The sequence below is a fragment of the Vibrio sp. 10N.286.48.C11 genome (assembly GCF_041469805.1).
GTDB lineage: Bacteria > Pseudomonadota > Gammaproteobacteria > Enterobacterales > Vibrionaceae > Vibrio > Vibrio crassostreae_C.
The window spans coordinates 1-57,671 of the sequence record NZ_JBFRLK010000038.1; the positions used below are offsets into that span (position 1 = coordinate 1).

47 protein-coding genes and 1 pseudogene (1 of these 48 running past the window's edge) are annotated in these 57,671 nt (G+C 44.9%); 11 read left to right on the top strand and 37 right to left on the bottom strand.

Annotated elements, in window-relative coordinates; translation table 11 throughout:
• Positions 1-983: 983 nt before the first annotated feature.
• The gene (locus tag AB4209_RS10630) at positions 984-1,175 is read right to left on the bottom strand and encodes an MbcA/ParS/Xre antitoxin family protein (RefSeq protein ID WP_065606511.1); all 192 of its coding nucleotides are present in this window, start codon (positions 1,173-1,175) and stop codon (positions 984-986) included.
• A gap of 42 nt (positions 1,176-1,217) precedes the next feature.
• Entirely contained in the window at positions 1,218-3,554 is a 2,337-nt protein-coding gene (locus AB4209_RS10635) for a TOTE conflict system archaeo-eukaryotic primase domain-containing protein (protein WP_372055835.1), read from the bottom strand.
• Between the two features lie 151 nt (positions 3,555-3,705).
• Between AB4209_RS10635 and AB4209_RS10640 the strand changes: the two genes are divergently transcribed.
• The 4 genes from AB4209_RS10640 (at position 3,706) to AB4209_RS10655 (ending at position 7,839) form a co-directional block, all read left to right on the top strand.
• The gene (locus AB4209_RS10640) at positions 3,706-4,644 is read left to right on the top strand and encodes a competence protein CoiA family protein (RefSeq protein WP_065606515.1); all 939 of its coding nucleotides are present in this window, start codon (positions 3,706-3,708) and stop codon (positions 4,642-4,644) included.
• Between the two features lie 318 nt (positions 4,645-4,962).
• Entirely contained in the window at positions 4,963-5,211 is a 249-nt protein-coding gene (hipB, locus tag AB4209_RS10645; protein WP_017034177.1) for a type II toxin-antitoxin system antitoxin HipB, read from the top strand.
• Positions 5,211-6,512 carry a type II toxin-antitoxin system HipA family toxin gene (locus AB4209_RS10650; protein WP_065606517.1) on the top strand — a complete coding sequence of 434 codons (1,302 nt, stop codon included), beginning with the start codon at positions 5,211-5,213 and terminating at the stop codon, positions 6,510-6,512. Before hipB ends, AB4209_RS10650 begins: the two co-directional genes overlap by 1 nt.
• Positions 6,513-6,921: 409 nt before the next feature.
• Entirely contained in the window at positions 6,922-7,839 is a 918-nt protein-coding gene (locus AB4209_RS10655) for a DUF6236 family protein (RefSeq protein ID WP_102393636.1), read from the top strand.
• On the opposite strand, the gene AB4209_RS10660 is transcribed toward AB4209_RS10655, so the two are convergent.
• Complete coding sequence (locus AB4209_RS10660; protein WP_017071865.1) at positions 7,836-8,390, bottom strand: recombinase family protein; 555 nt, start codon at positions 8,388-8,390, stop codon at positions 7,836-7,838. The two genes, AB4209_RS10655 and AB4209_RS10660, sit on opposite strands and share 4 nt — an antisense overlap.
• A 398-nt stretch (positions 8,391-8,788) precedes the next feature.
• Here AB4209_RS10660 and yfcC point away from each other — a divergent pair, with 398 nt between their 5' ends.
• Together yfcC and AB4209_RS10670 are read left to right on the top strand one after the other, a co-directional pair.
• Positions 8,789-10,267, top strand: a complete 1,479-nt coding sequence (gene yfcC / locus AB4209_RS10665; RefSeq protein WP_017071864.1) for a putative basic amino acid antiporter YfcC — start codon at positions 8,789-8,791, stop codon at positions 10,265-10,267.
• 128 nt (positions 10,268-10,395) lie between these two features.
• The gene (locus AB4209_RS10670; protein ID WP_017059743.1) at positions 10,396-11,403 is read left to right on the top strand and encodes a succinylglutamate desuccinylase/aspartoacylase family protein; all 1,008 of its coding nucleotides are present in this window, start codon (positions 10,396-10,398) and stop codon (positions 11,401-11,403) included.
• A 113-nt stretch (positions 11,404-11,516) separates the two neighbouring features.
• Here AB4209_RS10670 and AB4209_RS10675 read toward each other — a convergent pair whose 3' ends face one another.
• From AB4209_RS10675 to AB4209_RS10700, 6 genes are all read right to left on the bottom strand, one after another.
• Entirely contained in the window at positions 11,517-12,530 is a 1,014-nt protein-coding gene (locus AB4209_RS10675; protein WP_017059742.1) for a DUF2955 domain-containing protein, read from the bottom strand.
• Positions 12,520-13,584: an HlyD family secretion protein gene (locus AB4209_RS10680; RefSeq protein ID WP_017059741.1), complete on the bottom strand. Its 1,065-nt coding sequence runs from the start codon at positions 13,582-13,584 to the stop codon at positions 12,520-12,522. The genes AB4209_RS10675 and AB4209_RS10680 overlap by 11 nt, the downstream gene beginning before the upstream one ends.
• A gap of 244 nt (positions 13,585-13,828) precedes the next feature.
• Positions 13,829-15,709: a RimK/LysX family protein gene (locus AB4209_RS10685; RefSeq protein WP_029235751.1), complete on the bottom strand. Its 1,881-nt coding sequence runs from the start codon at positions 15,707-15,709 to the stop codon at positions 13,829-13,831.
• Between the two features lie 305 nt (positions 15,710-16,014).
• A complete protein-coding gene (locus AB4209_RS10690; RefSeq protein ID WP_372055839.1) occupies positions 16,015-16,824 on the bottom strand; it encodes a M15 family metallopeptidase in 810 nt (269 codons plus the stop codon).
• Positions 16,825-16,905: 81 nt separating this feature from the next.
• Complete coding sequence (locus tag AB4209_RS10695; protein WP_372055841.1) at positions 16,906-17,634, bottom strand: DUF429 domain-containing protein; 729 nt, start codon at positions 17,632-17,634, stop codon at positions 16,906-16,908.
• Positions 17,635-17,692: 58 nt separating this feature from the next.
• Positions 17,693-19,405, bottom strand: a complete 1,713-nt coding sequence (locus tag AB4209_RS10700) for a class I SAM-dependent methyltransferase (protein ID WP_372055843.1) — start codon at positions 19,403-19,405, stop codon at positions 17,693-17,695.
• A 259-nt stretch (positions 19,406-19,664) separates the two neighbouring features.
• On the opposite strand from AB4209_RS10700, the gene AB4209_RS10705 reads away from it, so the two are divergent.
• From AB4209_RS10705 to AB4209_RS10720, 4 genes are all read left to right on the top strand, one after another.
• Positions 19,665-20,603, top strand: a complete 939-nt coding sequence (locus AB4209_RS10705; RefSeq protein WP_017059736.1) for a hypothetical protein — start codon at positions 19,665-19,667, stop codon at positions 20,601-20,603.
• A gap of 196 nt (positions 20,604-20,799) precedes the next feature.
• A complete protein-coding gene (locus AB4209_RS10710) occupies positions 20,800-21,567 on the top strand; it encodes a 1-acylglycerol-3-phosphate O-acyltransferase (RefSeq protein ID WP_102333729.1) in 768 nt (255 codons plus the stop codon).
• Positions 21,568-21,714: 147 nt separating this feature from the next.
• Positions 21,715-23,085, top strand: a complete 1,371-nt coding sequence (locus AB4209_RS10715; protein WP_372055845.1) for an MBL fold metallo-hydrolase — start codon at positions 21,715-21,717, stop codon at positions 23,083-23,085.
• A gap of 455 nt (positions 23,086-23,540) precedes the next feature.
• Positions 23,541-25,088 (top strand): sodium:alanine symporter family protein, encoded by a 1,548-nt coding sequence (locus AB4209_RS10720; RefSeq protein ID WP_017069529.1) that lies wholly within the window; start codon positions 23,541-23,543, stop codon positions 25,086-25,088.
• A gap of 145 nt (positions 25,089-25,233) precedes the next feature.
• Here the strand turns inward: AB4209_RS10720 and AB4209_RS10725 are convergent, their stop codons facing one another.
• The 5 genes from AB4209_RS10725 to guaB form a co-directional block, all read right to left on the bottom strand.
• Positions 25,234-25,827, bottom strand: coding sequence for an acetate uptake transporter (locus tag AB4209_RS10725; RefSeq protein ID WP_010440610.1), 594 nt, complete (start codon positions 25,825-25,827; stop codon positions 25,234-25,236).
• 430 nt (positions 25,828-26,257) lie between these two features.
• Positions 26,258-27,808, bottom strand: coding sequence for a Na+/H+ antiporter NhaC family protein (locus AB4209_RS10730; RefSeq protein WP_372055847.1), 1,551 nt, complete (start codon positions 27,806-27,808; stop codon positions 26,258-26,260).
• Between the two features lie 274 nt (positions 27,809-28,082).
• Entirely contained in the window at positions 28,083-29,780 is a 1,698-nt protein-coding gene (locus AB4209_RS10735; protein ID WP_372055849.1) for a chitinase, read from the bottom strand.
• A gap of 324 nt (positions 29,781-30,104) precedes the next feature.
• Entirely contained in the window at positions 30,105-31,658 is a 1,554-nt protein-coding gene (guaA, locus tag AB4209_RS10740) for a glutamine-hydrolyzing GMP synthase (RefSeq protein WP_017059729.1), read from the bottom strand.
• Positions 31,659-32,023: 365 nt separating this feature from the next.
• Positions 32,024-33,487, bottom strand: a complete 1,464-nt coding sequence (gene guaB, locus AB4209_RS10745; protein ID WP_372055851.1) for an IMP dehydrogenase — start codon at positions 33,485-33,487, stop codon at positions 32,024-32,026.
• Between the two features lie 269 nt (positions 33,488-33,756).
• Between guaB and xseA the strand changes: the two genes are divergently transcribed.
• Positions 33,757-35,103, top strand: coding sequence for an exodeoxyribonuclease VII large subunit (xseA, locus tag AB4209_RS10750; RefSeq protein WP_048663722.1), 1,347 nt, complete (start codon positions 33,757-33,759; stop codon positions 35,101-35,103).
• Between the two features lie 111 nt (positions 35,104-35,214).
• Here the strand turns inward: xseA and ureG are convergent, their stop codons facing one another.
• The 23 genes and pseudogenes from ureG to AB4209_RS10865 all read right to left on the bottom strand — a co-directional run.
• Positions 35,215-35,856 (bottom strand): urease accessory protein UreG, encoded by a 642-nt coding sequence (ureG, locus tag AB4209_RS10755; RefSeq protein ID WP_004735125.1) that lies wholly within the window; start codon positions 35,854-35,856, stop codon positions 35,215-35,217.
• 46 nt (positions 35,857-35,902) lie between these two features.
• A complete protein-coding gene (locus AB4209_RS10760; protein WP_017067584.1) occupies positions 35,903-36,583 on the bottom strand; it encodes an urease accessory protein UreF in 681 nt (226 codons plus the stop codon).
• Positions 36,584-36,625: 42 nt separating this feature from the next.
• Positions 36,626-37,222 (bottom strand): HupE/UreJ family protein, encoded by a 597-nt coding sequence (locus AB4209_RS10765; protein ID WP_372055853.1) that lies wholly within the window; start codon positions 37,220-37,222, stop codon positions 36,626-36,628.
• A gap of 235 nt (positions 37,223-37,457) precedes the next feature.
• The gene (ureE, locus tag AB4209_RS10770) at positions 37,458-37,910 is read right to left on the bottom strand and encodes an urease accessory protein UreE (protein WP_017062501.1); all 453 of its coding nucleotides are present in this window, start codon (positions 37,908-37,910) and stop codon (positions 37,458-37,460) included.
• Positions 37,911-37,987: 77 nt separating this feature from the next.
• Positions 37,988-39,691 (bottom strand): urease subunit alpha, encoded by a 1,704-nt coding sequence (gene ureC / locus AB4209_RS10775; protein WP_372050938.1) that lies wholly within the window; start codon positions 39,689-39,691, stop codon positions 37,988-37,990.
• 39 nt (positions 39,692-39,730) lie between these two features.
• Positions 39,731-40,066: an urease subunit beta gene (locus AB4209_RS10780; RefSeq protein WP_102320707.1), complete on the bottom strand. Its 336-nt coding sequence runs from the start codon at positions 40,064-40,066 to the stop codon at positions 39,731-39,733.
• Positions 40,067-40,077: 11 nt separating this feature from the next.
• Entirely contained in the window at positions 40,078-40,380 is a 303-nt protein-coding gene (ureA, locus tag AB4209_RS10785; RefSeq protein ID WP_004735119.1) for an urease subunit gamma, read from the bottom strand.
• A 133-nt stretch (positions 40,381-40,513) separates the two neighbouring features.
• Positions 40,514-41,461: an urease accessory protein UreD gene (locus AB4209_RS10790; protein ID WP_017062504.1), complete on the bottom strand. Its 948-nt coding sequence runs from the start codon at positions 41,459-41,461 to the stop codon at positions 40,514-40,516.
• Positions 41,458-42,153 (bottom strand): urea ABC transporter ATP-binding subunit UrtE, encoded by a 696-nt coding sequence (gene urtE / locus AB4209_RS10795; protein ID WP_017062505.1) that lies wholly within the window; start codon positions 42,151-42,153, stop codon positions 41,458-41,460. Before urtE ends, AB4209_RS10790 begins: the two co-directional genes overlap by 4 nt.
• A gap of 1 nt (position 42,154) precedes the next feature.
• Positions 42,155-42,997: an urea ABC transporter ATP-binding protein UrtD gene (gene urtD, locus AB4209_RS10800; protein ID WP_017069304.1), complete on the bottom strand. Its 843-nt coding sequence runs from the start codon at positions 42,995-42,997 to the stop codon at positions 42,155-42,157.
• The gene (urtC, locus tag AB4209_RS10805) at positions 42,994-44,166 is read right to left on the bottom strand and encodes an urea ABC transporter permease subunit UrtC (RefSeq protein ID WP_017062507.1); all 1,173 of its coding nucleotides are present in this window, start codon (positions 44,164-44,166) and stop codon (positions 42,994-42,996) included. The genes urtD and urtC overlap by 4 nt, the downstream gene beginning before the upstream one ends.
• A gap of 10 nt (positions 44,167-44,176) precedes the next feature.
• Positions 44,177-45,805 carry an urea ABC transporter permease subunit UrtB gene (gene urtB / locus AB4209_RS10810; RefSeq protein ID WP_372055855.1) on the bottom strand — a complete coding sequence of 543 codons (1,629 nt, stop codon included), beginning with the start codon at positions 45,803-45,805 and terminating at the stop codon, positions 44,177-44,179.
• Between the two features lie 160 nt (positions 45,806-45,965).
• Positions 45,966-47,252: an urea ABC transporter substrate-binding protein gene (gene urtA / locus AB4209_RS10815; RefSeq protein ID WP_017069306.1), complete on the bottom strand. Its 1,287-nt coding sequence runs from the start codon at positions 47,250-47,252 to the stop codon at positions 45,966-45,968.
• 293 nt (positions 47,253-47,545) lie between these two features.
• Positions 47,546-47,773 carry a zinc ribbon domain-containing protein gene (locus AB4209_RS10820; protein ID WP_017062829.1) on the bottom strand — a complete coding sequence of 76 codons (228 nt, stop codon included), beginning with the start codon at positions 47,771-47,773 and terminating at the stop codon, positions 47,546-47,548.
• A gap of 36 nt (positions 47,774-47,809) precedes the next feature.
• Positions 47,810-48,798 (bottom strand): annotated as a pseudogene (locus AB4209_RS10825) (sensor domain-containing diguanylate cyclase).
• Positions 48,799-49,087: 289 nt separating this feature from the next.
• Positions 49,088-49,990 carry an alanyl-tRNA editing protein gene (locus AB4209_RS10830; protein WP_136978145.1) on the bottom strand — a complete coding sequence of 301 codons (903 nt, stop codon included), beginning with the start codon at positions 49,988-49,990 and terminating at the stop codon, positions 49,088-49,090.
• 131 nt (positions 49,991-50,121) lie between these two features.
• Positions 50,122-51,603, bottom strand: coding sequence for a ribosome biogenesis GTPase Der (der, locus tag AB4209_RS10835; protein WP_017062511.1), 1,482 nt, complete (start codon positions 51,601-51,603; stop codon positions 50,122-50,124).
• Between the two features lie 158 nt (positions 51,604-51,761).
• Positions 51,762-52,922: an outer membrane protein assembly factor BamB gene (gene bamB, locus AB4209_RS10840; protein ID WP_017062512.1), complete on the bottom strand. Its 1,161-nt coding sequence runs from the start codon at positions 52,920-52,922 to the stop codon at positions 51,762-51,764.
• 10 nt (positions 52,923-52,932) lie between these two features.
• Complete coding sequence (locus AB4209_RS10845) at positions 52,933-53,547, bottom strand: YfgM family protein (protein ID WP_017062513.1); 615 nt, start codon at positions 53,545-53,547, stop codon at positions 52,933-52,935.
• A 79-nt stretch (positions 53,548-53,626) separates the two neighbouring features.
• Complete coding sequence (gene hisS, locus AB4209_RS10850; protein ID WP_017062514.1) at positions 53,627-54,895, bottom strand: histidine--tRNA ligase; 1,269 nt, start codon at positions 54,893-54,895, stop codon at positions 53,627-53,629.
• 70 nt (positions 54,896-54,965) lie between these two features.
• Positions 54,966-56,087: a flavodoxin-dependent (E)-4-hydroxy-3-methylbut-2-enyl-diphosphate synthase gene (gene ispG / locus AB4209_RS10855; protein WP_009848294.1), complete on the bottom strand. Its 1,122-nt coding sequence runs from the start codon at positions 56,085-56,087 to the stop codon at positions 54,966-54,968.
• A 7-nt stretch (positions 56,088-56,094) separates the two neighbouring features.
• On the bottom strand, positions 56,095-57,051 hold the full coding sequence (gene rodZ, locus AB4209_RS10860; RefSeq protein WP_102320711.1) for a cytoskeleton protein RodZ: 957 nt from the start codon (positions 57,049-57,051) through the stop codon (positions 56,095-56,097).
• Positions 57,052-57,491: 440 nt separating this feature from the next.
• A protein-coding gene (locus AB4209_RS10865) for a bifunctional tRNA (adenosine(37)-C2)-methyltransferase TrmG/ribosomal RNA large subunit methyltransferase RlmN (RefSeq protein WP_019822113.1) crosses the window boundary here: on the bottom strand, positions 57,492-57,671 show its end. 963 nt of this gene lie beyond the right edge of the window; the window shows 180 of its 1,143 coding nt (coding positions 964-1,143); its start codon lies off the right edge, out of view; it ends in the stop codon at positions 57,492-57,494.

Below are 57,671 nucleotides of genomic sequence, written 5' to 3' on the forward strand. Positions count from 1 at the left end.
CGCCATGCTCGGCGCACCATTAAAGTGACCCAGCTCTGGGTCAAAGCAACAAACACCACTGTCTTATACCGCTTTTATTGAACAGCAAACTCGATCAGCATTAAGGTGACCCAGCTCTGGGTCAGAGCACAAACACTACTGACTTTATCGCTTATAACAGTAATAGCCTGAGATTTATCGTCAACAACGATAATCATCGTACTTTTATCGTTGTTAACAATAATTAAGAATACTTATTGAAGACAATGATAAAAACCTCCGATCCGCAGCGATAATTAAAACACTAATTTTAATTAAATATCATCAATTCGCTCTAGTGGAGTGCAGTATAAACTTAATAATTTATTACATCATATCATTGTAATTTCATGTGATTTTACTTTTTAAAAATCAATCTTTAAAATAAAAAGCAAAATATATTAACAAAAACAATTTATTAATTATTTAATTCATGCTATAACCATTATAACTGTTATAGCTATTATAAGGTTATAATTTTAATATAAGGACGAAAATAGAATTCATTGTTGAAAAACACAAACATTCATAAAAACACATGAAAAACCACTGCGCTGTGACGCACTTCTAGTGCGCTAAACAGCACTGACTGTGCTTGAAGCAGCATTTGACATCTAAATACCACAATAATAACCGCACTACCTCTTTGCAGTATCAACAGGTAACCGCTCTACCATAGAGCAAATTAACTCACCTCAAATGATCCATATTATATATAATACTATTACTTAGTTTTCTGCTAGAAGCTAATAGTACTCAGGTAATAGCAGAACTGGATTTATAGAGTATGCCAAACCATAATTAAAACAAATTCTACCAGTATTTATTGTTCACCCATCAAATATATTTTCCACGTTAGAATTATCATTCGACATGGACTCCCTTACATGGGCATCCTTAATAAATATTTAACTTTTTATCTAGTGTAATGAAAACATATAATAGTGTTTATCGCTGTCCCTATCTCATGAAAAATCACCATAGCGAATTCGATCCAAAATGCCTAGGACTGCATCTCTTCCTTCTGGCATTCGTAGCATTTCTACTGCTGTCAAACCATCAAAAAACCATTTAGGGGAATTTAGCCATTCATCAGCTAAGCCTTCTTCTTCAAATATCTCTAAAGCGGCTTTTCTCACTTCAGTTACACTATCCATATCCTATACCTCGAACTATTCAAACCGATTAGGTTTGGCTTGCTATATAAGCAAACCCTCGTCTGGAACCTCCACAAAACCCAACGCTCTATAACCTTTATCTCTTTTCTTAAACATCCTAGACAGCATAGGGATTTTCGAGTCGACGTAGTCGATAACTTTAACTTCATCTTTCCCTTCAAACTCACGCTGTATTCGACCAACATACTGAATAAGTGAACCTTTCCAGGATACTGGTAGTGCTAATATTAGAGTATCTAGCCTGGGTAAGTCGAAACCCTCCCCGATAAACCTCCCAGTAGCAACAAGTACTTCGGTGGTTGCTAGTTTCTCCATGACGTCTGCTTGCTGCTTTTTTTTCATTGCACCGACAAGCACTTGATGTTTAAGTCCCGTATCATCAAGTAGCTTAGATATTATATTGGCATGCTCTCTTCGCTCTGTTAATACGATAGGGACTCTTCCTTTACCAACTTCATATTTAATGTCCTCAATAATGACCTTGTTACGTTCAGAGTGCAGCATCAACCAACGGTACACATCAGAAATATGAGGTTTGGGTTCATCCGAAATCAAACTTAGCGGCACATCAAATAACAAAGCTTTCTTTTCCAATCGCTGAACAAATCGAGATCTTTGGTCAGACTTGATGCTATGCCTGACCCTACCCGCTTGCATGAAGATAATAGGGTGATGTCCATCTCGCCTTTCTAAAGTAGCACTTATCCCAACAACAAATTTGGCATGCGACTCAGATAGAACTCGTTCAAATTGAGGTGCTGACAGATGATGACATTCATCGACTATGACTTGCCCATAGTCCTGAATCAGTTCATTGACACTATTATCACTCCTGTTGAACAAACTTTGATACGTCGCAATATCGATCTGCCCTGTTGGCTTTTTCTTGCTTCCAGTCCACACTCCAACATCAACCCCCAGAGCAAAAACCTTGAGTCTCTCTTGCCATTGTTCTACGAGCTGTTTGTTGTGAACTAACACTAACGTATTAACTTTTCTTTGGCATATGAGGCCAATGGCGGTAATCGTTTTGCCAAATGCTGTAGGCGCATGAAGTACGCCATTGTCATATTGAAGAAGTTTATCAACAGCTTTACGTTGCGCTGAACGCAGGGAACCAACAAATTTAATAGTGCCTAATAGCCGCCCTTCAATCCTCTTGTCTTCTACCTGTAACGAAATTCCATTAGAGGAACAGATATCCTCCAAATCATCCAAGCACCCTCTTGGCAAACTCAAATAGCCGCTGTCTATCTCCGCTAGACAAATGAACCGAGCAATTCCATTTGTCGATAAGCGCAACCCCTGGGCCTTGAAGAACTTTGGATTTGAGAAAGATGCGACTTTCTTTAACTGGGCGATTAAAGGGTTAGGGAGACTAGACAACGGGATATAGAGTCGATTAGCAATAACCGCTTGCAACACTTCAGGGCAGCCTTCTATAGCGTTCCTAGTGGGTAGAGAGCGCTCCCAAGGGGCTTGCTGACAGATATCTGCCGATGTCTGCTCTTGATGTGTTCGATTAATTAAAAGTGCTTCGACTTTTACAGGCGCTACACGTTTTGTTGAAACCAGAGCAGCCCATTGATCGGCACAAGCAACGAATGATTGGTCAACAAATGTCGAATTACCACACGACCGTGATTGCTTTTGCAATGGCAGAGCTATCAAATTGCCAATACCTCCTACTGGAAGTACATCTTGGTTGGGAAAAAGCCTATCGTAAGACTCAAAAGATAAAACGCCATGAATTTTCATCGCTTCATCTAAGAGGAAAAAACCTAACTGACGAGCTAGTTTGGCTTCTATGGCTTGATCGAAGAAAATCCACACGTGTGCGCCATTCCCAGACCTTGAGCGCTCTAGTAGGCAATCAATTCCATTCTGTCGGCATGCATTGACATAAGCTATTGATGCTAATTGCCAGTCACTTTTGTCGAAATCAACGGCTAGTAACCAACATGTGTTGTTCGATAGCATTGGGTATAAACCAATGACTTCTTTTCCAGTTAAGTGATTATAGATCGCATCTTCATCTAAAGACTTGAACGCTTGGTTGGGACATTCTAAACATTTAGTCTTAGGTTTATTGCAGAGTCCTTGCTGCCATTCATTATGGCACGCCACTGCATAACCACTTCTCCCTTTATTGTTCTGCCAACGATGCGCATAACAATAGTCATTCCCCCTAAAGTAGGCCTTGAATAAAGCAACTTTTTGCCCTGGAGAATACTCATGTTGATCACCTGCCGTCGAGCTGGCGTTTTGAGCTAATAAAGACTGGCGGCGCTGCTCTAAATGGCTTAGCTCGACCCTTAGCTCTAAGATCTGTTGTTCAATCCTTTGAAGCTCATCCATATTTAGTCCCAGCGGTCGGTCCGACTACACAAGTCAGTGCGTATTAAAACATAAGAAACCACAAGCATTATTTTTAACTGTCTAACATATTTGCCAAGCTTTCTAGCTTATTATGATACCAACACCCCAACAATTAACAGCATAACGTAACATGACAATTCAACACGTTCCTTTTGGCTTAAGAATCGAAGACCATTCCTTTGTGGATGTCTGCGATGTCGCTCGCGGAAAAAAATGTGATTGTATTTGTCCGTCTTGTCACACTCCACTCATAGCCCGACAAGGAGAAGAGAAGCAGTGGCACTTTGCCCATGCAACTCGCAAAGTAGATAAAACCGATAAGGAGTGTGACTTTTCCTTCTTTGTTTCCGTCAGAATGATGGCAAGGCAAGTTATCGAAACGGGTATTAGGATCGCTCTCCCAGAGTACAAGTGCACTGTAGCTCGTCAGGCTAAAGGAACCCACTTCAAAGAAGAATTTTTGGTAGCAAAACAAACAACTATCGAACTAAAAGACGTACATAAGGAAGCAGCGTTTTCAAATTGCGTTGTCGACATTGTTGGTAAGGTTCAAGCCTTCTCTTTTGTCATATACTTTACCCACCCAAATCGCCCACTCCCTGCTAGTCTTCATGTCTCTGATAACCAACAAAGTGGTGTACTAGAAATTAAACTCGATGATACACACCACTTGTTCAAAGAAAATAGAGCTGGAACTAGGCAACTAGATAGGCTAAAGCTCTTTCTACAAAATGACCTGTCATCCAAGAGCTGGGTATTTCATCCACGAAAAGCATCAATACAGAAAGCAGCATATCAACGTTTGAACTCGACTATCGCTAGCTATCAAGTCAATCGTCACTCAACAACTAGTCATTCTAGCCATGGAAGTCGTGTTTCCTATCAGCACAACGACCCTTGGCTTGCGCCAAGAAACAAACCGACAGCTCCACCGTCACCGTTCCCCAAAAGAACAGCTACATTCGAATGCATCATGTGTAACTGCCAATGGCAAGCTTCATTACCAGGACAACCTACCTGCCCTAAATGTCATAACCACCTGTATGCTAGCGAGGTATCTTCGAGATAAAGACACATCAAGTGTTCATTTTATTCCCCTGTTCATTTTTTATGAACAAACTAAAAAATGAACAGGATCTGATGTTCCCAGCTTTAGTTTCTCAAGGCTCAACGGGTATCTTTGCTCCCTATGTCTCACCATGTCATCCAATATCCCTTTGTAGGGATATAACTCGTAAAATCCCCACAAGGGGATATGGTGGACTATATCCCCACTAAGGGATATACTTTACCATATCCTCACTAAGGGATATACTTTACCATATCCTCACTAGAGGATAATGAGATATATAAAGTCGCACCTTAACTCTATCGAGGGTCGGAAGAAATGATATATAGTCCAAAGCAACTCGCTGACATGATGCTCCTAATAAGGCAAAAGAACGGCTGGACTCAATCAGAGTTGGCCAAAAGGGTAGGCATAAAGCAAGCAACTATCTCAAACTTCGAAAATAGTCCTGATAAGACAACACTTTCGACTTTCTTTAAACTTATTCAGGCAATGGAACTGACACTGAGCATCCAGGAAAAAGCACAAGTAAGTTCACAAGATAGCCAAGATGATGAGAACTGGTAATGCAAAAACTAAACGCATACATGAACGGAGAACTCGTAGGGACTCTCAATAAACAGAATAATGGTGCTCATACTTTTCAGTATGATAAGACCTGGGTAACCAGTGACAAGTCCCGACCACTATCATTGTCTCTAAAATTACAACTGCCACCTATAACTTCAGACTCAGTCATCAACTACTTCGACAACCTTTTACCTGATAGCCCAAAGGTGAGAGATAGGATCGTAGCTCGTTATAAAGCTTCATCTAAGCAGCCATTCGATCTTCTCAAAGAAGTTGGTAAAGATAGCGTCGGAGCTATTGCATTAATTTCTCCTGAACAACCTTACAAAAATGAACCACTCAATTACCAAGTCTTAGATGATAAAAAGTTGGATGCCGTGCTCTCAGCTTACAAATCTGATATCCCCCTCGGAATGGTTGAAGAAGAAGAAGATTTCAGAATATCAGTGGCTGGTGCTCAAGAAAAAACAGCACTCCTATTCGTTGATCAACAGTGGTGTATCCCCAAAGGTAATACTCCAACAACTCATATCATAAAACTACCAATTGGCGAAATACAGCAAGCAAACGCAACATTAGATCTTAAAGACAGTGTTGAAAATGAGTACCTTTGCATCGAGTTAGCTAAAGCACTAGGGTTTTCAGTTCCCAATGTCCACATGATCAAAACTGATAACCTGAAAGCTTTAGCTGTAGAGCGATTCGATAGACGCTGGACTAAAGATAAAGCTAACTTACTCCGTCTACCTCAAGAAGACATGTGCCAAGTATTTGGTATGCCATCATCAATCAAGTACGAATCTCAAGGTGGCCCTGGTATTTCGGAAATCATGAAGCTAATCATGGGTTCAAGTAATGCTCTGGAAGATCAGTATAACTTCATGAGATTTCAAGTATTTCAGTGGGTTATAGGGGCAACCGATGGGCATGCAAAGAACTATTCTATTTATATTGAGAAGGGAGGGAGTTATCGTTTAACTCCATTCTACGATATTTTATCAGCATACCCGCTTCTGGGTGGTCGAGGCCTGAATATTAGAAAACTCAAGCTAGCAATGGGACTCAAAGCGACTAGGGGGAAAAAGTATGAAATTAACAAAATCTTACCTCGCCACTTTCTGGATACTGCTAAAGCAGTAAACTTCAGCCAAGATAAGATGCAAGAGATATTGAATGAACTGAAAGATGGATTCCCTGAAGCAATCTTACAAGTAAAAGCCAAGCTACCCGAAGATTTCCCTGAAAAGATTTCAGATTCGATTTTTGAAAATGCGACAAAGATACTTTCGAAGATTTAATATTCAGAAAGTAAATTGATGCAATAAGCTATAGGGAGACTCCACTGACCAATAGAATATTTGGCTATATCCAAATAAATATCTATAGCTATATTATATATAAAGACGGGGGGTCAGTTCCTTTTCAAGCAGGATTTTGATGTAACATCTTAAGTAACATCAAATTAGAACATTAACTCTAAAGCCTTATATAATGTAGATTGGTACAGCCATTCAACTCCCGCCAGCTCCACCAAACGTTTGGAAACAGCGTATTTTCAATGGGTTAACGCCTTTTGGGAATGCGCTGTTTTTGTATGGGTGCCACAGTAAAGTGCCACACTTCATAAAGTCTATTCTCTTCCTTTCCCCTATTCAACACCTTGCATTATCATAATAACCTAACTATCTGAGTGTAAGGCGATTATCAATGGAAAGAGGTATTGTTCTATCTCCTCAATTTGAGTATCCAGAAACAGGTGGGGCTTTATTTCGTTCTGCTACTGATGATTTTGAGTTACGTAAGTACCTACTTTATTGGGATAAGATTGAAGTTCCTAAATGCTCCTCGATAGAGTTTGATTGCTGGCAGTTCCAAGAACTAGAAAAAGCTGGTGCGTTACAACGAACTCGACATGGAGAAAAACCTCGCTCGCTTGGAATGCGCATGGAACAAAGCAGTGTGATTAATGTATCTAACTTTATGACTGCTGAGATTGTTGATTGCACTGATGTAACCCTAAGCAAAAAGGCTGGAGATGAAATCCTTGCTTCACATGAAGCAATTTTTAAACAGCTCAATGAAGCACATCCAGGCTTATGGTCTAAGGCTCAAATCTCGGATAGCATTCTCACCACAACTCCTGTAGATAAAGAGAGTATTGAACTGGAGCTTCACGGTTTACTACCCGTCCCTACTGTTAGCACACACTTCGATTCTATACTTGAATTTAAGTACAAGCATCATGATGAACTGCTCGCGTTCCGTAGTTACCTAGATGAACTCTACCAGTCAGTGCTAACTGCTGGTGACATACCTAGAGCAAAAAATACCGCAATGATTAAGCTGGAAGCTTCCATTAGAGATGTCAATCGCACCTTAGAACAGTCCAAAATAGACATTAGTGTCGATAGCCTTCGCTCTGTGATTTCAGATACAACTGGTATCCTAGGCTTAACTCTTGCTGCACTAGGTACAGCATCGCAATTTGGTTTTGACCCGTTAAAAGCTGGCTTAGCTGGTGCAGCAATAGGAATTGCACCAAAACTAATACGCCAATCATCCGACTCCACTCCAGCGGAACTCATGTACCTCAAGAGCGTGAGAAGAGAGTTTAAACCAGCTTAATACTCTCTAGCGTCAAGGAGCCGATACAGTGTCGCACGACCTATTCCTAACTCCTTGGCTGCTTTAGCTTTAGGTACACCGTTATCCAATAGCTTCTGCACATCCTCTTTCGTAACCTGTGCTTTCGGTCTACCTATGTGTTTACCAGCTGCCTTCGCTGCTGCTATCCCCTCAGCCTGACGCTCTTTAATCAATTCCCTTTCCATCTGTGCCACTGCTGCCAGTATCCCTAGTACACCTTTCTGCGCTGCACTCATTACACCATCGAATCTCATTCCTTCCTTGTGGAACTGTACCGATACACCTTTCTGGTTCATCTGCTCCACCAGCCCTACAGCATCACCTGCTCCGCTACGACAGATACGGTCTAGGCTGTGAACATGCAGCACATCACCATCCCTGACATAATCCAAGCACGCCTGTAGCTGTGGTCTGTCTACTGTCTTAGCTGATACCTTTTCCTCGAACACCTTATCCAGTTTCACATCTGCTAACTGTCTGCTGGTGGACTGCTCTGCTGTACTAACTCGAATGTAACCTACGTTCGCCATGCTTACTCCTAGTGTCTCAAAACCTCTTAACACTTACAGGATTACATGTATCAAAACTCTAAGTCAATGCTTTTGAGACAACCTTAGATACAGTCTCATAAGGTATAGTTTTTTATATATACAGAGTCGCTCTATGAAACTTACCGCACTGCTTAAAAAGCACCTGAGCTAGGACTTTTTACCTCTAAATAAAACCAGGCAATAACAAGTTAAAAATAAAAACCATCATGCCACGCAAAAACAAGAACATAACACCACCAAACAAGCCAAAAACCAACTTAAAATTGACATTATATGCTTAATTAGTGATATTTTATGCCAATCTTAATTATAGCTAAAAACTGACAATGAGCACGACAACCACAACATCGGATACCATCCAAAATAAGACATGGAAAATGCCAGATACTCTGGTGCTAATTTTCTTTATCGCGTTGCTTGCGACTGCAATGACATATGTCATACCTGCAGGCATGTTTGAAACACAAGACATCAGCTATGTTTCTGATGGTGCAGAGAAAACTCGTACCGTTCTAGATCCAGCTTCATTTGCCTATCACACCGACCCCCAAGGCAACCCGATTTACAATACTGTCGGACTATTCGCCAGCGGTGGTGATATCGGCTTAATGAACTTCGTATTTGAAGGTTTAGTGTCTGGATCTAAGTGGGGTTCAGCAATCGGCGTTATCATGTTTATGCTTGTGATTGGCGGTGCTTTCGGCATTGTGATGCGCACAGGTACTATTGATAACGGTATCTTGCGTCTCATAGACAAAACCAAGGGCAGTCAATCTCTTTTCATTCCAGTATTATTTGCACTGTTCTCGCTCGGTGGGGCTGTATTTGGTATGGGTGAAGAAGCCGTCGCCTTTGCCATTATTATCGTGCCGCTAATGGTACGTATTGGCTATGATGGTATTACTACGGTAATGGTGACGTACGTAGCGACTCAGATTGGTTTTGCTGCTTCTTGGATGAACCCATTTTCTGTTGCTGTTGCCCAAGGCATTGCTGGTGTACCTGTCTTATCTGGGGCATCGGTGCGTATCGCTCTATGGGTTTTCTTCACCGCGCTCGGCATCGCTTTTACGATGTGGTATGCGAATTCGGTAAAGAAAGACCCTTCGAAATCTTACAGTAAAGCTGGTGATGTTTACTTCAAGAAGCAACAAGGAGACTTGACTCAATCACGTTGGAATATCGGCGATACGTTGGTGATTCTCACCGTGATAGCGAGCATGACCTGGGTTATTTGGGGTGTAGTGGTTCACGCATGGTACATTCCTGAAATTGCCTCTCAGTTTTTCACTATGGGATTTGTTGCTGGCTTAATCGGTGTTATTTTCCGATTAAATGATATGACCATCAACGACATGGCCGATTCATTTAAGGAAGGCGCAAGTGTGATGCTAGCGCCCGCTATTCTTGTGGGTAGTGCTAAAGGTATCTTGCTGATTTTAGGCGGCGGCAGCGATGCAACCGAGCCAAGCGTACTGAATTCAATCTTAAGCAGTGCGGGCGGTGTGATTAGTGCATTGCCAGAAGCGATGGCTGCTTGGCTGATGTTCGCCTTCCAAGCTATTTTCAACTTCTTTGTAACGTCAGGATCAGGGCAGGCAGCTCTAACGATGCCATTAATGGCGCCACTCGCCGATTTAGCAGGTGTGACTCGTCAAGTCGCGGTTTTAGCATTCCAGCTAGGTGATGGCTTTACCAATATCATCGTCCCAACATCAGCTTCTTTGATGGCAACACTAGGTGTATGCCGCATTGACTGGGGTGATTGGGCAAAATTCTGCTGGCGCTTTATCGTGCTGCTATTCTGCTTGTCGAGCGTTATTATTGTTGCGGCTCACCTGCTGGGTTTTGCATAACAGCGCCTTTCAATATTTACGTGTATCTCAATGGGCAGTTTACTGCCCATTTTTAATCACAGCTTTCAATAACAATCATCCAACACAGACTCAGAATAGATTGTGAACCAGAGACAAAGGAAACTAGTGTGAGAAAAACTACTTATACCAATGATGTTCTAAATGGACACCCTGTAATATCTCAACTCAATGTTGATGACTTACCGATGGGATGCCATCGTTTCTGGTTTGAGGCACAAACTAACGGTGTTGGTCAAAATCATCATTTACCTGTGGTCGTCTATCGCGGTGAGCAAAGTCAAAATGCTCGCAAAATAATGGTAACGGCAGGCGTTCATGGTGATGAATTAAATGGAGTTATTACCGCACAGAAGGTCATTCAAAAGCTCGTAAACGAGGAGATACACGGCACAGTCATCATTATTCCGATGATTAATGTGTCAGGTATGTTGATGCACAGCCGAGATTTTATTTCATCGGATCCGGATGCATCCCCAGCAAACCTTAACCGTATATTCCCTGGAAACCCGAACGGTGATGCCTCACAACGTTTTACACATTCAATTTGGCAGAACCTACTCAGCCATAATGCGGATCTTGCTATCGATCTGCATACCCAAACTCGCGGAGCAGAGTATCCTTTGTATGTCTTTGCCGATTATCGAATCCCCGCAGCAATCAAAATGGCTCGATTGATCAATCCTGACTGTATTTTTGATGATCCAGGTGATGATGGCGTTTTAGAAACGCAGCTCAATAAAAGTGGTACGCCCGCTATCACCGTCGAGGTTGGTTCTGGAAAGGTTTTACAACCCGACCTCATTGAGCGTTCAGTGAATGGCGTGATGAATATCCTGCACTCGGAAAATATCATCTCTACAAAGATAGATCAGCCTCACTATGCCTGCTTTGAAGGCAAAGAAACGGTGACCATTAGAGCCAATGTCGGTGGTTTCGCTCTCCCTCAAGTTAAGGTCAGTGAATCAGTACAATCAAAACAATTGATTTCAATTCAATATGATAGTTTTGGTTCTGAGAAACAACGTTATTACGCCCCTGCTGATGGCTATGTACTCAGTGTCAATCAAGATCCGATGCGTGAACCGGGCGCTTTGTTAGTCAGACTATTGAAGTAACACGTCACTTCATCAAATGGCTCTTTACTGATGGCATTTGAGTCGTTAACCCATATTGTGAAAAGGGGATAACTCGGCAGAGCTATCCCCTTATTATTACTTATAAATATTAATCACTTACTGTGATCGGTATGACTATGATTAGTATTACTGCTGAGAAAGCCCAGTACCACTGCGCCAACCATGACTGCACAAACAATGGCAAATAGACGTGTCATTTGTGCCGAGAGGGACGCAGATCCTGGGTGGCTGATGATCTGATAAGCCAAGGTCGTAAAATTAGTAAACAAGAGCTGATAAATCGTCAGATTCGCCTGCCGCCTGATAGCAAAACACGCAAGTTGCAAACCACACACCAAACTCACGCCATAAATAACCAAGATTGGAGCGCCTGACACCATCATGATCATCACAGGTAACGTAAACAGAATGCCAACGCCAGTGGTGACAAGCTTGTTTCGGCTGAATGTACGGTGGTCATGATTCGATGGGCTTTTCAACATACTGCCAAGCGTAATCGCAATCAACATCGTTTGTGACACCGAATTTCCTACCAAAATCGCCAGCACAACCACAACCGCGGTCGCTTTAAATGCAACCATGATATAGTCACCAGTAGTGGGCGCATCGGAAACGGCCGCAGTCGGAAGGACATTCACTTCATCCCCCGGGAACAACCAGAACCCCAAGTAAGTGACGATCAAAGCTATCACCAGCTTTTCAAAGAACAATAGGGGCAATCCCGCCATTGGGAGATGCATCTGCTTGTTGACCACCACCATCACGATGACCACGATAATGGTCAGTGTCGCGATGATATCTTTTGTATTCTGATGGCTACGCTGATAACTCCAGAACAGCAATAGCCAGCAATAGAGGACAAAACCGGTTGGCGAGTCGACCAATACACTACCAAAAAACACCACACCAAAGCTGATTAAGATTAATGCAACAATCACCTTTAATATTAAATTAATCGGTGGTTTGGATGGCATCAATGTCATGAACATCACAACAAATATGGGCGACAAAACAGCGAGCATCTGCCCACTTTGTTGATGGTAGAACAATAGCGAAAGCGGCAGTAACACCAATCGAATAATGGAGTTAGCTGAGCTATGAAACATAAGTCCACACGCTTAGAATTCTCATCCAAAGCTGAGCAAGCCACTCACCTGGGGTACTTTGCTCTGTCATGACAGCCACTGTGGCTTGTGAACCAAAACGAATGTTGCTTGGAACCTCACCATGATCAAACACAATATTGACTGGGTAGCGCTGCGCGGCAATAGAATTGGTGTCTGAATTTAAAAAGCCAGTCTCTTGGTCAGTGCTATTGCTGCCACCCGTTCCCCAACCAATGCTATCAACCGTGCCGTATAGCACTCGCCCCGGTAACGCATCCAATACGATCTCAACTCTTTGCCCGACTTGTATATGCTCTAGCGAGTTTTCTCTGTATAACGCAGATATCCACACCTCTCGCGGATCAACAAAGGTCAAAACAGGTGAGCCTGCGGTTGCTCGCTGGCCTACCGTCAGTTGTAGGTTACTCACCACGCCATGAGAAGGAGCCATCACTTGGGTTTTCTGTAAGTTGAGCTGAGCCTGCTCAAGGGCTGCAATCGCCGCCAACACTTGTGGATTATCACTCCCTTCTGGCCCTAACGCTTGTTTTGCCTGAACCAAAGAGGCTTCTGCGGCTTTCAATGACGCTTCAGCACGATCACGATTCTCTATGGCGTTGTCTAATTCAGAGCGGCTAACCAGCCCTTTACTGGCGAGTTCACTCACTCGACTCGCTTGCTCTCGAGAATTATCCCGAGCCGCAACCGCCTCGGTCACTTTCGCTTGTGCAACGTTAACCGCCGCTGTGCTTGCGCCAATATTTTGGCCTACTTGAGCAAGATTCGCTTCAGCGGAACGCAAACTGATCTGATAGTTTCGAGCATCAATTTCAAACAACACTTGGTTCGTTTCAACGACCTGATTATTTTCAGTTTGCACAGACGTGATATTGCCAGAAACTTCAGGAGCAATACGCACAATATAAGAGTGAACACGGGCGATCCCCGTCATTGGTGTGACGCGGTCGGCCCACAAACTGTAAAGCCACACTACTAAAATAACCGAAATAATAATTAAACTAAGCTTACGCGAAGATTTTTCTGCTTTTGACATGCTCTCTCTCTCGATCCGACAGCACGATTTACTCGCCTGCCGAATACGATGTTTTAAAAATTAAAGTGAATTCCACTTCATTGTAGTCTAGTCGATCTGTCTCTTGAGTAAAAACAAACGATTACTTGAAATATTGTCACGGCAACAATCATCAATTAACAATCAACAAAAAGCCACACATCCCATTAATGAAATATGTGGCTGTTTAGATCTGTTCTGCTACGAACTTAGATAAGTTTAGGGATTACTCCATATCACCTAACAGGTAATCTTCATCGCTGCTCACTACTGCGCCGTGTTTCAGGAAGTTCTTACCTAGGATCATGCTGTATTCGAAGCGAGAACGGTCTTGAAGGTTTACCCTCACCTCTTTCTCTAGGTCTCCGAGCTTAACCTTCATTTCTACTACAGGGCGAATGTTTACCTTCTCGCCTTTCTTGGCTTTAATGCGCATTACATCAATCACTGGCTTGGTGAAATCTTGCTTATCGCCTTGGTTGTTTTGATAAGTAAAGCTCACCATGTCTTGGCCATCTTTCTTAAATCGTTTGATGTTGACTGCGTTCATTGAGCTTACATCCGCGCCAGTGTCGAGCTTGGCCGGGAACTTCATGCCGTTCACTTCTACTACTTCAATGTGCCCTACTTTAAACAGTGGCTCAGCTTTCAGAAGGTAATCAGAACGCGTATTAACGTAAACGCCTTCTTTTGCCATCTTCTTACCTAAAATAAAGTACGCTTCTTTCTCATTTGTATTAAGCACATCGATGGCAAACTCTTGCGTACGCACTTTTCCAGACACCGCAAACTCACCACTTACAACCGGACGAGTATCATCCCCGACTTTAAGCTTCTTAATAATTGGCTTGGTCACCTTCTGCTTCTCACCATTTACATCCGTAAGATAAAATTCAACGGAAGCATCTTTGCCTTTACCTGTCATTTCAAAACTGTCGACCTTCAGCAAAGGTGTATTGACAGTGAAAGAAGCCACAGCCTTAAGCGGGAAGTCATCTAGGGTGATGTCCTCTTCCGGCGAGATAATCATAGGCTCACCAGACTCAGCCACATCACTAAAGTTCTCTGAACCTTCTAATAAAATATTCTCAGCACTGGTGTCAATCATGAAGAGTTCGCTGGCGGTACTGGTTCCAAATCTCAACTGAGACTCACTACTAGAGCGCTCACGTAGGTACACCAGAACGTCTTTAGTCGTGTTTTCATCGAGTTGAACAGGCACATACACCAAAGGTCTCTTCTTACCGCTCACGCTTAACATACGAACCAACGGCAATGTCATCTCTTTTTGCTTGCCGTCGTTGTCGAACATATCAAACGTCACTTCACTGTTCTTCTTATCTATATCGATGTCTTTTGCATGAAGGATGCTGTAGCGATTTTTTAATGAGAAGGTCGCGTTCATCGCCATTCCAGAGATAGACACCACCTCTTTTCGGCCAACAACGGTCGCGTTCTCTTGCTCTTGTAAATAGTCATAACCTGCAAACACCAGCGCGTTATCCGCAAGGAAGGTTTTACCAATCAGCACTGGCGCAGAGAAGTGGCTTCTGTCGGTCAGGTTAACGTCGGTTTTTAGCTCTTGGTCTGCAATGGTGAGCGACATTTTTACGGTAGGACGAAGTAAAGGCGTGCTGCTAGTGCGGCTGCGTATCATGCTAACACGCTCTAAAGGCGCTTCGATTAATACCATGTCTCCCGTGCGTGGGTTTTGGACCTTAAAAGACACCACAGCTTCATATTTCGCAAAGGTACTGCCATCCCAATCATCGTAATCAACATCGGAATTGTTCAACAGGTCTTCGGTTAACGCCGCCATCAACTCTTGGTCTTTGAGATTTTGGTAATCGGGATTAGAGCTCTTCACATGAATGTCTTCAGCATGCATAGAAGTGGTTTCCGCACCGGTATCAATTTTACCAATGAAAGGAACGTCTTTTAGCCCTTGAACGCTAGATAGGTACACGTTCTCAGTGCGACCTAATACCGACTTACCATCGAGTTCGTAAGTGGGATTTTGAGTGGTAGGTGAAGTGTCAGTAGCCAAAGTGTATTGTGAAAAAAGTAGAGTGCTTAAAAGAGTTAGAGCCAAAGGTATCTTTTTCATTAGTTGGTCCGTTGTGATCAGTTCACTAATAATACTGGCGTTTGCGCGAAGAGTTCCCCCACCAGCAATGGTTCTCACATAACGTTAACGCTATGAGTTTTTAAATGACAAACCGATGACTTTGCGCTGCATTCGCTTATCGATTATTGACTAATGGATACCCAATAACCTTTTCAATGCTCGGTGTTCTATTGAAGAAATGAATACAAAAAAGGCCAACGACGAGCGCTGACCTTAGCTATTCAAAACACACCTGAAGCGAGTTTAACTTGCTAAAACACAAACGGTTCTAGATAAACATAGCACTAAAAAGTCCCGACTGTTTTCTTTGCACAGATAGCTCGAGCTTTTTCTGCGTCCTCACCTTTATTTTTGAGATAGCACTGTCGATAAGATTTGACGTAGCGCTCAAATAACACCTCGGCTTCAGGTTGTGGTTTAGAGAGCAGTTGGTTAACGAACTTTCTTGATCCAACCTCAAAATGCTGAGTATCGATTGGGCTATTCCAATCCCCTCCCCAGATCATAAATCCGTGATGGGCAAACAGCTCCACCACATCTTCTGCCATGCCGCTGCGTTCAATTTCATCACGCGCGCGAAAACGAGTACGATTCACATAGCGAGTCGCAGATTGTGAAGGCTTTACCGTGATTCGTCCGTTGCTATCGAACTCTAAGAAAGGGTTTTGAACTGGGTTGATGTCGATTGCCACACCATAGGCATGTTTCGACCAACCTCCTCCGCCAGTAATAGGACGAGCGTTAAACGCACTGCTGTTGTTCGCGTCCATTGAGGCGTTATCGTCACCTCTGAATTCACGCATTAAGCGAGCAGAATGAAGAGGAAAACTGCGCTGTTTAAGATCTGAAAAGATTTGTTCAACAGCAGGCGCAATAACATCAAGCACGATCATATTGCCCTGTTGCGTTTCCCCTTTGAAACTAATGAAATCGAAATCCACTTTGGATAGTCGCTCACAACCAACGGGCGCACCACTACTCAAGACATTGTTCTTTTTCATCATGTCGCATTGCCATTGAGATATAGGAGCGACTTGGGCATAACTCACTGCACTGAGCACAGTGGCCAGACAGCCGACAATAAAACGTTTCATATCAAAAACTCAAAATAGTAAGAGTGAAAAGTAGCAGAAGTTGGAAAATAGCATATTAAGCCAAGTTGAGCGCACGCTTTGTTAGCGTGTTTTGTTCCAGTAAACAATCTCTCTAACTCGTCCGTTCTGATCCTTGTCAGCTTCTCCACCAACATCAGAAAGTTCAGGTAAGGTCGATAATTGCGGAGCGTAATAGGCAACTAACATAAGTACGAACGCATCGTAAATATCGTCTATCGCGGCGTCTTTACGTTTGGTATTTGAAATGGCCAACGACAAGCGGTCACACCATTGAGGGGATAGCTGCTGAATAATAGAAAGCCGTTCATCTTTGCCTTCTTGCGTTCGTTTTGAAAACGTCAGCGGTTCGTCTTTCAATGCTGCAAACACCACTTCAGGATGTGATTCCCTGATAGAAAGATTGGGATGAGTTTCAATGAGCTCATCAAGCTCGCGAATCTTGGGCACAATTCCCCAAGTCTGTTTAGAAAACTTCTTATCAAGCTGCTCCACATTGGCACTGCACGCCGCAATGTAATCGGTTTGGTAAACCGCCTCACGACACGGAACCGGAAACACCGAAGAACCACGTTTGCTGGTTAGAAAACGCCTTGCTGCTTTGTCACACAAGCGATCTGGAGTTTGTGCATCACTAAAACCAATAGGCATATCGATAAGCGCCGTTGAACCGATAAGATCACTCGCTAGCTCATCGAGGGTGTTTACCACTTTAAACGCAGGTATCTCATTGTCAGAGACAATCCAAGCGATCCAACCCGACTTGCAGCCATCAATTCCGATGTATTTCATTATGTTCTCGATGATTAGTTTGTTGAGGGTTATTTGGGATAACTAGCCCACTTAATGATCAGTGCCACTCACTAATCAGCAGTCTGCTTTTTACACCACGTACCTGCAAGCCCATTGCATCGAACACCTCTTCAAAGTCTCGACACTGCGCAGGGATGTTAGGTAACGAAAGCGCGGCTTCTGAAAAGAATTGTTGTTCAAAATGAGCCGAATCGTTCCAAGCGAGTTGCCACCACTCTAGAATCCTCGACTTAGACGAGCGCAGCTTTTCAGCCGTAGGAACTTTATCACTTTTACTTAAGTTCTCTTTGCTTGTAGTAGGAAAGAGGTTCCACTTATCGTTGTTTGGCCAGTAAGCGAAAGGCAAACAGTGATCAACGTGATACTCATTTTTTAATGATTTTCCACTCCACACGCTGACAATGTCGGCACGATCAGATCTAAGTTGCTCGACACGTTTACGCACATCGCGAGTATCATGGTTTTGATCGATCCATACCAAGCAGTCGTGATAAGTCTGTAGTGAAATGCTTCGCTGTCGGTTCAACTCGAAACGCTGCATCTCCATGACCCATTGATTCACCACCAGTGGTTCAATCCAAGAGTGGTAGATTCTAAAGCACTCCCACAGGCTTTCATCGAGAGTGAAATAACCAAAACTTTCTAAGAACTCACTATCAATGACCAGTGATTCTCGGCTCTTCCGTCGTTTGTGAGGTGGGTATATATCGAATAGTCGGTTGTCTTTCGAGCCTTGATAAATGAAAGTCACAGGTCCTGATTTAATGGTGCTGATCGTTTGTGAAAATAGCTTTTGTAGAGCCTTAGCTTCATCGCCGAGAAACATAGCGCCTATCGCTAGATCATCAGCACTTAAGTGTTTGAGTTTATTCCACCCATCCTCTTTTACAAACCCAAGTCCCTTCGTTGTGTTGCTATTTTGCTGAATCCCTGCGCCTTCTATGTCGATATCAATCAGTCGCTTAAACTGCCTAACCCAATACAGAGCAACCAAGCCCACTGGTAGAGAAATTTTTCCATCAGTTCGATCAATCACAGCGCCTGAATGCGCATCAGCAATTCGCAGTAATGTTCTCAACAAAGCCAACTTGTATGTGGCCGACTTGTTGTCATTCACAATAATGTGGCGCACCTTGTTCAAATCACCGGAGCCATCGTCTGGCAATGTCATCACCACGGTTTGCCACCACACTTCACTGCGGTTCAATGTGTCTTGGCTATCATCGACATGACGAACCAACAAGGCGCTGTTTTTTGACAAACGCTCGAGCTCTTCAACCGAGACTTCATAGCCTTGTCGACTGTCTATAAATTCCCCATGACGCAGAGTGATCACCAGCTTGCCATTTGGAGCTAGCAAGTTAGACAACTTTCTAAATGCTCGTTCTCGATGAGACGGGGCTAAGTGCATCCAAACCGCACTCACCAATATCAGGTCAAAACGCATTCCGAGGTTTTCAGTGCGGCTAAGCGAAGGCAGTGAATCATCAATCCAGGTAACACTTGGGCCTGTATATTTCGAGCCTTGTTCGCGTAATGAAGCACTTGGTTCTATCGCAATAACATTAGCTCCGGCTTTGTGCATCCATAGCACATCACGACCGCTCCCAGCACCGACATCTAATACTTTATCGCCCTCTAAAGGCCAATAAGCTTGCCAGCTTTTATGCACCGTCTCGAACGTCACTGAGTTGTACTGCTGGCAAAGTGTGTGAGCATTTTTATCGTAAAAAGGAATCGATGAGGTCATATGCGCTATTGGAGTAAGGAGTCTATCTCAATAGTAATGGGGAGCTTAGGCGATTGCTAGCAGCTCATGCAAGTTCATCCACACCGAGCAATATTTATCGTTAGTGACTGTTTTATATCAATATCCACCTAATGAGTGCATCAGGCGAATCAGTCTCGTCAGCAAAACAAAAACAAACAAGGTGCAAGCTGACGTGCGAACAGAGATAATTGTTTGAAGATGATTAACTCGCCTCAAGCACCAAACCGATAGAAAACTAATGAACACATACTCGCACATAGATACCCCATTCAATCTGCGCCACACCTGTTGGTTTTGTGGTGAGCCTTCCAGTAACCTTGTTGAATTTCCTAAGACAGCGCAGGCAGTTGCCAAGATTGGCCATTCACCGATAGCACTGCCGGCTTGTAATGAGTGTGCGAGAATTAACTATTCAAAGAATCTAACCTCAATTTGGTCAGTGCGCGATCAGATAAAACACACTCTGATAGACAAGTACGCTAAGCACCTTGGCATCGGTGAGAACTGGACGGAGCAAGAGCTTATTGATTCTGATTTCTCGGGTTCGACGCTCGGTGGGTTTGGGCGCAGCGCTTGGAAGATGTATCAAATCGCCAAACAACGCGTCGATTATAAAGGCTGGCCTTTGTCGGTTGATGACATCCCACTTGAGGTATACGACGAAACCAGTGGCTTTGAGTTTGACGGTACTCGTTATGCCTCAATCAATTCATGTATCGACTATTTCACCAAGGCAGCAGGCGTAGACAAAGAGCTGTTGTCGCAGCTTGTCGACATCGTTTCATCAGAAAGGTTTAGCTACGCACTGCGAATCACCAAGCTGAACAAGAATGTCTCTAATACCAAGCGCTCGGAGATCGTCGAAGAGGTGCTGCAACAGGAGTCTGAACAAGAAGAGATACTGCTTGAGCAAGCTAATTCAATGTTTAACCCAAACGTCGAAGAGGTGAATATTTCAGGCTCAATAGCGCCTGTGTTTGCTATTCAGTGGGCCCTGGCTAACAAGGTTAAAGATTTAGCCCACCTTTGTGCTCTCGAAGATGAGTATTTTGACTATTTCGAGCACCTCGGCGGCCCTGCAGCTTTCATGTCTTATAACGGCCTACAACTCTACTTAGAATCGCGTCAAGATCCGGAATGGGTAGAAAAATCGGATCCAAATAAACAGTATTGGTGATCATGAGCCATTACTGGTGAACACGTGTAAGCTCGATAATCGTGTCAAACACCCATTGTTAGTCCTTGTTTTATATAAAGATCTAAAAACAGAACCCTATAACAGTTAATTGTTGCAATTCGGTTAAATAGAGTGAAAACTTCAAGCATCTAAAACTATTTAATCACTGCCATCTGCGGTGAGTAAGGAGTGAATTGTGCTTGCTGTTCTTCGTATTATTTTGGCTACGGTGTTTATTATTTTCACCACTCTATGTGCTTTTGTTTACTGCTTGTTTAGCCCCAAGAACCCCAAGCATGTGTACGTTTTCTGTCGTTGGTTCAACCAACTCCAAAAGATCATCGGTGTAAAACTGGTGCAACGCGGCCTAGACAATGCCCCGACACCAGAAAACAGCGTCTACATATCTAACCACCAAAGCATATTGGATTTTGTGACCGATCCAGGAATGCTAAGACCACGCACTGTTTCATTGGGCAAACGCGATTTGTTGTACGTGCCTTTCTTTGGCCTGCTGTATTGGATCACCGGTAACATCATGATTAACCGCGAAGACAAATCCAAAGCACGCGATACCATCAAGCAAGTGGCGGAAGCGATTCATCAGAGAGATCTGTCTGTTTGGGTTTACCCGGAAGGAACCCGTAGTAAAGGGCGTGGACTATTGCCATTCAAAACGGGCGCTTTCCGAATGGCAATCGAAGCTGGTGTGCCTATCACCCCGATGTGTACCAGCACCACGCACAATAAGATCGACTTGAATCGAGCCAATAATGGCATTGTGATCACCGAGATGCTGGAACCTATCGATGTATCCGGATACAAGCTTAGCGATGCGAGAGAGTTGGCCAATCGCTGTCACGCACTCATGGCAGAGAAAATAGCAGAGCTTGATGCCGAAGTGGCTCGTTTAGAGGCGCAGCAAAAAACAGAGTTGGATTCAGATCGTTCTTCTACGAACTAACTCGCAACGAAACCACTGAGTCATCGCTCAGTTACTTAAAAAGACACTCAACGATCGCAACTCTCATTGTTCTTGTTTTACTTGCTGGCGCTTATCCGCAAAATAAAAACAGGCGTTAACGGCTTTATAGAGCAATGGGAGCAAACGATGGAAGTGATTCACCATGGTGGCAAACATACTGTCACAGGATCTTGTCACGAGCTAAGAGATTCAGGCCAAGCGGTGCTCATCGATTGTGGCCTTTTTCAAGGTTTAGATCTTCAAGGTAAAAAGCTTCAAGGAGAAGATGCACGCCCTCTTGATATTGAATTTGAAACATCCCACCTCAACGCTCTGCTGCTGACCCATACTCACATTGATCATATTGGCCGATTACCTTGGTTACTCGCCAGTGGGTTTAACCAACCGATTTATTGCACGCAAGCCACCGCTGAACTTGCCCCTTTAATGATTGAGGATGGCTTAAAGCTGCAAGGACTCAGCAATAAACAGTCGAAGCTGATACTCAAAAAGATTCATTCGTTAATTGCTCCCAAGCCTTACGGGGAATGGTTTCCAATCACGTCTAAACAGCAAAACAACGGAAAGGATCATGATAGGCCAAATACTCTGTATGCTCGCTTTCAACCTGCGGGGCACATCTTAGGTTCTGCCTATATCGAGATTAAGTTACCCAACCAAGAAGTAGTTGTGTTTTCTGGCGACTTGGGCCCGAGTAACACACCACTGCTGCCGCATCCCAAGTCACCACAGCAAGCTGATTATCTGTTTATCGAATCCACTTATGGCACCAGTACACATGATGATATTGCTACGCGATCTGAGCGTCTCAAGGCCATTATTGATCGTTCACTGCTCGATGGTGGCGTTATTCTAATCCCAGCTTTTAGTATCGGCAGAACTCAGGAATTGCTGTTTGATATCGAACACCTGATCTTTAAGCATCAACTCAGTAGCGATATTCCTATTATTCTCGATTCTCCGATGGCTCAGAAAGTGACGCGTTCATACCGACGCTTTAAAGAGTTGTGGGGACAAGAAGCAAAGCAGCGTCTTGAACTGAAACGTCACCCACTCGCTTTTGAGCAGTGCATTACCGTTGATGGACATAGAATGCACAAGAAAATCGTGAATCGCCTCAAGTCGACAGGTGAACCTGCGATTGTGGTCGCAGCTTCTGGGATGTGTCAGGGTGGCAGGATAATGAACTACTTATCCGCCTTGCTTCCCGATAAACGAACCGATGTAATTTTAGCTGGCTATCAAGCGCACGGAACGCTCGGACGAGAGCTGCAACAAGGGGAAATGCAGGTTTATATTGATAACAAAGACGTTGAGGTTAATGCTCAAATTCATGGCATGTCTGGCTATTCTGCCCATGCTGATAAAGAGGATCTTTACCAATTTATAGACGGCATCGCGACTCCACCGAAAGAGGTGCATTTGATTCACGGCGAGCCAAATACTCAGTCTGAGTTCGCTAAAGAATTACAGGCGCGAGGGTTCGTAGTTGTTTGAAACAGGCATCAAATTAACAACTTTTACTAGGTAGATATTAAGGCCTCAATTATCAAACCTTCAAAAGCCATAGTCTCATAGACCTGCTAGCTCACCTGATGCAGGTGATATATTCCAACCTACTTATCCCACCATCCATATGTCAGCCGTTTATGCTAATCGGCTTTAACCGCTGTTTTGCGCAATTTCGTTTCTTATGCGCACCTCAAGATCCCCTTTCTGTATTAATCACTATTTATTCACTTTTCAAAACACAACAAATCACAACTAGTTGCATATCAGATTAAATGGAACGATTCTAGAATTAGCACTAAGCATTAACAAACACCCTCTATAACTTGCTTTATGTCACAGTAATCCTAATGCGCAGTTAAATAATTTAACACTCGGGTTACAAGTGAAGTATTGTGTTGTTCGAAAAACAATCATAAGCAAAACTAACAGGGAAAATACTCATGCAGTCATTCGTTGATTTTTTGAATGGAATAATCTGGAGCCCAGTACTTATCTACCTATGTTTAGGTGCAGGTTTGTTCTACTCCATCATGACTCGATTTGTTCAAATCCGTCACTTCTTTGAAATGTGGCGCTTGCTACTATCGGGTAAAAGCTCATCAAAAGGCATCTCGTCTTTCCAAGCTCTAGCCGTTTCGCTATCTGGCCGTGTCGGTACAGGTAACATTGCTGGTGTTGCTGCCGCTATCGGTTTCGGTGGCCCAGGTGCAGTATTCTGGATGTGGGTTGTAGCCTTCTTTGGCGCCGCGACTGCTTATGCAGAATCTACGCTAGCGCAAATCTACAAAGAAGAAGACGAAGGCCAGTTCCGTGGTGGTCCGGCTTACTACATTGAAAAAGCAATGGGTCAGAAGTGGTACGCATGGATCTTCGCAATCGCGACTATTTTTGCATGTGGTATTTTGCTTCCAGGTGTTCAGTCAAACAGTATTGGTAATGCTGTAGAAGCTGCATTTGGATCAGGTGATATGATTGAAACAGCTGTCGGTACATTCAGTTTCGCTAAAATTTTCACCGGTACTGTTGTTGCTATCATCCTTGCTTTCATCATCTTTGGTGGTGTTAAACGTATTGCGAACTTCACACAAATCGTTGTTCCTTTCATGGCATTGGCTTACATCATCATCGCGTTCGTTATCATTCTGCTAAACATCAGCCAAGTGCCAACGGTTTTCGCAATGATTGTTGGTGATGCATTCACACCTATGGCAGGCTTCGGTGCTGCAATTGGTTGGGGTGTTAAACGTGGTGTTTACTCAAACGAAGCGGGTCAAGGTACTGGTCCTCACGCGGCAGCGGCTGCAAGTGTTGATCACCCAGCTCAGCAAGGTTTGGTACAAGCATTCTCTATCTACATCGATACTCTTCTAGTATGTTCTGCTACAGCGTTCATGATCATCATCACTGGTGCTTACAACGTTCACGGCGGCGCTGAGGGTGTGTTCCTTGTTCAGAACCTAGCAGCAAACATCGGTGCGAATGGTCCTGTATTTACACAGCTTGCTATTGAAAGTGCACTACCAGGCATTGGTAAGCCATTCATCGCATTTGCTCTGTTCTTCTTCGCATTTACAACGATTCTTGCTTACTACTACATCGCAGAAACGAATATTGCTTACCTACGTCGTACCATCAAGATCCCTGGCATGATGTTCGTACTTAAGCTTGTTCTTATCACTGCCGTTTTCTATGGCACAGTTAAAACAGCGAACCTTGCATGGGCAATGGGTGATGTTGGTGTTGGCTTGATGGCATGGTTAAACATCGTTGGTATTCTGATCATCTTCTTCATGTCTAAGCCTGCGCTTAAAGCTCTAGCTGACTACGAAGAACAGCAGAAACAAGGCGTAACTGAGTACACATTCAACCCTGTAAAACTAGGCATTAAAGGTGCAACTTACTGGGAAGAGAAGTACAAGCGTAAAACAGGCAAGTCTCCAGAAGCAGAAGCTGCAGACACTAAACCTGTAGAGCAACCTTCAGCTTAAGCTTTCCTTAGCAAATAGATCGCTTTAACAAATAGTGCTATTAATAACGCATAAAAAAGGGGTTAGCTATTTCGGCTAACCCCTTTTGTTTTATTCATAACCAATAAATGGCTTATAACAAACTAACTGTTCCCGAGTTAGAGTATTAAGCAGCGATTTCTTGTGTTGCCATTTGAGGCGCTTTCTTCTCACCGATAGGCAGTACTGTGCGGCCGTATTCGTTGTTGATTACTTGTGCCATTGCAAAGTAGATAGCTGAAGCGCCACAGAAGATACCTTCAAAACCAGCGATAGTGCCGATTAGTTCGCTGCCAGTGAAATCACGAGCTGCAAGTAGGAAGAACAAGATAGTTAGTGAACCGAATACTACTTGCTTCGCCACTGGGTAGCATAGAGAGCCGATGAACATGAAGCCTGTGAAGATGCCCCATAATAGTAGGTACCAACCCATGAATGCTGCAGGGCTTGCAGGTAGACCCATGTAAGGCATCACGATTAAACCAACCAAAGACAACCAGAATAGGCCGTAAGAAGTAAACGCAGTTGTACCGAACGTGTCACCACGTTTGAAACACATTGTGCCCACGATAACTTGGCTCAAACCACCGTAAAAAATACCCATAGCAAGAATCATTGAATCGATTGGAAAGAAACCTGCGTTGTGGATATTAAGAAGAATAGTGGTCATACCGAAACCCATTAAGCCTAGTGGCGCTGGGTTAGCTAGTTTGGTCGACATTGCGAATTTACCTTATTAAAGTGGTTGATTAAAAAAAAGCGATAAAAATTATCAGAAAATTTTAATCTATAAACCGTACAACTAGGTAATCCAGTTATCGAAAACTAAGATTGTGTAAATGATCTTATGGAAAATTAGTTTCATAACAACGCTAATTAATTCATAGAACCTATAAGTAAACAAATTCCCTGTCACGTATCGACTCATTTGATCGTCATTCCAGAATCGAGGGACGAGATATCTGGAATCTCCTCTTCGATATAAGCACGTTTGGCGCACTAAAGAGATTCCCTATCACGTTCGTTCCTCACTGTAGGGAATGACGGAAGTTTGCTTAGATGCGAGTAAGTGAAATGAAGAACAAGAGAGCGAGCTTTTCGTTACTCGTTTACTCGCATCCCGTATCTACTCACTCACCTGTTATCTTAAATTATGCTTGTTGAGCTTTAGACTCAGACACTTGAGATTGAACGTCTGAAGAAGCGTTTTTACTCGCATCGCGCTTGGCTAACAACGTCACGACAATCAACTGAGCAACAAGAGCGCCTAACACAACCAATGCACTTCCCGTAAAGCCTGCGACTACAAAACTAATCAGAGCAATAGAGCCGTTCATCAATGCGTAAGGAAGCTGCGTCTTAAAGTGTTCAAACTGATCACACCCTGCCCCGGTTGAAGAAAGAATCGTGGTTTCAGAAATCGGTGAGCAATGGTCACCAAACAAGCCACCAGACAACACAGCGCCAATTGCGACGAGAAGCGGAGCATCTATCGCAATCGCGGTTGGAATAACCAATGGCATCATTATCGCGAAGGTTCCCCACGACGATCCCGTTGCGAATGAAATGATAGCCGATAATAAAAACGCGACCGCAGGTACTAACCAATATGGAAAGCCGCTCTGTGCTTGCTCAGCAATATAAGCTGCCGCACCCAACTCTTTACCAACGGTGCTTAATGCCCAAGCCAATACCAAGATGATCGCGACTGGCATCATGTTTCCCATGCCTTTTAAGTACACAGAAACACCATCAGACAACTTTCTTACACCGTAGTAAGCCATTAACGAAATTAATGTAATCGCCGCAAAGAAATAAGCCGATGATAACGCCGCTCTAAATGATGAACCTGCGACCTTTTGGAACGGGAAACCTTGTGGTACCAGCATGGCACACAACACCACCAGCATCACTAACAATGGTGCCCAGACAAAAGATGCCTTTGCATTTTTATGCGAGAACGGATTTAGTGATTCGTTATTCACGCCAGAGTTAATTCCCGCCTGGCAATCACGCTCAGCTTTTGCCATTGGCCCAAAATCTAAACCTTTAACGGACACGAGCGGAACGATGAAAATCGCGAGGAATGCGTAGAACTGAAAAGGAATCGCACCGATGAACGCATCCCAATCGGACATGTTGACATTCAACGCCGTAAACTCTTTCTGAATCAGGCTCATGATATACACGCCCCACCCGATAAAAGGGATAAGGATCGCGACGGGTGATGATGTAGAGTCGATGATGAATGCCAACTTCTGTCTAGAAAGTTTCAGTTTATCGAAAAGAGGGCGAAAGACAGGACCAACAATCAACGGAGTACCTAAGTCAGAGAAAAATATCACGATTCCTCCAAACCACGCAGACAATTGAGCTTGGCACTTGTTGCTTACCCACTGAGTCACACGCTTAGCAAACGCAACACCACCACCCGACTTTTCCATCAAAGCGACAAAACCACCGATGAACACCAACAGCATAATCACGCCAGCGTTGTAGCTATCTGTAAGCTGAGGGACTAGGTAACCTTTCACCATGGTACCAAACGTATCAAGCGGGTTAAGTTCGCTAAACATGCCAGTCAGCATTGCAACACCACTCAGCACACCAGCAAAAAGGCCTATCACCACATTCCTTGTCGCCAATGACAACACCAAAGTAATCACAATGGGGATGAGTGACGTGATATCTGTCTGTTCCATAGGTACACATTAACCCTAAAGCAATGGAATAAATATAAATTAAATTTGAATATAAATTCACAAACATCATTTGTACAGAACTTTATCCTCTAACTGGATAATTAGTCTTTAAATGCGCTTCAACATAGCCAAATAGACCAATCACCCTCCTTAAATAGCCAAGTTCGAAACGGAAAAAAGCCGAAAGTAGAAACTTTCGGCTTTTGATTATTTATATCGCTATGGTCGTACTACTGAGCTCGTAACTTAGGCCACCTCTTCAGTATTCAGACTATCAATTACAGCTGATTTCATCCCAGAACCAATTCGATTGAACTGGGCTTTCCCAAACACCTGGGCCGTTTTTAGCCACGAAGCACTTACCGTTATGCGTCACTTTATCGCCATTACTCACTTGGCTAACACCGGCTTGCCACGTAATAAATTCAGATGGATCGACAACCACTGGCGGTTCTGTCACAGGTGGTTCAACTGGTGTTGGGTCTACCGGAGCAGGATCAACAGGCGATGGATCTGTCACTACCGGTGGTGTTGGCTCTCCAGCAATCAATTTCCAAGGGCCGCCATTGGTAGGGTCATCCCCTTGTGTCCACCATTTCGCTTCATAGGTTGCACCGTTGTGAGTCACTTGGTCACCCGCGTTGTAAACCTTGGTCGCACTCCAACCATTACCACCCGGATCAGTACCAGGATCTACCGGATCCAGCTTATCGACCACTTTCACTTCAGGCCAACTCGCATGAGAACCATAAAAGTTGGTCACACACTTCTCGTAATCGCCAGCCACCAGTGCGGAATAAGCAGTTTGAAAGCCCACTAGCTCACACTCAAATGAATACCCTTCTGGGCGGTCTGCGTAGTATTTCCAGTTACCATCCCAGTTGGTGTACAACACATCCGTTGCTCCGTTGAGATTCAAGCTTCCGTAAGGCGTTTGCTGCCAACATGTATTGGCTTCATCGGCTTCTACAGGAATTTCATAGTGCGCGGCTAACCCTTCCCAGTAACGAATACGGTTAACGGGTTGGCCTTTGTCTTTGTTCTGCTCGCCACATTCAATACCACCATTGATCACGTTGATTGTGGTACCAAAGCCATAGCCAATACCCGCATCCAATTCACGTTGAGATGGTGTCCATGTTCGGTCAATTACATGCAGCATTGCCGGTTTAGGCGCTTGTGGTGTTAAAAAGAACCAGATAGCAGACGCTAAGTTCAACCAAGAATCCGCCACTAAGCCCGGATTGTTGAGAAGCACCGTCGCATCGCCATCGAACATCACTTCAGAGAACGCGCCGTAATTAAAATGGTAAGAAAGCTGTTTAGCACCACGTCCGAAGTAACCCTGCCCCGCAGCACATGGCCAACGGGCATTCTGCCAATCATTCTGACCACAACCTGTGGTGTAACCTTCTTGGCCTTCAGACCAACCCATTTCGCGAACATGCACCAGCGCTTGCTGCCACTCTTCTAGAGCTAATGGATTATCAGAGGTGTTGCCTATCGCGATGTGCCCACCCGTCTCTTGTGAAAAGTGAGCAAAGGCCGTGATGATGGATTTCTTACAGATGGCATCGGAGTCACGGCCATCGGTGTACTCTCCACAGAACGCTGGGAATTTACCGATCGCACGTAAGAAGCGAGTGTAGGTGTATTCTGGCGCTGCCATCTGAGTGAGGAAGTCCCATTCAGATTGAGGGAACACGCGCTCTACACGCTTTATGTTTTCAGGATTCGAGGGGGAACCGGGTTCAATCGCTTCAACGATTGTATTCGGGCGAGTTTGAAGGGCCTGTGACCAGATCGCATACATAGGATCGGATGTTTTCGCTTGTTCAGCAGCTTGTAGAGCCGACTTTTCAACAAGGTAACCATTCGGGTTTTGCGGATCAGGTTGAATGTTCAAAGACGCATGACTTTGCGCTGCTAATGTGCAGCCCAGTACTGTCGCCAAATATTTGATTTTTAACATGATGGATTCTCTTATCTGTCCTTAATAAGTCCATCAAAGAGTATGCTTCACATGTGGAATGGCCTAGCTGTAGCTGTGTGAATTTATAAAAAGTGCGAGTGATCTTTTTGATACATGGCTCAGCACAACAAAGCGTCTCATGGTTTCTTGAGCTGATATCTAGTTTCCAACTCATTTGGTTTCTAGTTATTGTTCATTTGATTTCGAGGTATTGCTCATAAGCCTTTAATGTAATGAATCAATATAATCAATCGAAAAGAAAAAAGCCCCGAACTGAGTTCGAGGCTTAAGATCTTAATCAAAGTTGGTTAAATCTCTAAGAGATTATTCCCACTCGATAGTTGCTGGTGGCTTACCAGAAATATCGTAAACAACACGTGAAATGCCGTTAACTTCGTTGATAATACGGTTAGAAACCTTACCTAGGAAGTCGTATGGTAGGTGTGCCCAGTGAGCAGTCATGAAGTCGATAGTTTCTACGGCACGTAGAGATACAACCCAATCGTACTTACGGCCATCGCCCATTACGCCAACTGAACGTACTGGTAGGAATACCGTGAATGCTTGAGATACTTTGTGGTAAAGGTCAGCAGCGTGAAGCTCTTCAATGAAAATAGCATCTGCGCGACGCAGTAGATCACAGTACTCTTTCTTGATTTCGCCAAGAACACGAACGCCTAGACCAGGACCCGGGAATGGGTGGCGGTAAAGCATGTTGTATGGAAGACCAAGCTCAAGGCCGATCTTACGTACTTCATCTTTAAACAGCTCACGTAGAGGTTCAACAAGACCCATTTCCATATCATCAGGAAGGCCACCAACGTTGTGGTGAGATTTGATTACGTGTGCTTTACCTGTCTTAGATGCTGCAGACTCGATTACGTCTGGGTAGATAGTACCCTGAGCAAGCCATTTAGCATTAGATAGTTTCTTAGACTCTTCATCGAAGATATCTACGAATACGTGACCGATGATTTTACGCTTAGCTTCTGGTTCAGCTTCGCCTTCCAGAGCTTTAAGGAAACGATCTTCTGCATCGACTTTGATGATGTTTAGGCCGAACTGGTCACCAAACATATCCATAACTTGCTCAGCTTCGTTTAGACGAAGAAGGCCGTTATCAACAAATACACATGTTAGTTTGTCGCCGATAGCGCGGTGAGCAAGCATCGCAACTACAGATGAATCAACACCACCAGAAAGACCAAGGATAACTTCGTCGTCACCTACTTGTTCTTTAATACGTGCAACTGCATCTTCAATGATTGAAGCTGAAGTCCACAGACCTTCACAACCACATACGTTAAGAACGAAGTTCTCAAGCATTTTCAGGCCGTTTTTAGTGTGTGTTACTTCTGGGTGGAATTGAACACCGAAGTACTTCTTCTCTTCGTTTGCCATTGCAGCGTATGGGCAAGTGTCTGTTTCAGCGATCTTTGTGAAATCAGCTGGAATCTCAACTACTTTGTCGCCGTGGCTCATCCAAACATCTTGAGTTGACTCAAGGTCAGCGAAAAGTGCAGATTCGCCAGTCACTTGTACCGCTGCGTAGCCGAACTCGCGCTCAGTAGACGTTGCTACTTTACCGCCAAGTTGCTCAGCCATAGTTTGCATGCCGTAGCAGATACCGAATACAGGAACACCTGAATCAAATACGTACTGAGGTGCACGTGGAGAGTTCTCCTCCGTTACACTTTCAGGACCACCAGATAGGATGATGCCGTCTGGATTGAATTCACGAATATCCGCTTCTTCTACGTCCCAGCTCCAAAGTTCACAGTAAACACCGATCTCACGAATACGACGAGCTACTAGCTGTGTGTATTGAGAACCGAAGTCTAGAATTAGAATACGTTGGTCATGAATATTTTTAGTCATTGTAAGCAGTCTTATTGGCTATGTGATAAAACGGAGGTGAGTTTACTCACCTCTGATTAACTCTTCAAGAAATAAAGCAAACGTTTTCGTTAGATATCTTTAACCACGTGTTTTGAGACAATCGGACTTTTAACAAAACAGGCGGTAGATATAATACCAATCACAGTAAGTAAGTGTTCAGGAATAGCGTAGGAAAAAAGCCTGAGAACGAGGCAGGATTTTCTGATAAGTAGTTATTCTACAATCAAAAATTCTAACGAAGTTATCGAGGTTTTTAACAAGCTAGGATGACCAGTTATTTACTACGATTGGTATATTAATGTGCCGACTAAATCAGCACATTATTCAAACGTTTGGACGTATTATTAACCTAAACGGTAGTTAGGTGCTTCTTTCGTGATTTGAACATCGTGTACGTGAGATTCTTTCATGCCCGCACCAGAGATACGAACAAACTCAGCTTTAGTACGCATGTCTTCAACAGTTGCAGAACCCGTTAGGCCCATGCTTGAGCGTAGACCGCCCATCTGTTGGTGAACGATCTCTTTTAGACGACCTTTGTATGCGATACGACCTTCAATACCTTCTGGAACAAGCTTGTCTGCAGCGTTGTCAGATTGGAAGTAACGGTCAGAAGAACCTTGAGACATAGCGCCAAGAGAACCCATACCACGGTAAGACTTGTAAGAACGACCGTTGTAAAGAATAACTTCACCCGGTGCTTCTTCAGTACCCGCGAACATTGAACCAACCATCACACAAGATGCGCCAGCAACGATAGCTTTACAGATATCGCCAGAGAAGCGGATACCGCCATCTGCGATTACTGGAATACCGTATTCGTTAGCTACTTCAGCTGCGTCTGCGATTGCTGTTACTTGAGGAACACCAACACCAGTAACGATACGAGTCGTACAGATTGAACCCGGGCCGATACCTACTTTAACCGCACTAACACCCGCTTCGATAAGAGCACGAGCGCCAGCGCCAGTTGCTACGTTACCACCGATGATTTGTAGATCAGGGTATGCAGCGCGAGTTTCGCGGATACGGTTAAGTACGCCTTCAGAGTGACCGTGTGAAGAGTCGATAAGTAGAACGTCTACGCCAGCTTCAACTAGAGCAGCAACGCGCTCTTCGTTACCAGCGCCAGCACCAACAGCTGCACCTACACGTAGGCTGCCGCGCTCATCTTTACAAGCGTTTGGTTTACGTTCTGCTTTGTGGAAATCTTTTGCAGTGATCATTCCAGTAAGTTGGAAGTCATCATTTACAACAAGAACTTTTTCAACACGCGCTTCGTGCATTTTCTCTTGAACTTCTTCACGAGTTGCACCTTCTTTAACAGAAGCAAGGCGATCTTTAGGTGTCATTACTACATCAACTTTCTTAGAAAGGTCAGTAACAAAGCGAACGTCACGGCCAGTAATAATACCAACAAGTTCGTTTGTTTCAGTAACAACAGGGAAACCGGCAAAGCCGTGTTTTTGGGTAAGGGCTACAACATCAGCGATTGTCGCGTCAGGGCTTACTGTTACTGGGTGAGAAACCACACCAGCTTCGTAAATTTTAACCTGGCGAACCATTTCAGCTTGCTGTTCGATTGACATATTCTTATGAATGAAGCCTATTCCGCCTTCTTGTGCCAGTGCAATCGCTAGGCGAGCTTCTGTCACAGTATCCATAGATGCAGATATCATTGGGATGTTTAGGGAAATATTCTTCGTCAGCTGAGTGCGAAGATCAGCTGTATTAGGGAGAACGGTGGAGTGTGCTGGCACTAGCAGTACGTCGTCGAATGTCAGCGCTTCTTTGGCAATTCTTAGCATTTGCAATATCTCACAATAATAGGAGTAAAAAGAAACAATCCAATCTCATCGTTTCGCCTAATGAGGGCAGCCAATTAAGGAAAATCAAACTGCATTTGGATTAGATATTGCGGACGGATTATACGGCCAACGAAATCGCTTGGCTACACATTTTTGTACTTTTAATTTGCATTTACCCCCTTGCTATGTATTATATTGCCGCTATCTTCCATACTTACGCCCTGTGAGATTCCAAGAAAGACCTTCCTTCAAGGAAAGATAGTGCTTCTATGACTAATCCAAACATCTTTACTGTTTCTCGCCTCAACTCAGAGGTTCGTCTCCTATTAGAAAACGAAATGGGAATAGTCTGGCTCGTTGGTGAAATCTCAAACTTCTCTGCACCTGTATCTGGTCACTGGTACCTCACGCTTAAAGACTCTCGCGCTCAAGTTAAGTGCGCCATGTTTCGTGGCAATAACCGCCGTGTCACCTTTAAGCCCCAGAATGGTAATCAAGTTCTAGTCAAAGCTCGCCTGTCTCTTTATGAGCCACGTGGTGATTATCAACTGATCATCGAAAGCATGCAGCCAGAGGGTGACGGTAAGCTTCAGCAAGAGTTTGAAAAACTGAAGATGAACCTTGCCGCTGAAGGGCTGTTTGCTCAATCAAGTAAGCAAGCTCTTCCTGAACACCCCAAACGTGTTGGCGTTATCACATCTAAAACCGGTGCAGCGCTGTTTGATATTCTTGATGTACTAAAAAGGCGCGATCCTTCGCTACCGGTTGTGGTTTACCCGACCATGGTTCAAGGCGAAGAGGCGGCGATTCAGATTGCCCAAGCGATTGGACGCGCTAACGAACGCAATGAATGTGATGTGTTAATCGTCGGCCGTGGTGGCGGCTCACTGGAAGACCTATGGTGCTTCAATAACGAGATCGTAGCTCGCACAATCGCAGCAAGCCAAATCCCGATTATCAGCGCCGTTGGCCACGAAGTGGATGTCACTATCGCTGATTTCGTTGCCGATATGCGTGCCCCAACGCCATCAGCTGCCGCAGAATTGGTTAGCCGTGATAACAGTCATAAAGAACAAGCTTTCGCGTCTAAACGTGCTCGCTTAGTCAGTGCGATTCGTCATGTGTTAATCAAACAGGCGCAATCAACTCAAACGTTGAAATACCGCTTAGAGAAGCAACACCCTAGCTACCAACTTCAAAAGCAGAGTCAGCAGCTTGATGACCTAGATATGCGTTTGCGTCGTGGTATGACTCAATACCTAAAACAGCATGCACAGCGTGTTGAACGTAAACAGCACCAGCTTCAATTGAACTCTCCAGTGAAACGCCTTGGCGAACAGAAACTGCATCTGCAACGTTCAGAGCAAAAGCTATTGGATGCAATGGACAAGACATTACTAACCACTCGCCACCAGCTCGCTATGGCTGCAGAGAAGTTAGAGACCGTTAGTCCACTGGCAACCCTAAAGCGTGGCTACAGCATTACTCATTCTGCATCGAGCAAGACAGTATCATCGATTAACGATGTCGAAGTCGGTGAAGTGATCACCACTCAAGTTGAAGACGGTGTGATTGAATCGCAAGTGACAACAAGAGTCGCTAAGAGTGAGCTTTAGGTTCGACTAGAACATTGAAAATCATTTAAAACCAGAAAGCCCTATCGATAATCGACAGGGCTTTTGTATATCTACTGGCTGTAAAAGAAAACAACCTGATTCAAACCTTACTCACGACTCCGTCGTAGAAGGCTCCTTCATGGTCAGCATCCCTTCCGTCACAATAAAGTTGATGATGAAGTCTAGCCCTTGGCTCTCTTTGAGGTTGGTGAACACGTATGGCTTGGTTGGACGCATGCGTTGTGTGTCTTGCTCCATCACCTCAAGTGACGCACCCACATATGGTGCTAAATCGATCTTATTGATAACCAGCAGATCAGAACGCGTAATACCCGGTCCGCCTTTACGTGGGATCTTCTCCCCTTCCGCTACATCAATCACGTAGATGGTAAGATCGGCTAATTCAGGGCTGAACGTCGCACTCAAGTTATCACCGCCACTTTCGACGAATACCACATCGAGGTTCTTATGCAGCTTGGCAAGCTCTTCTACCGCAGCTAAGTTCATCGACGCATCTTCACGGATCGCCGTGTGCGGACAGCCACCCGTTTCAACACCAATAATACGATCTGGTTCTAGAGCCTCTGCTCGCGTAAGTATCTTGGCATCTTCTTGAGTGTAGATGTCGTTGGTTACCACTGCGATATTGAGCTTGTCGCGAATCGCTTTACAAAGCACTTCTAATAGCGCTGTTTTACCAGACCCTACCGGGCCGCCAATACCAATTCGAAGTGGTTGCTTATAACTTTCCATTGTCTACTTCCTTATATTCTTTTTACTATACCGTTCGAGCTGACCGCTACGAACGAAATAGTCGTGTGTATTGTGTTTCGTGCAGTGAACTTGCTAATGCCATTGATGGCGAAAAACTGCCTACCATCCAATCTTCTATCGCGTGGGCCTTTTCGATCACCTCAGGAAAGGTGTTGGTGATATTAATCAATGCCAACTGCCCGTCGGTTTGACCTAAAGGCACCAGTTTCACGCCTGCGGTAACGATATTTTCAAGCCAGCTCCATAAGTAACCTTGCTTGAGGCTTTCTAAATCAATGCCCCAATGCTGAGCCGCCATACACATGCCCAACAATTGGTTTGGGTGACTATCAACAGAGTCCACCTGTGAAATATCGATATCTAAGCGCTTCAACAAAGTATTCAATGCTTGCCCACGCTGTTTCTCTTCCGCTCGCAATTCACTGGTTTCACGGCTTGAGTACAGGTAATTACACCAGTGCTCAATCTCATCGAGTTCACCCTTTTCTAGAGCGTGGTAAAGACGCTCTAATATAGGCAATTCCAAGGTCGCGACACTGGAGTTGACGATGGTGTTGAGCCACTGTTCCATGCTGTTGCGATCGGTCACCCAACCCGCTTCAACCGCTAACTCTAAACCCTGCGAGTAAGTGAACCCACCAATCGGCAATGACGGACTGATCAATTGAAACAGGCGATAGATGGCGACATTTTCTGTTGTGGTCATAACCGTGCCCTCAGTCTTCTAGAATCAAATAAGTTCGAGAGCTTACGCGCCTAACAGTAATAGTGCGCTTGCTGAAGCCACACCAACCGACATCCATTTTGAGTAAACCGCGCGGCCAACAAAAGCACCGATAACCATCAAAGCCAAAGCAGTGATGCTCATGCCAGTTGCAAACTGAGTTAGGTTACTTGCCGCTTCAACGCCATGCGCATAACCATGGAAAAACAACATGCCAATCGAAGCCGCTAATACACTGTTCACTCGCTTAGTCGATGGTGAGAACACGTGCCATAAACATAAGCTGACGACAAACAGAGAAGCGATAATGGCAGGCTCAACAATCACAGAGAAACCTAGGGCTTGGCCTGCGATAAGCCCTACCACTAAAGACACCAATCCACCGCCAATCAGAGCTGCTTTTGTCTTGGTGGAAAATGACAGTGCGCCAATTAATAAACCGAAAGCGATCAGCATGATCAGATGATCCATGCCAGTCACAGGGTGAGTTAAGCCAGACATAAACGAGTGAGACTCATGAACTGAATGCGCCCCATGTCCTGGGTGAGCGAAAGCCATCGTTGATGTTGTTAGAGAAGCTATTGTGAAAGTGCATAAGCCTGCAGCTGTTTTAAAGTTCATCGCGAGTTCCTTGCTTTATACCAATCGTAGTAAATAATTGCTCACCCTAGCTTGCTAAAATGCTCGATAACTGCGTTATAATTTTTGATTGTAGAATAACTACTTATCGAAAAATTATGCCTTGTTCTCAAGCCTTTTTTCTGCGCTATTGTTGATCACTTACTTACTGTGATTGGTATTATTGTTATTAATATCGTTGTTATATAAATCGTTTAGTGAGTCATCAATGACTCGATTAATGATGGTGATGATGTCCACCAGAGCGACCGCCATAAGCACCGCCTTCTGGTTCAAACGGTTGTTTCTCAGTGGTCACTTTCGCGCCTAAGCCTTCAACCATTTCATCTAAAACATGGTCGTGTTGATAACGAACCCAACCCGCTTCCACTTGCAGCGGAACATGACGGTTACCAAGGTGATACGCCACTCGCGTTAACAGGAGCAAGTCTTCACAGTAAACAGTCGAAACGGTTTCTGGTGCCGCTTTCACTTCTACGACTAAACCGCATTTACTTGAGAGTTGTTCGCCACCACGCAAGATATGACCTCGTGGTAGAAACAGTCCGGCATTGCGCCCGTCATCGAGCATCACCTTAAGACGGCTCTTAATGCGGCTATCGATCGGCAGGCTTAAGTAGCCGTCCGGTGCATTTTGTATTTGAGTATTCAGTTGAGTCAGTTCAATCATGCTATTACCTCAATCTCCTTGTGAGATTTATAACGTTCAAAATAGGGTCACTAAAATAAGATTCTTTAGTCAAAGGCTTAGAATAGAAAGTACCGCTGAGCCATTGGCAGCTCTTCAGCAGGCTCACACGTGAGTAGTTCACCATCGGCGCGCACTTGGTACGTCTGAGAGTCGACCTCAATCTTCGGCATCCAATCATTGAGCTTCATGTCGGCTTTGCTGATGTTTCGGCAGTTGCTCACAACACCAATCAAGCTCTGCAGACCCAATTGCTTGTCGATGTTCTGCGCCTTGGCTTCTTTAGAGACAAACAGCATTGATGTGTTCTGACACGCCTTGCCGTAGCTACCAAACATCGAGCGATAGTGAACTGGCTGAGGTGTTGGGATTGAAGCGTTTGGGTCACCCATCGGCGCCATGGCGATCATGCCGCCTTTCAAAATCACGCTTGGTTTCACGCCAAAGAAGGCTGGCTTCCATAGAACTAGGTCAGCTAATTTCCCGGCTTCGATCGAACCGATTTCATGAGACATACCATGAGTGATCGCAGGGTTGATGGTGTACTTAGCGACATAACGTCTTAAACGGAAGTTATCGCTGTAGTCTGAATCTTCTTTTAAGCTACCGCGCTGAACTTTCATCTTGTGCGCGGTTTGCCAAGTACGTGTTACTACCTCGCCTACTCGTCCCATAGCTTGAGAATCCGAGGCGATCATCGAGAACGCACCTAAATCATGAAGAATGTCTTCTGCGGCAATGGTTTCACGGCGGATACGAGATTCAGCAAACGCGACATCTTCTGCAATTGATGGTGAAAGGTGATGACACACCATCAACATGTCTAAATGCTCATCGACCGTATTGACCGTGTAAGGTCGTGTTGGGTTAGTCGAAGAAGGCAGAACGTTGGGTTCACCTGCCGCACGGATAATGTCGGGAGCATGACCACCGCCCGCACCTTCAGTGTGGTAGGTATGAATCACTCGGTCGCCAATTGCGCCAAGTGTCGATTCAACAAAACCAGATTCATTCAGAGTGTCGGTATGAATCGCAACTTGTACGTCCATCTCGTCAGCAACACTTAAACAAGTATCGATGGAAGCGGGTGTGGTTCCCCAGTCTTCGTGCAACTTCAAACCCACTGCGCCTGCCGCTACTTGTTCGCGTAGAGCTTCTGGCTGACTGGCATTGCCTTTGCCTAACAAGCCAAAGTTCATCGGGAATTGATCGAGTGACTCTAGCATGCGGTGCATGTTCCAAGGCCCCGGCGTACATGTGGTCGCGTTGGTGCCGGTGTTTGGCCCCGTGCCACCGCCGATCATGGTTGTCACACCCGACGCCAATGCTTCTTCAATCTGTTGTGGGCAGATAAAGTGGATGTGTGAATCAATGCCACCCGCGGTGAGAATCGAGCCTTCACCTGCCAAAATTTCCGTGCCCGGGCCAATTACTATATCGACGCCCGGCTGAACGTCTGGGTTACCTGCTTTGCCTAAAGCTTGAACTCGGCCGTCTTTGATGGCGACATCGGCTTTTACGATGCCCCAGTAATCCAACACAATCGCATTAGTGATCACCAAATCCGGTGTCTCAGCACTTGGACGTTGGCTTTGCCCTTGTCCATCACGGATAACTTTACCGCCGCCGAATTTCACTTCGTCGCCGTATACGGTGTAATCCTTTTCAACTTCTAGCCATAAATCGGTGTCAGCAAGACGCACTCGGTCACCGACTGTTGGCCCAAACATTTCGGCATAAGCCTGTTTGGATATCGTCGCCATGTTCAATCCTTTGTTATTTTCATTATTCCGTGGGAGCGCTTAGAGCTTGCCCATCACCTTTCCTTGGAAGCCATAGATCTCTAACTTACCGGCGTAACGCACTAACTCGACGCTGCGCGACTGACCCGGCTCAAAGCGGGTTGCAGTACCCGCAGGAATATTGAGTCGAAAGCCTTTAGTGACTTCTCGGTTAAAGATCAGCGAAGGGTTTGCTTCATAGAAGTGGTAATGAGAGCCAATTTGGACAGGACGATCGCCAATGTTTTGCACCTTAACGGACGTTGTGTCTCGGCCTTCATTGAGAGTGATATCACCGGGAGCGGTTTCTACTTTTCCGGGCACTAAGCCTGAATATTGTTTGGTGGATCCAGCCATATTTCTTCTCCCTACACGATAGGTTCATGAACGGTCACCAACTTGGTGCCATCGGGAAAAGTCGCTTCGACTTGTACATCTGGGATCATGGAAGGGATCCCCTCCATAACGTCATCGACGGTAAGCAGTGTGCGTCCAAAATCCATCAATTCCGAAACGGTTTTCCCCTCACGGGCACCTTCAAGAATGGCACTGCTGATCAGAGCAATAGATTCTGGGTAGTTGAGTTTTAAGCCTTTCTGTTTACGCTGCTGTGCCAGCATTCCTGCGCAGAAGATAAGTAGCTTATCTTTTTCTCTTGGTGTTAATTCCATTTAGCTGCCCGCTGTTAGTGTTGTTTTCTTATTGCTCAGAAACGCATGAGCAGTAAGTGGGATTCAATCACAGCAAGCTTGAAAAAATGTACCGAGGGCCGGAAGTCGCCCTCGGTACAAATAGGGCTAATCGCTAAGTCGCCCAAATCCTTGGTAAATCAGGAGTCGTACCACATAAATGAGAGCGAGTTGCTTGCCAAATCTGACCAAAGGCTTGGAGGATATCTTCACTCCAATTACCCAAGGCTCGCACCACAATCAATCCTTCTATCTGAGTAGCACCCAATATTAATGTGGGTTCACTCGACGTTTTTGATGTAACTGATTGCTGTGAAGCTTGCTGTGTAATAGATATGAGCAAGCTCTGTACCAACTCTAGATCTTGCTTCTCATTTGAGGTGATATAAAAGGTTCCCATCATTGAATAATCAAGTAACCCCATATTTATCATTAACTTATCGCCACCATGAAAATTAAAGCCTTCAGTCAGAAGCCTTTGATTATCAAGATAGATTTCTGTTTTCCCAACGAGATGACCATGCTCGAATCCCTCATTCTGTGCAGGGCGTCCAAAACAGTGCATCTCCCAACCCCAAAACTGTGCACCCTTTTCTAGGCGAATTTCAGTATCTAAACGAACGTGTGCATTCGGGAAAAAGATGTTCTCTTGCGGCATCCATTCCAAGCGTGCATCTTTCTTCACTCGTAGGGTCTGCTTCTGCTTGGCGTACTTGTTGTTTGAGCGATAGAACTTGGTCGCACCGGGTGTGGTAATCAACGCGTGAGCACCGTGCTCAAGATTCACGTTAATATTGAGAGTGTCACCACCTACCACTCCGCCGGGGGGATGGAGTAAGTAGGTGTGACACGTTTCCCCATCAGGATACAGGGGGCGTTGCACCGCAAGCGGACCAGACTGCTGACGATTCTTTAATACGGTTTTATCACCTCGATCGACAAAGGTGAGGTTTAAACTCGCTTGCCAACCATCACGAATATCTTGTTCGATGGTCTCATTCAAAGATAAAGCTTCTACTAAAGAAGCCTTGCTTACTTCATTCGGAGAAAAGAGAGAATTCATACGGTTAGGTACTCCTTTATCAAGGACTCATCGAGCCCTGTCATTTCACCTTCTGCCACTTGGCGTCCACGGTCGATAATGCAAAAACGGTCACCGACCTTTCTTGCAAACGGCAGCTTCTGTTCAACCAACAGAACCGTGAGCCCCATTTTCTCGTTGAGCATGCGAATGATGTCGCCAATCTCTTGCACAATATTGGGTTGAATACCCTCCGTCGGCTCATCCAAGATCAATAGCTTTGGATTAACCACCAGCGCACGCCCAATCGCTAGCTGTTGCTGCTGGCCACCCGATAAATCACCACCGCGACGATGTAGCATCTCTTTTAACACTGGGAAAATATCGAAGATGAATTCAGGGATCTTGCGGTCACCCTTTTTACGAATCGGTAAACCGACCTCTAGATTTTCTTGAACAGTGAGCATTGGGAAGATCTGGCGACCTTGCGGTACATAGCCGATCCCTTGGCGTGGACGGTCCTCGGCATCGGTTTTCAAAAGTGACTCACCCGATAAGGAGATGTCACCGCTTTCAACCTTCACCAACCCCATAATGCATTGCAGTAAGGTGGTTTTACCGACACCATTTCGCCCCATTAGCACCGTGCATTTACCTTCTGGGATCTGCATATCCAAATCCCACAGCGTGTGGCTCTCACCGTAATATTGATTAACTGATTTAACCTCTAGCATCCTATTCTCCGAGATAAACTTGTTTAACTTCAGGGTGAGCCTGCACTTGATCCATGGTGCCTTCAGCCAACACATGACCTTGATGAAGCACGGTGACATGGTTGGCGATAGAACGAACGAAATCCATATCGTGTTCAACGACCACAACCGAGTGCTTACCTGCCAGTGAGTTAAGTAACTCAGAGGTGCGATCCATTTCTTGGTGAGTCATACCTGCCACGGGTTCATCCACCAGCAACAGCTTAGGGTTTTGCATCAATAGCATGCCGATCTCTAACCACTGCTTTTGTCCGTGAGACAGGTTACCTGCCAAATTCGCCGCTTCGTCTTTTAAATGAATCAGCTCAAGTACCGAGGTCAATTTGTCTTTCTGTTCACCAGACATCACAGCGGTGAACGTCGCCCACACTGAGCGGTCACCGGCCATGGCTAATTCAAGGTTCTGCCACACAGTTAAACACTCAATCACGGTCGGTTTTTGGAATTTACGCCCAACGCCTGCATTGGCGATTTCGGCTTCGTTCATCTTCAATAAGTTGATGTTCGAACCCAACCACACCTCGCCGGTGTCTGGCTTAGTTTTACCTGTGATAATGTCCATCATGGTGGTTTTACCTGCGCCATTAGGACCTATGATACAGCGTAGCTCTCCCTCTTTGATGTAGAGGTTGAGGTCGTTTATCGCTTGGAAACCATCGAAGCTTTTGTTGACGCCTTCGACATACAACAGCACGTTATGTCGAGTATCGATGGCAGGATGAATATCGGGTTTGAGGTAATCAAAGACTTCGTCTCGACGAGTGAACGCCTGAACCGATTCCTTTACGCTATTAAATGTGGTCATGCGATCACCTCCTTGGCCTTGTGCTGATCATCCTTATCTTTATCTTGGTTTTTCCCATTTGATGCCTTGCGCAGCTGCTGCCACTTTTCACTGACAAAGCCAATCACACCTTGTGGGAAGTACATGGTTGAGAGTACGAATAGTCCACCCAGAGCAAACAGCCACACCTCCGGGAACTCAACCGTAAACCAACTCTTGGCGTAGTTGATGATCAATGCACCGACAATGGCACCAAACAGAGTGGCACGACCGCCTAAGGCTACCCAAACCACAATCTCAATCGAGTTAAGAGGAGCAAATTCTCCCGGATTGATAATACCCACTTGAGGGACATATAAAGCCCCGGCAATACCGGCGATAACCGCAGAAAGAACGAAGACCCACAGCTTGATGCCATCGACGTCATAGCCCATAAAGCGAGTGCGTGATTCCGTATCACGAATCGCTAATGCCACACGACCTAATCGACTGGTCACCACCATGCGACAAGCTATGTAGCTGAGAATAAGCGCAATACCAGTCGCGACAAACAGACCTATCTTGACCGCATCACTCTGCAAACTCAGACCGATGATGTCTTTGAAATCCGTCAGTCCGTTGTTGCCACCAAAGCCCATTTCGTTGCGGAAAAATGCCAGCATCAATGCGTAAGTTAATGCCTGAGTCATGATAGAAAGATACACCCCGGACACACGAGAGCGGAAAGCTAAATAACCGAACAAGTAAGCCAATGCGCCCGGCACTAGCACCACCATCAGGCAAGCAAACCAGAACTGGTCAAAGCCCTGCCAGAACCACGGCAACGCAGACCAATCAAGGAACACCATGAAATCTGGTAAGACTGGATCACCATAAACCCCACGGTCACCAATCTGACGCATCAAGTACATGCCCATCGCATAACCACCAAGCGCAAAGAAAGCACCGTGGCCAAGGCTCAAGATTCCGAGATAGCCCCACACCAGATCGAGCGCCAACGCCAACATTGCGTAGCTCAGGTATTTGCCCATCAGCGAGATAGTAAAAGTCTCTACATGGAGCGGGTGCCCACTTGGTAACATGGTGTTAGCCAGTGGGATAAGAATAACGGCCGCTAGAATGGCAAGGATGGTCAGTTGGCCACCTTTGTCACCACGCATTGCCGAAAGTACAAATGATTTTGACTGCATGATGTTGTCCTTAACCTTCAGCCGCACGACCACGTTGCGGGAAGAGTCCGCGTGGGCGTTTTTGAATAAATAGAATGATGAAAACCAGTACCAGAATCTTGGCGAGAACCGCACCAGCCCATGGTTCTAAAATTTTATTGAACAGACCAAGGCTTAAGCCTGCGACTAGCGTGCCCCATAGGTTGCCAACACCGCCGAATACCACCACCATGAATGAGTCGATGATGTACGCCTGTCCCATATTAGGGCCAACGTTGGTCAGTTGAGACAGTGCCACGCCTGCAACACCCGCAACGCCAGAGCCTAAACCGAAGGTCATCGCATCAACTCGCTCAGAACGAATACCCATCGCACGAGCCATGCCACGGTTTTGAGAAACCGCACGAACCTGTAAGCCTAGTGGTGTCTTTTTCAGAACCATTAATAAGCCCATAAACACCAAACCACAGAACAGGATGATATAAAGTCGGTTGTAAGTCAGGGACAACATTGGGTTCAATTGAAGTGCGCCAGACATCCATTCAGGTGTGCTCACTGAGCGGTTCAAAGGAGAGAAAATCGAGCGAACAGCCTGCTGCAAGATTAAGCTAATACCAAAGGTCGCGAGTAAGGTTTCCAATGGGCGACCATAAAGATGACGAATCACACTGCGCTCAATCGCAATGCCCACTAAGCCAGAAACAATGAATGCCGCTGGAATGGAAAGTATCAGCGCTAGGCCAATATGATTCGGCATCAACAACTGCAATACATAGGTGGTGTAAGCGCCAATCATGATCAGCTCACCATGAGCCATGTTGATAACGCCCATCACACCAAAGGTAATCGCTAAGCCAATGCCTGCCAGTACCAATACCGAGCCTAAGCTCAAACCGAAGAATACTGTTTCTACACCCGAATAGAGTGCTTGGCTTTGTTGATAGCTATCCATCGCACGTTCTGCTGCAGCGGTAATGCTTGGATCTTGCTCACTGTTCAGTAGTTGGTTCAGTGTTTTCAGAACGACCGAGTGTTTGAAGTCGCCAACTCGTTCAATTGAAGCCACACGATCTTCAATGGTGGCACTGTTATTAAGAGAAGTGGCAATCGCTAACGACAAATCCATTAGCTCAGCTACTTTGCCATCTGATTCATTGGCTCTGAGTTCAGTTAGTCGTTCGATAATGTCAGCGTCTTTGGTTCCTAACAAATCCAAAACCGCCTTATAACGCACATCAGGGTTGCCGCTGTTCAGTCCAATCGAGGCTATTTCCCCGCGTAATATCCCACGAAGTTTGTTATTCACACGAACCTTTTTAAACTGTCTCGCATTCTCGATATTAAGCGTTGAATCATCCCATACTGACTGAGCTGACGTCGCTGTTTTGATACTTTGAATGAGGTAGAGCTGTTTGTACTGCTCGCTCTGTTTCTCATTGAAGTAGTAAAGGTTTCCGTTTAACCAGCCATCTAAAATAGCTTTCGACACATCTTCCGTTTGCGTCTCAATCACCCAATCGATAGCTAATTCTTTATCCGATGTTTTCTTACCAACTAGCGCCTTGGTAAAGCTAGCTTCATCCGTTATTCCAGCAAAAGCCAACTGAGCACTGACTGCCATGAGCAACAGCGCTTTAAATACGTTTAATACGTTTTTCATCCCTGCTTCCTTAACCAACCAAGTTAGATATTGTTATTTTTACTTGGAGGATGTGTGGATAGTGGTTGTTACCTGAAACGATGAGCCTTCCGTTCGCTTCGCCCGTTAAACAGACGCGTTCTTCCCAAACCGGAAGGCTCAATATTCCTGAATTGACGATCTAGTTACCGCCAGAACACTTCTTCGTTTCGACGTTAAACGCACCACATGAGAATGGCTTCGACCAGCTAGAGAACAGTTTTGCCGATTCAGGTAAGTAACTCGACCAAGCATCACCCGCCACTAGTCCAGTGGTTTCCCAAACGATATCGAATTGACCATCGCCTTGGATTTCACCGATCAGGACTGGTTTAGTAATGTGGTGGTTTGGCAGCATGGTAGAGTAGCCGCCAGAAAGGTTAGGTACAGACACGCCAATCAAGGCATCTTGCACAGATTCAGGATCGGTTGTGCCCGCATTAGTGACCGCTTGAGCCCACATATTGAAGCCAACATAGTGCGCTTCCATTGGGTCATTGGTGACACGCTTTTCACTCTTGATGAACGACTGCCACGTTTCAACGAACTCTTCATTAGCTTCAGTATCAACACTCATGAAGTAGTTCCATGCCGCTAGATGACCAACCAATGGTTCTGTGTCCATGCCTGACAGTTCTTCTTCACCAACAGAGAATGCAATAACTGGGATGTCTTCAGATGAAATGCCTTGAGCGCCTAGCTCTTTATAGAAAGGTACGTTCGCATCGCCGTTTACAGTAGAAACCACAGCGGTTTTCTTGCCAGCTTCACCGAACTTTTTGATGTCTGAAACGATAGATTGCCAATCAGAGTGACCAAATGGCGTGTAGTTGATCATGATGTCTTCTTCTGCGACACCTTTATCTTTTAGGTAGGCTTCTAAGATCTTATTGGTTGTACGTGGATAAACGTAATCGGTACCTGCAAGTACCCAGCGCTCGACTTCAAGCTCTTCCATCAAGTAATCCACTGCTGGGATCGCTTGTTGGTTTGGCGCGGCACCGGTGTAGAAAACGTTTTTAGAAGACTCTTCACCTTCATACTGTACTGGGTAGAAAAGGATGCTGTTGAGTTCTTCAAAGACAGGTAGCATGGATTTACGTGATACCGACGTCCAACCACCGAACACCACATCCACTTTCTCTTTTTCGATAAGCTCACGCGCTTTCTCAGCAAATAGCGGCCAGTTTGACGCAGGGTCAACCACGACAGGCTCTAGCTTCTTACCAAGCAAACCGCCCTTTTTGTTCTGCTCTTCGATGAGCATTAGCACGGTATCTTTTAGCGTTGTCTCACTGATCGCCATGGTGCCAGAGAGTGAGTGTAGAACACCGACCTTGATGGTCTCATCAGCAGCAAACACTGTTGCAGAAGAAAATGAAAGTGTTGTACACAGTGCAGCTAGCGATAAATTGAACACCTTGTTCATGATATTACTCCATAATTGTATTTTTGTTATTCAATTACAGAGTTACAAGAAGAGTGCCAAACTTATAAACCAACGAAATTATTTATAAGTAATTGTATTAATAGAATTTAAAAGAAACTAACACCAATAGAGTGCATAGCAATCATGTAACTATGTTTCATACTGGTGCAGTGACGGTGGGAATGAACCAAGATGACACATTCCTGTTCTTCAGATACAAAAAAGACCCAACACTTTAGTATTGAGTCTCTGGTATAACATCACCGATGGTCGTTCAAACCATGAGTTTAAGGCTATTCCGCTGGTTTAAATTCGAATTTTACTCTCGACTTAGATTTCAACTCGTTGCAATCACCGTTGCAAAAATAGCTCGCCGCACCACAGGCTTGAAGCTTCTCAAGTTGGCTGCTGCACTCAGGACAAAACCCAACTTTAGTAAAGTGAGCCTGACAACTTTCACAGTGATACTTGCCATCCCAAGCTAGCTCAGACTGGCACTTAGGGCAGATATTTTCACTCATTAGCATTTCCTAATTTACTACTATTTTTACAATCTACTACTGTTGAGACTTGGCTTGCTTGATTTGATACATGTTCTTATCAGCTTGTGCGATCAACTGGTCTAATCCTTGAGGATCTTTGTCACAAGAAAGCCCGACACTCACCGAGAATTGCACATCATTGATATAAAGCGCTTGTTGCAGTGCTTTCTCTAAGCTGTGGTAGAAGCTAACAACGCTTTCTTGATCATCAAAACATGAGAACACCACAAACTCATCACCACCATAACGCCCTATCTTGGCACATGCTGTGGTTGCCTCATCAAGAACTTCGGCAACCGCCAGCAACACATCGTCACCGAAACTATGGCCATAGGTATCATTTATTGATTTGAACTTATCGACATCAACAAACAAACACGCCATCACCTTTTCAGAAAAGCATCGCTTGGCCAACACTTTCTTCGCTTCATTAAACAATGCGCGACGATTCAAGCAATGGGTTAAAGAATCTCGATTAGCGAAAAAGTTTAGCTGGTTCTCCAGCTCAAACTTCTCTAGTGCTACCGAATACAGGGAAGCCAGTAGCTCTAAGATCTCGAGCTCAAATTCATGTGGTTCAGAGATGTACTGGCTATAAATAGCGAAGGTAACCAACACATTACCGCGCGACGAGATAATGGGGACCGACCAACAGGCATGTAAATTCGCTTGATTGGTTAAGACCAGAAAAGGTGCCCAGTTTGGGTGTGCATTTATGTTGGAGACCATCACTGCTTTCTTAAGCGCAGCTGCCTCGCCACAAGAGCCTATCCCCGCACCAATTCCTATCCCTTCAATCTGTTGATTGTAAAAATCAGGCAGGTTTGGGGCATACTCAAGGTGTAACGTTTAGACTCTGAGTTGAGCAGTAAAATTGAAGCCATGCGCTGCTCGGTAAGCTGAATAATCTTGTGATTTAAATCTTTGCGATCCATCCCAAGCGCAAGCTTCCGCAGCAAACTATTGACGGCTCGATGACCTTCTAATAAAAATTGTTGTTCCATTCACTAAGGCTTTCAATTGTGTAATCGGGTACAGCTTGTTCCTATGCAAGCTTGTTATTGGTTAATAATAGCACACTAAATTAGTACGACACACAATCGAAGATCATAGGTTGATCTTTCGCTTTATCTATTTTGATCAGCGATCTACCCCAAAAAGAATATTTATATCACCACACACCGAAAGCATAAGTTACATGTGCTGCATTTCAATTTTAAACAGTAATTTATATTAAAAGTTACATGAAAAAACAAAACAAACAGCACAAGCCATTTCGATCTGTAGTCTAGATCATCGAATTACATGCGTCAGCATTTCAATATGCTGGTCATCTAACTGGGTTAACTTAACGGATAATGCCTTAAGTTCTGAGGTGTTCTCAATGTGAGTACCACCACACGGAATAGACACTAAAGTGTCGGCATCCAACTGCCATTCCCAATAGCGAGAGTCTGTTAATGCTTCGCCTTCCAGTCGCATTGCAACTGGCGTCGGCTCTGCAAACCAGCCCGCAATCATTTGGTTGATATCAGCTTCGATGTCATCAAGACTTGCTAGCATATCTGCAACGTTCAAACCACGCTTCTTCAGGGTTTTGCCTAAGCGATACTTATCGGTACACAGCTCTGGAGTCACAAAGCTCGTCACTTGTGCGTAGCTATTGAAGTCGTAACTGCCAAGCGGATCTTTTCTGTCCGCATCTTTACGCCAGTAGCTTTCAGCCAATACTTTATTCAAGGCTAGGAAAGCGATGTGACCAGCACTGTGACCACGGCTCAAACTGGCTTGGTACTCTTTATCAACCGACAACACGACTTCGTCGTTAACCTTAATCATAGAAGCAGATGTAGGTAGCTGGTGGACAACAACAAACGCCCACCCTTCCGTATCACGCTTAACAGGGATATCTGCTGCGATATGAAGCTTGCCAGTAGATTGTTCTATAGCACCAACAAGGCAGTCTTCAACGGGAAATTGCACGTCACCAACATTCACAAAGCCTTGGTCTGCAGGGTGATCTGGCCAAATATGACTCACTGGGTGGAAAGGTGTTACGTCGGCAATCAGGTAAGTTTTGCTGTCGTCGCTTTCAACGTACTGCGCTTTAGCATTGAGCTGCCAAGCCTGATGACAAAATTGAGTGATGGTTGGTGTGATTGCTGACACAGGTGTAATCAAATCGCTAGTAGTCATATCGTTCTTCTTCTGGAATCTAGTCTGATTCGTTGAGCCATGATGATAAAAACGTATTGTTATGGCTTAACGTGAATTTTGCTTAAAAAAATACCCGAGACAGGCTCGGGTATCAAATCTATTGGAAAGGTTTACTTACGACCTTTAACCATGCTCATCATACGCTTACGTTTACGTTCTTGAGAAATTGTCAGCTTGTTTGTCTTAGCTTCAAATGGGTTCTCGCTGTTCTGGAATTGAATGCGAATAGGTGTACCCATGATTTCTAGTGAACGACGGTAGTAGTTCATCAAGAATCGTTTGTATGAATCTGGCAAGTTACGAACTTGGTTACCGTGGATAACGATAATCGGTGGGTTGTAGCCACCAGCGTGCGCGTATTTCAGTTTCACACGACGGCCACGAACCATAGGCGGTTGGTGATCATCAGTCGCCATCTTCATGATACGAGTTAGCACAGAAGTACCAACACGAGTAGTCGCTGACTTGTAAGCTTCTTGTACAGACTCAAACAAGTGACCAACACCTGTACCGTGAAGTGCAGAGATAAAGTGAATACGTGCGAAATCAACGAAGCCTAAGCGACGGTCTAGCTCTTTCTTAACGCGTTCTTTAACGTCGTTATCTAGGCCATCCCACTTGTTTACGGCAATAACAATTGAACGACCAGCGTTCAACGCAAAGCCTAGCAAGCTTAGATCTTGATCAGAGATGTTTTCGCGAGCATCGATAAGCAGCAACACAACGTTAGCATCTTCAATCGCTTTCAGTGTTTTAACCACTGAGAACTTCTCTACCGTTTCGTTGATGTTTTTACGACGACGAACACCCGCAGTATCGATTAGAACGTATTCACGCTCGTCACGCTGCATTGGGATGTAGATAGAGTCACGAGTCGTACCTGGCATATCGTAAACAACCACACGCTCTTCACCAAGAATACGGTTCGTTAGCGTTGATTTACCTACGTTAGGACGGCCAATGATCGCTAGTTTGATCGGTTGATCTTGAAGACGCTTGAATTCGGCTTCAGCTTCTTCTTCTGTAAATTCAACCTGCTCTTCTTCTTCGTCTTCAAACTCAGTTAAGTCGCTTACTTCGCCATTCTCAGCTTTTAGCGCTTCTGCGAATGGGTTAAGAGCAAGGTCAATAAGTGCAGTAACACCACGACCATGCGCCGCAGCGATTTGGTACATGTCTTCTACACCTAGTTGCCAGAAGTCAGCACTTGCAGCATCAGGGTCGATACCATCAACCTTGTTTACTACTAGCATTGAAGGCTTTTCTAGTTGACGTAGGTGCTTAGCAATCGCCACGTCTGAAGGTGTTAGACCCGCACGGCCATCTACCATAAATAGAACGACATCAGCTTCATCAATCGCCGCTAGCGACTGTTCAGCCATTTTAGTTTCAACACCTTCTTCAGTACCGTCGATACCGCCAGTGTCAATAACAATAAAGTCATGCTCGCTAAAATGAGCATGACCGTATTTACGGTCACGCGTTAAGCCAGGGAAATCCGCAACCAATGCATCACGAGTTCGAGTCAATCGGTTAAATAACGTAGATTTACCTACGTTCGGACGCCCTACTAGAGCAACAACAGGTACCATAACAACCTCTACAATTTCTTCTCTAAATGTAGTTATAGGTAAGCACTTGTTCGCAAGTTTAAACTCTTACCTATAACCACACGGTTTATTAATTTTTAACAACAAAACGGCTCCTGGCTGTTACCAACCAGGAGCCGACTGTGAATTATATCACGCTTTTATTGGCTAATCGTTAGTTTCTTTACATCGCCATTGCGAGTCGTCACTAAGTAGCCTTCAGGCAGTTCAATTGGTGCAACCGCAAAGCCGCTATCATCGACAAGCTGTTGAGCAACAAACTCACCCGATGAACGATCCAACCAGTGCAGATAACCTTCAGTATCACCCACGACTACATAACCATTAATAATAGCAGGTGCTGTCAGTAAGCGGTTTTCTAACAATGGAGTGCTCCACAGTTCAGTACCACTACGCGCATCAACCGCAACCACATGGTCTTTGTCGGTAACAACGAACAAACGGCTACCATCACTTGCTAAATCAATCGCTGATGAGTAGTTACGTTTCCAAATTGGCTTACCAGAACGAAGGTCGATAGCAATCAGCTGACCATTGATACCTACGGTATACAGGGTGCCACCAAGAACAATTGGAGATGCATCAACATCAACCAAACGATCAATTTCCGTTGCACCTTTTGGTGTGCCTACTGGCTGTTGCCAAATAAGCTGACCACGATCAACGATAGCCGCAGCTAGACGACCATTTGCTGTACCCCAGAATACACCACCAGAAACTGCAACAGGCGAGCTATCGCCACGCAGTGTTAGGCTTGGTACTTCCGTACTGATGGTCCATTTTTGTTCACCGCTTGCTTGATCTAACGCGATCAACATACCGCGACTGGTATGAACAATGACCATGTTGCTATCAGTTGCTGGGGATGCAAGCACCTCGCCATTGACTGATACACGCCACAGCTCTTCACCGGTCGATTCTTCCAGTGCGATCACTTCGCCATTTTCAGAACCAACAAAAACTTTACCGTAAGCCGCCGTTAAGCCACCCGATAAACGAGCCAATACGTCTTTCTCAAGATCGACTTTCCACAGCGCTTTACCTGTATCAGGATCAAGCGCTTTAACCATACCTTCACGGCTTGCAACAAACACTTTGTCGTAAGCCAATTCTGGCGTTAGTTTTGAAAAGTAGTGACCAACACCATCACCAACCGACGTAGACCATTCCTGACTAGGAGTGAACTCGCTGTTTACCGTTGGGACTGGAGCCATGATTACGGTGTCTTCTTCACCCGCACAGCCAGCTAGTAGGCCAAGAGCAATCGCACACAACGCCGCTTTTGGAAACATCTTCTTCATTCAAAGCGCCTTATTTAGCTAGGTCGTCAAGTTTGATTTGAAGCGTTTGGCTAGCGTCAACAGCTTGCTGTGCTTCTGTGTAAGCACTGTATGCTGCGTCAGTGTCGCCTTTACGAAGTGAGATATCACCACGCAGTTCAGCAACACGGCCTTTCCAAGATTCGTCTGTCATAGCAGCAAGATCAGTCAGTGCTGCGTCAAATTCACCTTGCTCAGCTTTAATACGTGCAACACGGTAAGTAAGTAGTGGCGCAAGTGCCGCGTCCTTAGTTGCCGATTTTGCCCACTCGAGCTGTTCAAGTGCCGCCGCTAGATCGCCTGCTTGTACTTGTACTTTTGCTAGTTGCATAGCAGCAAGTACTGAGTACTCAGCATCTTTGTTTGCGTCGATGAAAGCTTGAATATCAGATTGAGCATCAACACCCTTAACATCAAGAGCTGAAATTACAGAGGTGTAGCTTTCTGAAGCTGCTTCACGCGCTTCAACTACTGAATCTTGGTAATAGCGCCAGCCAAATAGACCACCTAAACCAATAACCGCACCAAAGATTACGGCTTTACCGTTCTCTTTCCACCAATCTTTAATGGCTTCAACTTGTTGCTCTTCGCTATCGTAAAGTTCCACTTCCTGTCCTCTTTAATTCTTTAAACGCCAGCATAGTGCTGACGTTAGTATTCATTATGAGCGTTTGCTCAATGGCTAATTAGATTAGCGCAGCAACTTTCTCTGCAACTTCCGTTTGAGACACGGTTTCTTGCTCGCCGCCAACCAGATCTTTTAACACAACTGTATTGTCAGCAACTTCGTTCTCACCAAGTACCAGCGCCACAACAGCACCTACTTTGTCAGCACGTTTGAATTGCTTCTTGAAGTTACCACCACCGAAGTGGTTCATTACACGCACGCCTTCAACGGTGTCGCGTAATTGATTCGCTAACTGCATGCCCGCGATCATAGTACCTTCGCCAGCAGCAACTACGTATACATCAACGCTACGACGAACTTCTGTTAGCTCTAGCGTTTCCATCATCAGAACCAGACGCTCTAGACCCATTGCGAAGCCAACTGCATTGGTTGCTTTCCCGCCTAGTTGCTCAACAAGACCATCGTAACGACCGCCGCCACATACTGTACCTTGAGCACCAAGGCTGTCTGTGATCCACTCAAATACAGTGCGGTTGTAGTAATCTAGGCCACGTACTAGACGCTCATTAACTTGGTATTCGATACCAACAGCGTCAAGAAGTTCACACAAACCAGCAAAATGTTGCTTCGATTCTTCACCTAGATATTCAGATAGTCGAGGTGCGTCACCTAAGATAGCTTGAACATCAGGGTTCTTAGTATCAAGTACACGTAGAGGGTTAGTGTGCATGCGACGTTTGCAGTCTTCGTCAAGCACATCAATGTGTTGCTCAAGGAAAGCCACTAACGCAGTGCGGTAGCTAACGCGATCTTCTTGAGAACCGATTGAGTTCAGCTCTAGGCGAACGTGCTTGTCGATGCCTAGCTCACGCCATAGACGTGCTGTCATCATGATAAGTTCTGCGTCAACGTCTGGACCGTCTAGGCCAAACACTTCAACACCACATTGGTGGAATTGACGGTAACGACCTTTTTGAGGACGCTCGTGACGGAACATCGGGCCCATGTACCATAGGCGCTGTTCATCACGGTTGATAAGGCTGTTTTGAATACATGAACGAACACAACCTGCTGTGCCTTCTGGACGCAGCGTTAGGCTATCGCCATTGCGGTCGTCAAAGGTGTACATCTCTTTAGAAACAACGTCTGTCTCTTCACCAACTGCACGGCTAAATAGGTTTGTTTCTTCAACGATAGGCATACGTACTTCGTTGTAACCGTATGCACTCACCACGTTTTTAACTGCGCTTTCTACTTTCTGCCACAGTGGTGATTGAGTTGGAAGGCAGTCGTTCATGCCTCGAATTGCTTGAATATTTTTAGCCACAGTATTTATTCCGTAATTTCTCACGACCAGGTGTTAGTGCGAATAGACAATCACACCCCATCGCGTTGTATTAATCTTCTAAGTTTTCTACATCAATGCGATTTGCTTTATCAAGCACTGACGCTTTTGCACGAATCTTAGCTTCAAGTTTGTCGACAAGGTCATCGTTGTCGAAGCGCTCTTTCTGACGCTTACCATCTTCGTAGAAGGCACTCTTACGTGCACTACCAGCTAAACCTAAGTGAGACACTTCAGCTTCACCAGGGCCGTTAACCACACAACCGATGATAGATACGTCCATTGGAGTGATCACGTCTTCTAAGCGTTCTTCAAGGGCATTAACGGTGTTAATAACATCGAACTCTTGACGAGAACAGCTCGGACACGCAATGAAGTTGATGCCACGCGAACGAATGCGCAAAGATTTAAGAATATCAAAGCCAACTTTGATCTCTTCAACCGGATCAGCCGCTAGCGATATACGCAGCGTATCGCCGATACCTTCAGAAAGAAGCATACCTAAACCTACCGCTGACTTCACAGAGCCTGCACGCGCACCACCCGCTTCGGTAATACCAAGGTGGAGAGGTTGATCAATCTGCTTAGCCAGCAAACGGTAAGAACCGACAGCAAGGAATACATCAGAAGCCTTCACGCTGACTTTGAATTGATCAAAGTTCAGACGGTCTAGGATATCTACATGACGCATTGCTGATTCAACAAGCGCTTCTGCTGTAGGTTCTGTGTATTTCTCTTGGATCTCTTTCTCAAGAGAACCGCCGTTAACACCAATACGAATCGGAATATTCATATCACGTGCACAATCAACAACTGAGCGGATACGGCTTTCGTTACCGATGTTACCTGGGTTGATACGCAGACAGTCAACGCCGTATTCCGCCACTTTAAGTGCGATACGGTAGTCGAAGTGAATATCAGCAACCAAAGGAACAGAGACCTGCTGCTTGATTAGCTTAAAGGCTTCAGCTGCATCCATAGTCGGTACAGATACGCGAACGATATCAGCGCCAACTTTTTCCAGAGCTCTAATTTGAGCAACGGTCGCGGCTACATCTGTTGTTCTTGTGTTGGTCATGGATTGCACAGCAATTGGTGCACCATCACCGATCGGCACATCACCCACATAAATACGGGTTGATTTGCGACGAATAATAGGAGATTCGTGTTGCATATTAACTCTAAGGTAAGGTTATTCTAGCTACTTTGCCTGAAGTATACCCAGAAAGGTCGACAGGTTCACTTGCAAATGTCATTGATACGCCTTCTGGCGCACCTAGAATCACTTTATATGGCGCAGTTCCTGAAAGATTTAACGACTGACCTGCTTTTTTGATGCCAGTCGACAAGGTTTTACCCGTTGCATCTTTTACTTGGATCCAGCAATCAGCAGAGAACTGCATGACTAGCTCGTTAGCCACAGCTTCAGGAGCAGTGCTTGCTTCAACCGCTTCTGCATTCGCAGCAACTTCAGCAGTTGGCTCTGTCTCTGTTGCTTGTTGTGCAGGAGTTTCGTCAGCTGGAGTAACAGCATCTGAAGTATCTTCCGCATCGCTTATCGCAGCAAGGCCTTCAGTATCTTCAACAACAGAAGCACCCGCTTCGTTTTGTTCAGCTTCAATCACTTCCAAAGAGGTGAATTCAGGGGCAAGTGATTCTTCTACCGCTAGCTCTTCTGAGCTTTCAGTATTCGCTAAAGATTGAGATAGGGTGTCTTGCTGTTGGTTCTGCCACCACCAAAGTGAGGAGATACCCGCAATGACCGCAAAAATGCTCCAAGTCAGGATCATAATACGGCTGTTGTGCTTCTCGGTTTTGGTCTTACGAGAAAAACTCAGCATTTCTTGCTCTTGATGCTGAGCATCACCGGCATGATGCAGCGCACTCAATACGACTTTTTCGTCAAGATTGACGTATTTCGCGTATGAACGAATATAGCCACGCATAAACGTCGCCACTTGATCTGACTCGAATTGGTTTTCTTCAATTTGTTGGATCAGAGTAACGCGAAGTTTCAAGCGATCAGAAATCTGCTTTTGCGTTAAACCAAGAGATTCTCGTTTGTTCTTAAGCAGCGTTCCCGCTTCCAAAGCTGGAGCTACGTTTTCTTGCGCTTGTGTATCTTGTTCTGTGTTCATAGAGAGTGAACTTCTAAAGTATTATCGCAGGTTGAGGAGAGCGTTTTCTTATTGTCGTTTAAGCTCAATCTAACAACCCACGTTATGTGGAATTTTTCCTGCTATCTAAATCATCAACCCTTAAAGGCGAACATCATTCATTTGTTATGGATGACCTCCTCAGGAAGCTAGTTTATCAAGTAGCCAACCTAAATAGACATATTGATGATCAGTAGCAAGCGAGCACTTAAATTAATTTAAGATTAGTTAATCATAAGCTAATGCCATTACAAGGCAAAAACACTTTAAACAAAATTTACCGTCAGCTCATGGTTTTGTCCAAAATTTGACGAAAAATGTAAGAAAGCGTGGGCAAGAAGTCCAAAAAATCAAAAACTGTACCCCAGAAAAGCAACAAGCCAGAAGTAGGACTTCTGGCTTGTTTAGGTTCTAATCGCGTTTTATACCGCTTTTACTTCAATCACACCACCGGCAATCAAGTTCGCTTCAGAGGCTGCTTTGATCATTTTGGTACGTTTGGTTCTATCAATCACATCACCGACTAACTGACCACACGCGGCATCAATATCATCACCACGAGTCTTACGAACGGTTACTGTGTAGTTGTATTCCATCAGCGT

Bases quoted from the DNA above. Each gene is read 5' to 3' on its own strand.
- AB4209_RS10630 (WP_065606511.1), bottom strand. From the start codon at position 1,175: ATGGATAGTGTAACTGAAGTGAGAAAAGCCGCTTTAGAGATATTTGAA.
- AB4209_RS10635 (WP_372055835.1), bottom strand. From the start codon at position 3,554: ATGGATGAGCTTCAAAGGATTGAACAACAGATCTTAGAGCTAAGGGTC.
- AB4209_RS10640 (WP_065606515.1), top strand. From the start codon at position 3,706: ATGACAATTCAACACGTTCCTTTTGGCTTAAGAATCGAAGACCATTCC.
- hipB (WP_017034177.1), top strand. From the start codon at position 4,963: ATGATATATAGTCCAAAGCAACTCGCTGACATGATGCTCCTAATAAGG.
- AB4209_RS10650 (WP_065606517.1), top strand. From the start codon at position 5,211: ATGCAAAAACTAAACGCATACATGAACGGAGAACTCGTAGGGACTCTC.
- AB4209_RS10655 (WP_102393636.1), top strand. From the start codon at position 6,922: ATGGAAAGAGGTATTGTTCTATCTCCTCAATTTGAGTATCCAGAAACA.
- AB4209_RS10660 (WP_017071865.1), bottom strand. From the start codon at position 8,390: ATGGCGAACGTAGGTTACATTCGAGTTAGTACAGCAGAGCAGTCCACC.
- yfcC (WP_017071864.1), top strand. From the start codon at position 8,789: ATGCCAGATACTCTGGTGCTAATTTTCTTTATCGCGTTGCTTGCGACT.
- AB4209_RS10675 (WP_017059742.1), bottom strand. From the start codon at position 12,530: ATGTTTCATAGCTCAGCTAACTCCATTATTCGATTGGTGTTACTGCCG.
- AB4209_RS10680 (WP_017059741.1), bottom strand. From the start codon at position 13,584: ATGTCAAAAGCAGAAAAATCTTCGCGTAAGCTTAGTTTAATTATTATT.
- AB4209_RS10685 (WP_029235751.1), bottom strand. From the start codon at position 15,709: ATGAAAAAGATACCTTTGGCTCTAACTCTTTTAAGCACTCTACTTTTT.
- AB4209_RS10690 (WP_372055839.1), bottom strand. From the start codon at position 16,824: ATGAAACGTTTTATTGTCGGCTGTCTGGCCACTGTGCTCAGTGCAGTG.
- AB4209_RS10695 (WP_372055841.1), bottom strand. From the start codon at position 17,634: ATGAAATACATCGGAATTGATGGCTGCAAGTCGGGTTGGATCGCTTGG.
- AB4209_RS10700 (WP_372055843.1), bottom strand. From the start codon at position 19,405: ATGACCTCATCGATTCCTTTTTACGATAAAAATGCTCACACACTTTGC.
- AB4209_RS10705 (WP_017059736.1), top strand. From the start codon at position 19,665: ATGAACACATACTCGCACATAGATACCCCATTCAATCTGCGCCACACC.
- AB4209_RS10715 (WP_372055845.1), top strand. From the start codon at position 21,715: ATGGAAGTGATTCACCATGGTGGCAAACATACTGTCACAGGATCTTGT.
- AB4209_RS10720 (WP_017069529.1), top strand. From the start codon at position 23,541: ATGCAGTCATTCGTTGATTTTTTGAATGGAATAATCTGGAGCCCAGTA.
- AB4209_RS10725 (WP_010440610.1), bottom strand. From the start codon at position 25,827: ATGTCGACCAAACTAGCTAACCCAGCGCCACTAGGCTTAATGGGTTTC.
- AB4209_RS10730 (WP_372055847.1), bottom strand. From the start codon at position 27,808: ATGGAACAGACAGATATCACGTCACTCATCCCCATTGTGATTACTTTG.
- AB4209_RS10735 (WP_372055849.1), bottom strand. From the start codon at position 29,780: ATGTTAAAAATCAAATATTTGGCGACAGTACTGGGCTGCACATTAGCA.
- guaA (WP_017059729.1), bottom strand. From the start codon at position 31,658: ATGACTAAAAATATTCATGACCAACGTATTCTAATTCTAGACTTCGGT.
- guaB (WP_372055851.1), bottom strand. From the start codon at position 33,487: ATGCTAAGAATTGCCAAAGAAGCGCTGACATTCGACGACGTACTGCTA.
- xseA (WP_048663722.1), top strand. From the start codon at position 33,757: ATGACTAATCCAAACATCTTTACTGTTTCTCGCCTCAACTCAGAGGTT.
- ureG (WP_004735125.1), bottom strand. From the start codon at position 35,856: ATGGAAAGTTATAAGCAACCACTTCGAATTGGTATTGGCGGCCCGGTA.
- AB4209_RS10760 (WP_017067584.1), bottom strand. From the start codon at position 36,583: ATGACCACAACAGAAAATGTCGCCATCTATCGCCTGTTTCAATTGATC.
- AB4209_RS10765 (WP_372055853.1), bottom strand. From the start codon at position 37,222: ATGAACTTTAAAACAGCTGCAGGCTTATGCACTTTCACAATAGCTTCT.
- ureE (WP_017062501.1), bottom strand. From the start codon at position 37,910: ATGATTGAACTGACTCAACTGAATACTCAAATACAAAATGCACCGGAC.
- ureC (WP_372050938.1), bottom strand. From the start codon at position 39,691: ATGGCGACGATATCCAAACAGGCTTATGCCGAAATGTTTGGGCCAACA.
- AB4209_RS10780 (WP_102320707.1), bottom strand. From the start codon at position 40,066: ATGGCTGGATCCACCAAACAATATTCAGGCTTAGTGCCCGGAAAAGTA.
- ureA (WP_004735119.1), bottom strand. From the start codon at position 40,380: ATGGAATTAACACCAAGAGAAAAAGATAAGCTACTTATCTTCTGCGCA.
- AB4209_RS10790 (WP_017062504.1), bottom strand. From the start codon at position 41,461: ATGAATTCTCTCTTTTCTCCGAATGAAGTAAGCAAGGCTTCTTTAGTA.
- urtE (WP_017062505.1), bottom strand. From the start codon at position 42,153: ATGCTAGAGGTTAAATCAGTTAATCAATATTACGGTGAGAGCCACACG.
- urtD (WP_017069304.1), bottom strand. From the start codon at position 42,997: ATGACCACATTTAATAGCGTAAAGGAATCGGTTCAGGCGTTCACTCGT.
- urtC (WP_017062507.1), bottom strand. From the start codon at position 44,166: ATGCAGTCAAAATCATTTGTACTTTCGGCAATGCGTGGTGACAAAGGT.
- urtB (WP_372055855.1), bottom strand. From the start codon at position 45,805: ATGAAAAACGTATTAAACGTATTTAAAGCGCTGTTGCTCATGGCAGTC.
- urtA (WP_017069306.1), bottom strand. From the start codon at position 47,252: ATGAACAAGGTGTTCAATTTATCGCTAGCTGCACTGTGTACAACACTT.
- AB4209_RS10820 (WP_017062829.1), bottom strand. From the start codon at position 47,773: ATGAGTGAAAATATCTGCCCTAAGTGCCAGTCTGAGCTAGCTTGGGAT.
- AB4209_RS10830 (WP_136978145.1), bottom strand. From the start codon at position 49,990: ATGACTACTAGCGATTTGATTACACCTGTGTCAGCAATCACACCAACC.
- der (WP_017062511.1), bottom strand. From the start codon at position 51,603: ATGGTACCTGTTGTTGCTCTAGTAGGGCGTCCGAACGTAGGTAAATCT.
- bamB (WP_017062512.1), bottom strand. From the start codon at position 52,922: ATGAAGAAGATGTTTCCAAAAGCGGCGTTGTGTGCGATTGCTCTTGGC.
- ispG (WP_009848294.1), bottom strand. From the start codon at position 56,087: ATGCAACACGAATCTCCTATTATTCGTCGCAAATCAACCCGTATTTAT.
- rodZ (WP_102320711.1), bottom strand. From the start codon at position 57,051: ATGAACACAGAACAAGATACACAAGCGCAAGAAAACGTAGCTCCAGCT.